The sequence below is a fragment of the Streptomyces sp. NPDC020898 genome, from assembly GCF_044333925.1.
In the GTDB taxonomy this organism is placed as follows: Bacteria; Actinomycetota; Actinomycetes; order Streptomycetales; family Streptomycetaceae; genus Streptomyces.
In genome coordinates, this window is the sequence record NZ_JBIRRV010000025.1 from 1 (window position 1) to 55,983 (window position 55,983).

At 69.9% G+C, this 55,983-nt stretch carries 50 protein-coding genes and 4 pseudogenes; 21 read left to right on the plus strand and 33 right to left on the minus strand.

Annotation, left to right across the window (positions count from 1 at the left end; genetic code table 11):
• Window positions 1-70: 70 nt before the first annotated feature.
• The 3 genes and pseudogenes from ACH4TV_RS42960 to ACH4TV_RS42970 form a co-directional block, all read right to left on the minus strand.
• Window positions 71-259, minus strand: coding sequence for a hypothetical protein (locus ACH4TV_RS42960; RefSeq protein WP_398406842.1), 189 nt, complete (start codon window positions 257-259; stop codon window positions 71-73).
• Window positions 260-270: 11 nt separating this feature from the next.
• A pseudogene (locus tag ACH4TV_RS42965) lies at window positions 271-445 on the minus strand (transposase); the annotation flags it as partial.
• A 360-nt stretch (window positions 446-805) separates the two neighbouring features.
• Complete coding sequence (locus ACH4TV_RS42970; RefSeq protein WP_398406843.1) at window positions 806-2,626, minus strand: S9 family peptidase; 1,821 nt, start codon at window positions 2,624-2,626, stop codon at window positions 806-808.
• Between the two features lie 129 nt (window positions 2,627-2,755).
• On the opposite strand from ACH4TV_RS42970, the gene ACH4TV_RS42975 reads away from it, so the two are divergent.
• Window positions 2,756-3,166 (plus strand): nuclear transport factor 2 family protein, encoded by a 411-nt coding sequence (locus tag ACH4TV_RS42975; protein WP_398406844.1) that lies wholly within the window; start codon window positions 2,756-2,758, stop codon window positions 3,164-3,166.
• 67 nt (window positions 3,167-3,233) lie between these two features.
• Window positions 3,234-4,040 (plus strand): SURF1 family protein, encoded by an 807-nt coding sequence (locus tag ACH4TV_RS42980; protein ID WP_398406845.1) that lies wholly within the window; start codon window positions 3,234-3,236, stop codon window positions 4,038-4,040.
• Window positions 4,041-4,109: 69 nt separating this feature from the next.
• On the opposite strand, the gene ACH4TV_RS42985 is transcribed toward ACH4TV_RS42980, so the two are convergent.
• The 4 genes from ACH4TV_RS42985 to ACH4TV_RS43000 form a co-directional block, all read right to left on the minus strand.
• A complete protein-coding gene (locus ACH4TV_RS42985) occupies window positions 4,110-5,183 on the minus strand; it encodes a hypothetical protein (RefSeq protein ID WP_398406846.1) in 1,074 nt (357 codons plus the stop codon).
• 185 nt (window positions 5,184-5,368) lie between these two features.
• On the minus strand, window positions 5,369-6,034 hold the full coding sequence (locus tag ACH4TV_RS42990; protein WP_398406847.1) for a SigE family RNA polymerase sigma factor: 666 nt from the start codon (window positions 6,032-6,034) through the stop codon (window positions 5,369-5,371).
• Between the two features lie 330 nt (window positions 6,035-6,364).
• Window positions 6,365-7,450, minus strand: a complete 1,086-nt coding sequence (locus ACH4TV_RS42995) for an aspartate-semialdehyde dehydrogenase (protein WP_398406848.1) — start codon at window positions 7,448-7,450, stop codon at window positions 6,365-6,367.
• The gene (locus ACH4TV_RS43000) at window positions 7,450-8,730 is read right to left on the minus strand and encodes an aspartate kinase (RefSeq protein ID WP_398406849.1); all 1,281 of its coding nucleotides are present in this window, start codon (window positions 8,728-8,730) and stop codon (window positions 7,450-7,452) included. The genes ACH4TV_RS42995 and ACH4TV_RS43000 overlap by 1 nt, the downstream gene beginning before the upstream one ends.
• 220 nt (window positions 8,731-8,950) lie before the next feature.
• Between ACH4TV_RS43000 and ACH4TV_RS43005 the strand changes: the two genes are divergently transcribed.
• The gene (locus ACH4TV_RS43005; protein WP_398406850.1) at window positions 8,951-9,679 is read left to right on the plus strand and encodes a response regulator transcription factor; all 729 of its coding nucleotides are present in this window, start codon (window positions 8,951-8,953) and stop codon (window positions 9,677-9,679) included.
• Complete coding sequence (locus tag ACH4TV_RS43010) at window positions 9,676-11,019, plus strand: sensor histidine kinase (RefSeq protein ID WP_398406851.1); 1,344 nt, start codon at window positions 9,676-9,678, stop codon at window positions 11,017-11,019. Before ACH4TV_RS43005 ends, ACH4TV_RS43010 begins: the two co-directional genes overlap by 4 nt.
• On the opposite strand, the gene ACH4TV_RS43015 is transcribed toward ACH4TV_RS43010, so the two are convergent.
• The 4 genes from ACH4TV_RS43015 to ACH4TV_RS43030 all read right to left on the minus strand — a co-directional run bounded on the left by ACH4TV_RS43015 (window position 11,016) and on the right by ACH4TV_RS43030 (window position 13,485).
• Window positions 11,016-11,516, minus strand: coding sequence for an SgcJ/EcaC family oxidoreductase (locus tag ACH4TV_RS43015; RefSeq protein ID WP_398406852.1), 501 nt, complete (start codon window positions 11,514-11,516; stop codon window positions 11,016-11,018). The two genes, ACH4TV_RS43010 and ACH4TV_RS43015, sit on opposite strands and share 4 nt — an antisense overlap.
• A gap of 257 nt (window positions 11,517-11,773) precedes the next feature.
• Window positions 11,774-12,433 (minus strand): DUF5063 domain-containing protein, encoded by a 660-nt coding sequence (locus tag ACH4TV_RS43020; protein WP_398406853.1) that lies wholly within the window; start codon window positions 12,431-12,433, stop codon window positions 11,774-11,776.
• Window positions 12,426-13,025: a recombination mediator RecR gene (gene recR, locus ACH4TV_RS43025; protein WP_398406854.1), complete on the minus strand. Its 600-nt coding sequence runs from the start codon at window positions 13,023-13,025 to the stop codon at window positions 12,426-12,428. The genes ACH4TV_RS43020 and recR overlap by 8 nt, the downstream gene beginning before the upstream one ends.
• A gap of 112 nt (window positions 13,026-13,137) precedes the next feature.
• Window positions 13,138-13,485 (minus strand): YbaB/EbfC family nucleoid-associated protein, encoded by a 348-nt coding sequence (locus tag ACH4TV_RS43030; RefSeq protein WP_398406951.1) that lies wholly within the window; start codon window positions 13,483-13,485, stop codon window positions 13,138-13,140.
• A 345-nt stretch (window positions 13,486-13,830) separates the two neighbouring features.
• On the opposite strand from ACH4TV_RS43030, the gene ACH4TV_RS43035 reads away from it, so the two are divergent.
• Window positions 13,831-14,586, plus strand: a complete 756-nt coding sequence (locus tag ACH4TV_RS43035; RefSeq protein ID WP_398406855.1) for an SLATT domain-containing protein — start codon at window positions 13,831-13,833, stop codon at window positions 14,584-14,586.
• Between the two features lie 61 nt (window positions 14,587-14,647).
• On the opposite strand, the gene ACH4TV_RS43040 is transcribed toward ACH4TV_RS43035, so the two are convergent.
• Together ACH4TV_RS43040 and ACH4TV_RS43045 are read right to left on the minus strand one after the other, a co-directional pair.
• A complete protein-coding gene (locus ACH4TV_RS43040) occupies window positions 14,648-15,979 on the minus strand; it encodes a hypothetical protein (RefSeq protein ID WP_398406856.1) in 1,332 nt (443 codons plus the stop codon).
• Window positions 15,980-16,072: 93 nt separating this feature from the next.
• A complete protein-coding gene (locus ACH4TV_RS43045) occupies window positions 16,073-20,992 on the minus strand; it encodes a ricin-type beta-trefoil lectin domain protein (RefSeq protein WP_398406857.1) in 4,920 nt (1,639 codons plus the stop codon).
• Window positions 20,993-21,686: 694 nt separating this feature from the next.
• Here ACH4TV_RS43045 and ACH4TV_RS43050 point away from each other — a divergent pair.
• Window positions 21,687-21,914 (plus strand): annotated as a pseudogene (locus tag ACH4TV_RS43050) (SLATT domain-containing protein); the annotation flags it as partial.
• Window positions 21,915-22,042: 128 nt separating this feature from the next.
• On the opposite strand, the gene ACH4TV_RS43055 reads toward ACH4TV_RS43050, so the two are convergent.
• Complete coding sequence (locus tag ACH4TV_RS43055) at window positions 22,043-23,446, minus strand: M28 family metallopeptidase (protein ID WP_398406858.1); 1,404 nt, start codon at window positions 23,444-23,446, stop codon at window positions 22,043-22,045.
• A gap of 103 nt (window positions 23,447-23,549) precedes the next feature.
• A complete protein-coding gene (locus ACH4TV_RS43060; RefSeq protein WP_398406859.1) occupies window positions 23,550-25,322 on the minus strand; it encodes a serine/threonine-protein kinase in 1,773 nt (590 codons plus the stop codon).
• A 215-nt stretch (window positions 25,323-25,537) separates the two neighbouring features.
• Between ACH4TV_RS43060 and ACH4TV_RS43065 the strand changes: the two genes are divergently transcribed.
• From ACH4TV_RS43065 to ACH4TV_RS43075, 3 genes are all read left to right on the plus strand, one after another.
• On the plus strand, window positions 25,538-26,917 hold the full coding sequence (locus tag ACH4TV_RS43065) for an aspartate aminotransferase family protein (protein ID WP_398406860.1): 1,380 nt from the start codon (window positions 25,538-25,540) through the stop codon (window positions 26,915-26,917).
• 129 nt (window positions 26,918-27,046) lie between these two features.
• On the plus strand, window positions 27,047-27,835 hold the full coding sequence (locus ACH4TV_RS43070; protein ID WP_398406861.1) for a GntR family transcriptional regulator: 789 nt from the start codon (window positions 27,047-27,049) through the stop codon (window positions 27,833-27,835).
• A gap of 254 nt (window positions 27,836-28,089) precedes the next feature.
• Complete coding sequence (locus ACH4TV_RS43075; RefSeq protein ID WP_398406862.1) at window positions 28,090-28,740, plus strand: hypothetical protein; 651 nt, start codon at window positions 28,090-28,092, stop codon at window positions 28,738-28,740.
• Between the two features lie 25 nt (window positions 28,741-28,765).
• Here ACH4TV_RS43075 and ACH4TV_RS43080 read toward each other — a convergent pair whose 3' ends face one another.
• The 5 genes from ACH4TV_RS43080 to ACH4TV_RS43100 all read right to left on the minus strand — a co-directional run bounded on the left by ACH4TV_RS43080 (window position 28,766) and on the right by ACH4TV_RS43100 (window position 31,687).
• Complete coding sequence (locus ACH4TV_RS43080; protein ID WP_398406863.1) at window positions 28,766-29,056, minus strand: DUF3303 family protein; 291 nt, start codon at window positions 29,054-29,056, stop codon at window positions 28,766-28,768.
• Between the two features lie 337 nt (window positions 29,057-29,393).
• Window positions 29,394-29,837, minus strand: coding sequence for a hypothetical protein (locus ACH4TV_RS43085; protein ID WP_398406864.1), 444 nt, complete (start codon window positions 29,835-29,837; stop codon window positions 29,394-29,396).
• Entirely contained in the window at window positions 29,834-30,097 is a 264-nt protein-coding gene (locus ACH4TV_RS43090) for a hypothetical protein (protein ID WP_330289891.1), read from the minus strand. The genes ACH4TV_RS43085 and ACH4TV_RS43090 overlap by 4 nt, the downstream gene beginning before the upstream one ends.
• A gap of 120 nt (window positions 30,098-30,217) precedes the next feature.
• Window positions 30,218-31,114: a hypothetical protein gene (locus ACH4TV_RS43095; RefSeq protein ID WP_398406865.1), complete on the minus strand. Its 897-nt coding sequence runs from the start codon at window positions 31,112-31,114 to the stop codon at window positions 30,218-30,220.
• Between the two features lie 138 nt (window positions 31,115-31,252).
• Window positions 31,253-31,687, minus strand: a complete 435-nt coding sequence (locus tag ACH4TV_RS43100) for a hypothetical protein (RefSeq protein ID WP_398406866.1) — start codon at window positions 31,685-31,687, stop codon at window positions 31,253-31,255.
• A gap of 123 nt (window positions 31,688-31,810) precedes the next feature.
• Here ACH4TV_RS43100 and ACH4TV_RS43105 point away from each other — a divergent pair, with 123 nt between their 5' ends.
• Both ACH4TV_RS43105 and ACH4TV_RS43110 read left to right on the plus strand, forming a co-directional pair.
• Window positions 31,811-32,647 carry a helix-turn-helix transcriptional regulator gene (locus ACH4TV_RS43105; RefSeq protein WP_398406867.1) on the plus strand — a complete coding sequence of 279 codons (837 nt, stop codon included), beginning with the start codon at window positions 31,811-31,813 and terminating at the stop codon, window positions 32,645-32,647.
• Window positions 32,644-32,898: a DUF397 domain-containing protein gene (locus tag ACH4TV_RS43110; protein WP_398406868.1), complete on the plus strand. Its 255-nt coding sequence runs from the start codon at window positions 32,644-32,646 to the stop codon at window positions 32,896-32,898. Before ACH4TV_RS43105 ends, ACH4TV_RS43110 begins: the two co-directional genes overlap by 4 nt.
• Window positions 32,899-33,150: 252 nt before the next feature.
• Here the strand turns inward: ACH4TV_RS43110 and ACH4TV_RS43115 are convergent, their stop codons facing one another.
• On the minus strand, window positions 33,151-34,206 hold the full coding sequence (locus ACH4TV_RS43115) for a hypothetical protein (protein ID WP_398406869.1): 1,056 nt from the start codon (window positions 34,204-34,206) through the stop codon (window positions 33,151-33,153).
• Window positions 34,207-34,300: 94 nt separating this feature from the next.
• A pseudogene (locus ACH4TV_RS43120) lies at window positions 34,301-34,428 on the minus strand (IS5/IS1182 family transposase); the annotation flags it as partial.
• A gap of 125 nt (window positions 34,429-34,553) precedes the next feature.
• Here ACH4TV_RS43120 and ACH4TV_RS43125 point away from each other — a divergent pair.
• From ACH4TV_RS43125 to ACH4TV_RS43145, 5 genes are all read left to right on the plus strand, one after another.
• The gene (locus tag ACH4TV_RS43125) at window positions 34,554-35,207 is read left to right on the plus strand and encodes an RNA polymerase sigma factor (RefSeq protein WP_398406870.1); all 654 of its coding nucleotides are present in this window, start codon (window positions 34,554-34,556) and stop codon (window positions 35,205-35,207) included.
• On the plus strand, window positions 35,204-36,136 hold the full coding sequence (locus tag ACH4TV_RS43130) for a CU044_5270 family protein (protein WP_398406871.1): 933 nt from the start codon (window positions 35,204-35,206) through the stop codon (window positions 36,134-36,136). Before ACH4TV_RS43125 ends, ACH4TV_RS43130 begins: the two co-directional genes overlap by 4 nt.
• Before the next feature lie 242 nt (window positions 36,137-36,378).
• Window positions 36,379-37,191, plus strand: a complete 813-nt coding sequence (locus ACH4TV_RS43135; RefSeq protein ID WP_398406952.1) for an oxidoreductase — start codon at window positions 36,379-36,381, stop codon at window positions 37,189-37,191.
• Window positions 37,192-37,257: 66 nt separating this feature from the next.
• Window positions 37,258-37,776 (plus strand): nuclear transport factor 2 family protein, encoded by a 519-nt coding sequence (locus ACH4TV_RS43140; RefSeq protein ID WP_398406872.1) that lies wholly within the window; start codon window positions 37,258-37,260, stop codon window positions 37,774-37,776.
• A 289-nt stretch (window positions 37,777-38,065) separates the two neighbouring features.
• Window positions 38,066-39,235, plus strand: coding sequence for an L-dopachrome tautomerase-related protein (locus tag ACH4TV_RS43145; protein ID WP_398406873.1), 1,170 nt, complete (start codon window positions 38,066-38,068; stop codon window positions 39,233-39,235).
• Between the two features lie 34 nt (window positions 39,236-39,269).
• Here the strand turns inward: ACH4TV_RS43145 and ACH4TV_RS43150 are convergent, their stop codons facing one another.
• From ACH4TV_RS43150 to ACH4TV_RS43170, 5 genes are read right to left on the minus strand one after another with little or no spacing between them, the layout of a single operon-like run.
• The gene (locus ACH4TV_RS43150; RefSeq protein WP_398406874.1) at window positions 39,270-40,397 is read right to left on the minus strand and encodes a PDR/VanB family oxidoreductase; all 1,128 of its coding nucleotides are present in this window, start codon (window positions 40,395-40,397) and stop codon (window positions 39,270-39,272) included.
• A 23-nt stretch (window positions 40,398-40,420) separates the two neighbouring features.
• On the minus strand, window positions 40,421-41,368 hold the full coding sequence (locus tag ACH4TV_RS43155) for a metal-dependent hydrolase (RefSeq protein WP_398406875.1): 948 nt from the start codon (window positions 41,366-41,368) through the stop codon (window positions 40,421-40,423).
• Window positions 41,369-41,385: 17 nt separating this feature from the next.
• Window positions 41,386-42,303, minus strand: a complete 918-nt coding sequence (locus ACH4TV_RS43160; protein ID WP_398406876.1) for an alpha/beta fold hydrolase — start codon at window positions 42,301-42,303, stop codon at window positions 41,386-41,388.
• Window positions 42,300-43,448, minus strand: a complete 1,149-nt coding sequence (locus ACH4TV_RS43165) for a hypothetical protein (protein ID WP_398406877.1) — start codon at window positions 43,446-43,448, stop codon at window positions 42,300-42,302. Before ACH4TV_RS43165 ends, ACH4TV_RS43160 begins: the two co-directional genes overlap by 4 nt.
• Window positions 43,449-43,452: 4 nt before the next feature.
• Window positions 43,453-44,421 carry an SDR family oxidoreductase gene (locus ACH4TV_RS43170; RefSeq protein ID WP_398406878.1) on the minus strand — a complete coding sequence of 323 codons (969 nt, stop codon included), beginning with the start codon at window positions 44,419-44,421 and terminating at the stop codon, window positions 43,453-43,455.
• Between the two features lie 172 nt (window positions 44,422-44,593).
• Here ACH4TV_RS43170 and ACH4TV_RS43175 point away from each other — a divergent pair, with 172 nt between their 5' ends.
• From ACH4TV_RS43175 to ACH4TV_RS43185, 3 genes and pseudogenes are all read left to right on the plus strand, one after another.
• Window positions 44,594-45,241, plus strand: coding sequence for a TetR/AcrR family transcriptional regulator (locus ACH4TV_RS43175; protein WP_398406879.1), 648 nt, complete (start codon window positions 44,594-44,596; stop codon window positions 45,239-45,241).
• Between the two features lie 157 nt (window positions 45,242-45,398).
• Complete coding sequence (locus ACH4TV_RS43180; RefSeq protein WP_398406880.1) at window positions 45,399-46,205, plus strand: hypothetical protein; 807 nt, start codon at window positions 45,399-45,401, stop codon at window positions 46,203-46,205.
• A pseudogene (locus ACH4TV_RS43185) lies at window positions 46,198-46,575 on the plus strand (GntR family transcriptional regulator); the annotation flags it as partial. The gene ACH4TV_RS43180 and the pseudogene ACH4TV_RS43185, both read left to right, overlap by 8 nt.
• Before the next feature lie 160 nt (window positions 46,576-46,735).
• On the opposite strand, the gene ACH4TV_RS43190 reads toward ACH4TV_RS43185, so the two are convergent.
• From ACH4TV_RS43190 to ACH4TV_RS43200, 3 genes are all read right to left on the minus strand, one after another.
• Window positions 46,736-47,425, minus strand: coding sequence for a hypothetical protein (locus tag ACH4TV_RS43190; RefSeq protein ID WP_398406881.1), 690 nt, complete (start codon window positions 47,423-47,425; stop codon window positions 46,736-46,738).
• Between the two features lie 16 nt (window positions 47,426-47,441).
• A complete protein-coding gene (locus ACH4TV_RS43195; RefSeq protein WP_398406882.1) occupies window positions 47,442-48,485 on the minus strand; it encodes a hypothetical protein in 1,044 nt (347 codons plus the stop codon).
• Window positions 48,486-48,567: 82 nt separating this feature from the next.
• A complete protein-coding gene (locus tag ACH4TV_RS43200) occupies window positions 48,568-50,406 on the minus strand; it encodes a bifunctional metallophosphatase/5'-nucleotidase (protein WP_398406883.1) in 1,839 nt (612 codons plus the stop codon).
• Window positions 50,407-50,628: 222 nt separating this feature from the next.
• Here ACH4TV_RS43200 and ACH4TV_RS43205 point away from each other — a divergent pair, with 222 nt between their 5' ends.
• Window positions 50,629-51,234, plus strand: a complete 606-nt coding sequence (locus ACH4TV_RS43205) for a Uma2 family endonuclease (protein ID WP_398406884.1) — start codon at window positions 50,629-50,631, stop codon at window positions 51,232-51,234.
• A 62-nt stretch (window positions 51,235-51,296) separates the two neighbouring features.
• Here ACH4TV_RS43205 and ACH4TV_RS43210 read toward each other — a convergent pair whose 3' ends face one another.
• Window positions 51,297-52,580, minus strand: coding sequence for an adenylosuccinate synthase (locus ACH4TV_RS43210; protein ID WP_398406886.1), 1,284 nt, complete (start codon window positions 52,578-52,580; stop codon window positions 51,297-51,299).
• 204 nt (window positions 52,581-52,784) lie between these two features.
• Here ACH4TV_RS43210 and ACH4TV_RS43215 point away from each other — a divergent pair, with 204 nt between their 5' ends.
• Window positions 52,785-53,678 carry a diacylglycerol kinase gene (locus ACH4TV_RS43215; RefSeq protein WP_398406887.1) on the plus strand — a complete coding sequence of 298 codons (894 nt, stop codon included), beginning with the start codon at window positions 52,785-52,787 and terminating at the stop codon, window positions 53,676-53,678.
• 86 nt (window positions 53,679-53,764) lie between these two features.
• On the opposite strand, the gene eutC is transcribed toward ACH4TV_RS43215, so the two are convergent.
• Together eutC and ACH4TV_RS43225 are read right to left on the minus strand one after the other, a co-directional pair.
• Window positions 53,765-54,565, minus strand: a complete 801-nt coding sequence (gene eutC / locus ACH4TV_RS43220) for an ethanolamine ammonia-lyase subunit EutC (RefSeq protein WP_398406889.1) — start codon at window positions 54,563-54,565, stop codon at window positions 53,765-53,767.
• A complete protein-coding gene (locus ACH4TV_RS43225; protein WP_398406890.1) occupies window positions 54,562-55,965 on the minus strand; it encodes an ethanolamine ammonia-lyase subunit EutB in 1,404 nt (467 codons plus the stop codon). The genes eutC and ACH4TV_RS43225 overlap by 4 nt, the downstream gene beginning before the upstream one ends.
• Window positions 55,966-55,983: the final 18 nt, after the last annotated feature.

The following is a 55,983-nucleotide window of genomic DNA, read 5'->3' on the forward strand; positions in this document are numbered from 1 at the left end:
CAAGCTCCGATGCTCGACGACCCGGATCACGAGCCTCGTCCAAGCTGTCCTCACCCTCCAACTGGCCAGCTCAGACTGAGGATGGAAAAGGCTCACTGACGAGGAAACCGGTGCGGGTCGTCGGCCGTGGTGTTCCAACGGCGAACAGAGCGAGGATCTGGCGGTATGCGGACGACAGCGGCTCCGGGCCGCCGGGATCGCTCTCCTCGGCGATCTCCAGGACCGTCTCCCCACGCCACTTGCCGAAGTAGCCGAACACCGCGGCGGTGTACGGCGGGAAGTCATGCGGCAGATAGCACCACTGGCAGCCCACCCGGGCCTGATAGAGGATCGCGTTGACGATCTCCCGTATCTCGTACCGGCCCTGATGACCGCTGACCGACGGGTGCTTACCCTTCCACCCGGAGATAACCGGCCGGATCAGCTCCCACGCCTCGTCCGACAGGTCGCTCGGGTACGGCTGCCGATCGTTCCCCTTGCCGGGGTGTAGTCACTGGCCGAGCTGATTCGGTTTTGGTTGCGGGAGGGACTGGCGGTCGTCCTCGGCCGCCGGGCGCGAAGTGCGTCCTGCCCCGAGCAGAATCACGCGCTCATCGACCGCGTGCCGGACGACGACCTCGAAGCCGTGGTACAAACCCTGCGGCCGTTCATAGGGCCCGCGACCCGACCGGCGCGCCCCTCGTTCATCGGCATGGGCCGGTCCGGGCACTCCGGCACGTCCGCCCGCGCGGATGAGATTCTGCGGGAGACAGGGTTCGGCGAGTGATCGTCGTCACCGCACCCCGTTCCCCCGCCGGCCCCTGACTCACGCCCCCAAATGCCGCTCCACAAACTCCAGTTCAAGCCGCACCTGCTTGATCCGTTCGTCCACCACCAGGGATCCGTGTCCCGCGTCGTACCGGTACACCTCGTGCACCGCGCCCCGCGTCTCCAGGCGCTTCACGTAGTTGTCGATCTGGCGGATCGGGCAGCGCGGGTCGTTCACGCCGGCCGAGATGTACACCGGGGCCTTCACCGCGTCGACGTACGTCAGGGGCGAGGACGCCTCGAAGCGTTCCGGGACCTCCTCCGGCGTACCGCCCAGCAGCGTGCGGTCCATCGCCTTCAGCGCTTCCATCTCGTCGTGGTACGCCGTGACGTAGTCCGCGACCGGCACCGCCGCGAGGCCCAGTGTCCACGCGTCGGGTTGGACGCCGAGGCCGAGCAGCGTGAGGTAGCCGCCCCAGGAACCGCCGGTCAGGATCAGCCGGTCGGGGTCCGCCAGACCGGACGTCACCGCCCATTCCCGGACCGCCGCGATGTCCTCCAGCTCGATCAGACCGACCCGGTGCTTGAGGGCGTCGGTCCACTCACGCCCGTACCCGGTGGACCCCCGGTAGTTGACCCGCACCACCGCGTACCCGTGGTCGACCCAGGCGGCGGGCCCCGCCGCGAACGCGTCGCTGTCGTGCCAGGTCGGCCCACCGTGAATGTCGAAGACCGTCGGGAAGGGGCCCTCGGCCCCCGCCGGCTTCTGCACCAGCGCGTGGATACGGCCGCCCGGCCCCTCCACCCACACGTCCTCCACCGGCACCGAACCCGGCGACTTCAGCCCGGGCGGGTCCAGGACCACCGCTCCCGTCGTCGAGCGCACCGACGACGGCTGCGCCGCCGACGACCACAGGTACTCCACGCTGCCGTCGGGCCGGGCCGTCGCCCCGGAGACTGTGCCGGTGAGGGTCTCCACCTTCACCAGCTCACGGTCGCCCAGGTCGTAGCGGAACAGTTCACTGCGCGCCTCGAAGCTGTGCGCGACGAGCAGACCCGAACCGTCCGGATACCACTCCGCGCTCACATCGCCCGGCAGCTCCAGCGCGAGGTCCGTCTCCTCACCGCTCACCACGTCCCACACCAGCGGCTCCCAGCGGCCCCGCCGCTGATGCCCGACGAGCAGCCGCGTGTCCCCCTCGACGGGCGCGAAGCCCAGCACCTCCAGGCCCAGCTCCTCCGCACCGCCCTTGGTGTCGTCGAGGTCGGCGACCGTCGTACCGTCCGGGCGCAGGACGCGCAGCGCCGAGTGCATCGCGTCGCCGTGCTCCGTGTGCTCGATCGCGATCAGCGAACCGTCGTGCGAGAGGTCACCGACACCCGCCGACTCGCGGTGCCGGTAGATGACCACCGGGGACGCGTCGGCCACCGCCAGGTGGATCGTCGTCCCCTCCTCGTCCGTCGAGCGCCCCACGATCGCCGTACGGCCGTCCCGGCCCAGCGCGAGGCCCGCCGGGTACGAGGCATCCAGGCCGGGGGTCGCCAACGCGTCCCCGGCGCCCTCCGTCCCGCCCCCGAACGGCTGGCGGCGCCACACGCCGAACTCGTCGCCGTCCTTGTCGTCGAACCACCAGATCCACTCGCCGTCGGGCGACAGCACTCCGTCGGTCGTGCCGTTCGGCCGGTTCGTCACCTGACGCTGCTCGCCCGTCGCGCGGTCCCAGGCGTACAGCTCGTACGTCCCCGTCGCGTTGGACACGAACAGGGACCGGTCCGGCGCGTCCTCCGCCCAGTCCGGCAGTGACACCCGCGGCGCCCTGAACCGCTTCTCCCAGTCCGGCACGGTCGTGTTCGGCGTGGACCCGTTGCTCTCAGTCATGACCCCATACTGCCCGCCCGGCACGACATTCCGCCGCCGAGGTCCCCAGCCTGTGGAAAACTCCACGAGGGATCGCACATATCCACAGGTCAGGGCCGATTGTCAGTGGTCAGGTGCAGACTCTGCCGCATGACCGACACAGCCGATGCAACCGATGCATCCGATCTGCGCAAGACAGTCGACAGGTTCTGGGCCACCGCCGAGGCCCGGGACTGGGACGCGTTCGCCGACACCCTGGCCGACGACGTCGTCTACACGCTGCCCCAGACCCGGGAGCGGATCAGAGGCAAGGAGCGGTTCGTCCGCTTCAACCGGGAGTTTCCGAGCGACTGGCATCTGCGGATCGAGCGCGTGGTCGCCGAGCCGGGGCACGTCGTCACCTGGCTCATATTCACCGTGGGACAGGAGGAGATGCCCGCCGTCTCCTTCTTCACCGGCGACGAGAAGGGGAACATCACCTCCATGACCGACTTCTGGCCCGAGCCGTACGAGCCCCCGGCGAACCGCGACCACCTGGCAGAGCTGACGGAGCGGTACTGACGGCGCGGTACTGACCGAGCGGACCCCACGGGCGGGGGCCGGACGGCGGCACCGTACCTTTGAAGGCGTGTACCGGTTTCTGCTGACGCCCCGTTGGTGGGGGATCAACGTCTTCGTGCTGCTCGCCATCCCCTTCTGCGTGTTCATGGGGTCGTGGCAGCTGAGCCGGTTCGAGGACCGGGTGCAGGACCACAGGACCGCCACCGAAGAGGTCTCCGCGGAGCAGACGGAAGCCGCCCGGCCGCTCGCCGAGCTGCTGCCCGTCGACAAGAAGACCTCCGGCGACCGCACCACGGCCACCGGACGCTACGGCGAACAACTGCTCGTCCCGGACCGCCAGTTGGACGACCGGAACGGCTACTACGTCCTCACTCTGCTGCGCACCGACGGCGGCGAGGCGCTGCCCGTCGTACGCGGCTGGCTGCCCGGTACCGCGGACCCCGCGAAGGCACCGGCCCCGCCCGCCGGCGAAGTCACCGTCACCGGTGCGCTCCAGGCGTCCGAGACCCCCGGGTCGAACGGCGTGAGCGCGGCGGGCGGCCTCCCGGCCGGGCAGACCGCGGCGATCAGCGCGGCCTCGCTGGTGAACCTCGTGCCGTACGACGTGTACGACGCCTGGGTCACCCTCGACAAGGGCGACTCCGGGATGACGGCCGTACCCGCGACCGCGCCCGCGGACACCGGGCTCGACCTGAAGGCGTTCCAGAACCTCGGCTACACCGGCGAGTGGTTCGTCTTCGCGGGCTTCGTCGTCTTCATGTGGTTCCGGCTGATGCGCCGCGAGGTGGAGTTCCTGCGGGACGCGGAGCTGGGAATCGCCGAAACACCCGCCGCCGAGGAGACCGCGACCGTCCGCGCAGGCGCCTCCGCCTGACCCTCTCCACCTGCCCCCCTCCCTGGGTGCTACCGCGTACGTAGCACCCAGGTATGACTTCGCGGGGTGCTACGTGGTCTCCGCCATGACCCCGGTCTTGTACACCGTGCCCGCGCACGCGTTCGAGACCGTCGCGGACACCGTGGGCGAACCGGCCTCCGCCGTGTAGGACACCGTCACGCTGCCGTCGGCCGTGCCGCCGTCCGTGAGCAGCTGGGTCGTGGTACCGGTGTCGCCGACCGCGGCAGTGGTGCTCGAGTCGGTGCTCTCGGTCGGTGTGGGGGTCGGCGACGGCGTGCCCGTGGAGCCGCCGTCGGTCGTGCCGCCGTCAGTGGTCCCGCCGTCGGTGGTGCCGTCGTCGGTCGTGGGGCAGGTCTCCGAGGGCACCCAGGCGAACTGCACCTGGAAGGCCGCACCCGGCGCGAGTACCAGTCCGCTGACCGAGAGCGACGGGTCGGGCAGACCGCCGGCCGCGTCCCCGGCCGTGTGGTCGGACGTGGACACCTTCGCCGAGTCGGCCGCGCCCGCCACGAATGTCGACACGGAGCCGTTACCGCCGACCGTACAGCTGGTGCTGGAGACGTTGACGACGCGGAACGTGCCGTAGGCCACGCCGGTGGTGTCGGCGCCGTTGGCCGACCCGGTGGCCGAGCCCAGCTGGGCGGCGTCACAGACGGGCGCGGACCCGGAGGAGGGCGCCGAGTCGGTGCTCCCGGTCGTACCGGTGCTGCCGCTGTTCGTGTCGGGGCCCGTCGCACTGGCCGAGGGGACGCTCGTCGGGCCGTCACCGACGGTGCCGGAATCGCCCCCGGAGGTGCTCTCGCCACCGTCCGGGCCCTTGCCCTTGTCCTCGTCGTCCCCCGCCTGCGAGCCGTGGCCCGCGATGACGGAGGGGTCGGAGCCGGTGGCGTTCGAGACGTGCAGCAGGGCCGGGACGGCGGTGCCGATGAAGAGGGCGGCGGCCGCCATACCGATGGCGGCGTGCCGCTTGCGGGCCCGTCGGGCGGGCACCGCGCGTCGAAGATGGTCCAGCACGGCGTCGGTGGGCTCGATGGCGCCCACCGCCTGATGCAGCATCCTGCGCAGTGCCAGCTCTTCCGAGTCGAGCCCATCCAGGCTCTGGTCGTCGGGGCCGTGGTTCACAGTTCCGTTCCCAGCATGCGGTCGCTTGTGCTCTTGCTGCTTCTGTTCTTGATGCTTCTGTTCCAGCTGCTCGTGTTCTTGCTGCTCGTGTTCTTGCTGCTTGCGTTCTCGCTGCTTCGGAACACTACCGGTCCGGAATTCCTCGGGCCGGAAACCGTCGTTCGGGGTCCCGTCCGCGCGGTCGCTCATACCGGTTCCTCCATGGCGATGCGCAGCGCGGCGATCCCCCGCGAGCCGTACGCCTTCACCGAGCCGAGCGATACACCCAGCGTCTCGGCGACCTGGGCCTCGGTCATGTCCGCGAAGTAGCGCAGGACGAGGACCTCGCGCTGACGGCGCTGGAGGCCCTTCATCGCCTTGATGAGGGAGTCGCGCTCCAGCAGGTCGTACGCCCCCTCCTCCGCGCTCGCCATGTCCGGCATCGGCTTGGAAAGGAGCTTCAGGCCGAGGATGCGGCGGCGCAGCGCGGAGCGCGAGAGGTTCACCACCGTCTGGCGCAGATACGCGAGCGTCTTCTCCGGGTCACGGACGCGCTTGCGCGCCGAGTGGACCCGTATGAAGGCCTCCTGGACGACGTCCTCGCAGGACGCGGTGTCGTCGAGGAGCAGCGCCGCGAGGCCGAGGAGGGAGCGGTAGTGGGCGCGGTAGGTCTCGGTCAGATGGTCGACCGTCGTGCCCGCCGTCGCGCTCTCGTCGCCGCCCTCGCGCTGGTTGGGTATGCGGGCCGGCCGCGCTGCGGGCATCGGCGCGATCACCGGCATGCCGCCGGCAACACCGGGCGGACGGGGTCGGCGCGGTGGACGCAGGGCTGTGCCGCGCGTCGCCGCTCTGAAGTCCAGTACCTCTGCCACGCATGTTGGACACGCTTCCCCCCGTCAGGGTTGTACGCATCCGGCATTGATTTTGCGTCGTACGACACAGCCGGGAGTGCCCCAATAGCCCTCATGCGTCCCGCTCTTCCCCTAAATCCATGGTGATCGCGCGCCCCCTACGCCCCGGAAGGGCGACCGCAAAGACGCTCCCCGCCCTCCTCGTGGTTGCGGGAGAGCGGGGAGCAAAATCTTCGAACGCGAAAGAGCACAGTTCTCACCTTGATCCTACAAACGTTTTCTGCCATCACCAGGGTGATTTTCGGCAAGATCAACGGCAGGTCAGGGTGAGCCAGGGCGGGTCAGGGCGGGTCAGGACAGCTCGGCCGCCACCAGTTCGGCGATTTGTGCCGTATTGAGGGCGGCTCCCTTGCGCAGGTTGTCACCGCAGACGAAGAGTTCCAGCGCGGTGGGGTCGTCCAGCGCCCGCCGGACCCTGCCGACCCAGGTGGGGTCCGTACCGACCACGTCCACGGGGGTCGGGAACTCCCCCGCCTCCGGGTCGTCGAACAGGACGACCCCCGGCGCGGTGGCGAGGATCTCCCGGGCGCCGGCGACGGTGACCTCGCCCTGGAAGCGGGCGTGCACGGTCAGGGCGTGCGCGGTGACGACCGGGACGCGTACGCACGTCACGGCCACGGGCAGCTTCGGCAGCCCCAGGATCTTGCGGGACTCGTCCCTGACCTGCATCTCGTCCGACGACCAGCCGTCCGCCCGCACGGACCCGGCCCACGGTACGACGTTCAGCGCGACCGGCTCCGGGAACGGCCCCGTCCCCTCGCCCACGGCCCGCCGTACGTCGCCGGGGCTGGTCCCCAGTTCCGTACCGGCGACCAGGGACAGCTGCCGGCGCAGCGTCTCGACGCCGGCCCGGCCCGCCCCACTCACCGCCTGATACGTGGACACCACCAGCTCGCGCAGTCCGTACTCGGCGTGCAGTGCGCCCAGGGCGACGATCATCGACAGGGTCGTGCAGTGCGGGTTGGCGATGATCCCGCGCGGGCGCTGCCGTACCGCGTGCGGATTGACCTCGGGCACGACCAGCGGGACCTCGGGGTCCATCCGGAAGGCGCCGGAGTTGTCGACCACGACAACGCCCTTGGCGGCGGCGACCGGGGCCCAGTGCCCGGCGATCTCGTCGGGTACGTCGAACATGGCGACGTCGACGCCGTCGAAGGCCTCCTCCGACAGCGCGATGACCTCGACCTCCTCGCCGCGCACGGACAGCTTGCGGCCGGCCGAGCGCGGGGAGGCGATCAGGCGGATCTCACCCCAGATGTCCGCATGCTGGGACAGGATCTGGAGCATGACCGCGCCGACGGCGCCGGTCGCTCCCACGACCGCGAGCGTCGGGCGCGCGATCGATCGGGGACCGGCAGTCGATCGAGTACCGGCCATCAGCGGCCGGTGCCTCCGTAGACGACGGCTTCGTCGCTGTCGGAGTCGAGGCCGAAGGCGCTGTGCACGGCGCGGACCGCCTCGGGGACGTCGTCCTGGCGGGTCACCACCGAGATGCGGATCTCGGATGTCGAGATGAGCTCGATGTTGACGCCCGCGTCGGACAGCGCCTGGAAGAAGGAGGCGGTGACGCCCGGGTTGGTCTTCATCCCCGCGCCGACCAGCGAGATCTTGCCGATCTGGTCGTCGTAGCGCAGCGAGTCGAAGCCGATCGCGCCCTTCGCCTTCTCCAGGGCGTCGATGGCCTTGCGGCCCTCGGACTTGGGGAGGGTGAAGGAGATGTCCGTGAGACCCGTCGAGGCCGCCGACACGTTCTGCACGATCATGTCGATGTTGACCTCGGCGTCCGCGATGGCACGGAAGATCACCGCGGCCTCGCCCGGCTTGTCCGGGACGCCGACGACCGTGATCTTGGCTTCGGAGACGTCATGGGCGACTCCGGAGATGATGGCGTGCTCCACCTGCTGGTCCCCTTGCCACTTGGGCTTCTCGTTGCTGACCCACGTGCCCGGCAGTCCGGAGAAGGACGAGCGGACGTGGATCGGGATGTCGTAACGGCGGGCGTACTCCACACACCGGTGGAGCAGCACCTTGGAACCGGACGCGGCCAGCTCCAGCATGTCCTCGGAGGAGATCCAGTCGATCTTCCGGGCCTTCTTCACCACACGCGGGTCGGCGGTGAACACGCCGTCGACGTCGGTGTAGATCTCGCACACCTCGGCGTCGAGCGCGGCCGCCAGCGCCACAGCCGTGGTGTCGGACCCCCCGCGCCCCAGCGTGGTGATGTCCTTCTTGTCCTGGCTGACGCCCTGGAACCCGGCGACGATGGCGATGTTGCCCTCGTCGAGCGCGGTCCGGATGCGGCCCGGCGTGACGTCGATGATCCGGGCTTTGTTGTGGACCGAGTCGGTGATGACACCCGCCTGGCTACCGGTGAACGACTGGGCCTCGTGGCCCAGGTTTTTGATCGCCATGGCCAGCAGCGCCATGGAGATCCGCTCTCCGGCGGTCAGCAGCATGTCGAACTCACGCCCGGCAGGCATCGGAGACACCTGCTCGGCGAGATCGATCAGCTCGTCCGTCGTGTCGCCCATCGCGGAAACGACCACGACCACCTGGTGGCCGTTCTTCTTCGCTTCCACGATTCGCTTGGCGACGCGCTTGATGCCCTCGGCATCGGCTACGGATGAGCCTCCGTACTTCTGCACGACAAGGCCCACGTGCGCTCCTCGCTCAGTCCGTCTCGGTCCGTCTGCGGTCGACTCAGTCTAACGAGCGGCCGAAAACCCTTTACGGGGTATCGCATGGTGAGATGTCCCGCTCACCAAGCGATCACCGGTGGGATCTACGGCCGCTCGGAACGGCTCCTGCCCATCCGTTCGCGGGATACGCGTAACGCCTGTGAATTAAGTTTCAAGGACCAAGGACTAAGGTTCGGCTGTGCGCGTACTCCTGGTGGAAGACGATGAACCGGTCGCCGAGTCCCTGCGTCGTGGCCTGCTGCGCTACGGCTTCGAGGTGGCATGGGTGTCCACGGGCGGCGCGGCGCTCAGCCACGACGAACCGTACGACGTCGTCCTGCTCGACCTCGGCCTGCCCGACACCGACGGCCTGGACGTCTGCCGGGCGCTACGCGCTCGCGGTGACGTCCCGATCATCGTCATCAGCGCCCGCAGCGACGAGACGGACCGCGTCGTCGGCCTGGAGCTCGGCGCGGACGACTACGTCTCCAAGCCCTTCGGCGTACGAGAGGTCATCGCGCGCATAAGGGCGGTGATGAGACGTGCCCAGCCGCGCGCCGATGCCGCCGCGGCCGGCCCCGACGCGTACGGCACCCGCCTGACGATCGACCGCAAGGCCGCCCGCGTCCGCCTCGACGGCGACGAGATCGCCCTCGCGCCCAAGGAGTACGACCTGCTCTCCTTCCTCACCGAGGAGCCGGGCGCGCTGATGTCGCGCGAGCAGATCATGGAAGCGGTCTGGGACGCGAACTGGTTCGGGCCGACCAAGACGCTCGATGTCCATGTGGCGGCGCTGCGGCGGAAACTGAAGGGCGCGATCGTCATCGAGGCGGTACGGGGGGTCGGTTTCCGCCTGGAGATCGCCAAGGACGACAAGAGCGAGAAGAGCGAGAAGGACGACACGGGCAAGGGCTCGGGCGCCTCATGAACCGGCAGCTCATCCGCAGTTACATCCTGCTCGTCGCGGTCGCCATCCTGCTGTTCACGGTGCCGGTGGCGTTCACGCTCACCACCCAACTGCGGGACGACACCAAGCAGTCCGTCCTGCGCGAGGCCCAGACCATGGCGTTGCTGCTGGGCAACGGCGACAGTACGTCCTGCGAGGCCCTGACCAAGGTGGCCAGGGCGTACGACGACACCGTCCAGGCGACACGGACCGACCGCTGCGCCCCGGACCTGCCGAAGCCTGTCGCGGACGCGGCGCTGACGCGGGCCGTGAAGGACAAGAAGCCGACGACCGACTGGGGTTCGGCCTTCGTGTGGGGCAAGCACCTGACGGTCACCGTCCCCGCCGAGGACGACGCGGCCGTACGGATCGTCTACTCGACCTCGGACATGACGAAGCGGCTGTGGCAGATCTGGGGCTTCCGGGCCGGCCTCGCCGTGCTGGTCCTCGCGGCTGCCGCCGCCATCGGCGCCATCGCCGCCCGCCGTATCACCGCCCCCCTCCGCGAACTCAACGGCATGGCCGCCAAGTTCAGCGACGGCGACCTGACCGCACGCTCGCAGGTGACGGGCCCGCCGGAGACACAGACCCTGGCCCGCACCCTCAACCAGGGTGCGGAGCGCCTCGACACCCTGGTCGCCTCGCAGCGGATCTTCGTGGCGGACGCCTCGCACCAACTCCGTACGCCCCTCACGGCGTTGCGTCTGTCGCTGGACAACATCGCGGACGGCACCGACGACGACTTCGTACGGGAGGACGTGGAGCAGGCGACGGCGGAGGTGGTCCGGATGAGCCGCCTGGTCAACGGGCTGCTGGTGCTGGCCCGGGCCGAGGCGAAGGTCACGGCGGCGGAACCGCTGTCCCTGCGGGACATCGTGGACGAGCGCCTGGCGGTGTGGAGGCCGGCCGCCGACGAGCGCGGAGTCACCATCGCGCTCATGGGGGGATGGGGTGTCGACGGCCGGCTGCTTGTGCTGGCCAGCCCCGGTCATCTGGACCAGGTACTGGACAACGTGCTCTCCAACGCCCTGGAGGTCTCACCGGACGGCGGGACGATCACCGTGCGGGCCCAGTCCAGGGGGGACGAGATGGAACTGACGGTGGCGGACGAGGGTCCCGGCATGTCCGACGCCGAGAAGTCCCGCGCCTTCGACCGCTTCTGGCGCGGCCAGGGCCTCACCGGGCGCTCCGGCTCGGGCCTCGGCCTCGCCGTCGTCAAGCAACTCGTGACGGACGACGGCGGAACGGTGACCCTGGCGGACGCGCCCGGCGGCGGACTGTGCGTCCGGATCACCCTCCGGGCCGCGCAGCGGGGGGCTTAGCCCTCGGGCATCATCGACGAGTGGTGGTTGACGATCAGCCACTGGCCGCCCCGCTTCTCGTACTCGTACGTGTAGCGGGCGTCGACTCTCTTCTTCTCGCCGGTCTTCGGGTCGGTGAGGATGAAGTAGTACGAGCCGGTGTCGATCGCCGAGTTGTTGTCCAGGACGTTGATGATCGTCTTGGTCTTCGTGCCGACCGGCTTGTTCTCCAGGAAGTGGTGGAAGTAGTCGGCGATCTCGGTGTGGTTGGTACGGATCTTGTTGGAGACCGTCGGCAGCAGCACCGCGTCGTCCGCGTACCGCGCGGTGACCTTGTCCTCGTCGCCGGTCTGCAGGGTCTTGTTCCAGCCGTCGAACAGGGCCGCGATCTGCTTCTTGGTGGGCTTCGCCGGCTTCGATTCGCCACCCGCCGCACTGACCCCGACCGTCACCGTGGCTGCGGTGACAAGGGCGGTGGCGGTGACGAGGGCGGCGCGTATGCGGGTCTTGCGGGTCATCGCAACTCCTGTGCGGCTGGGGTGGTTTCCTTCCTCCGCGTCTCCTGCGGTGGAAGTGACTCCAGCTTCGCTTTCCGCTGGTTAGCGCCCGTGCAGCGGACGTACAGGGTGCGGGAAGGACGACTCCAACTCACATACGGCGACCGCCTCGTCACGCCATGAAGTCGCCCCCGGACACGCCGAAGGGGGTCGGGCGTCCGCCCAACCCCCTCTTCCCCCCTCTTACTTCACGTGCCGCTTACTTCACGTGCCCGCTCTTACTTCACCGTCCGCAGGCCCAGCGGCTCCGCGATCTCCTCCGCCATCACCTTGCCGGCCGCCTCCGCCAGGGCCTCGTCGCCGAGGTCCTGGTCCGTGTCCAGGCCGTCCAGTTCCTCCAGGGGCTGGTTCAGGCGGACGTGGGCCACCAGGGACTGGAGGGCGCGGAGGGTCGCCGAGGCGGTCGAGCCCCAGTTGGAGAAGTACGAGAACTGCCACCACCACAGCGCCTCGGTGGTGCGGCCCGCGCGGTAGTGGGCCATGCCGTGGCGCAGGTCGGCGAGGACGTCGGCCAGGTCGTCGGAGATACGGGCCGGGACGGGCGCCTTGCGGGGCTCGTACGGGTCGAAGACCTCCGAGTAGACGTCCACCGGGTCCAGCATCAGCGCCAGGCGTTCGCGGATGTCGTCCACGTCCGGTTCCGGGCCCATGTCGGGCTCGTAGCGCTCGTCCGGGAGGATGTCCTCGTGGGCGCCGAGACGGCCTCCGGCCAGCAGGAGCTGGGAGACCTCCAGGAGGAGGAAGGGGACCGCCGAGTCGGGGTCCTCGCCCTTCGCGACCTCCGTGACGGCGACCAGGAAGCTCTCGACCTGGTCCGCGATCTGGACCGCGAAGTCGTCGGGATCCTGCGTCGTGTTGTGCAGCGTGGCGTCAGACATCTAGGAGTCGTCTCCCCTCGAAGGCGCGGCCGAGAGTCACCTCGTCCGCGTATTCCAGGTCGCCACCCACCGGGAGGCCGCTGGCCAGGCGGGTGACCCTGAGGCCCATGGGCTTGATCATGCGGGCGAGGTACGTGGCCGTGGCCTCGCCCTCCAGGTTGGGGTCCGTGGCGAGGATCAGCTCGGTGACCACACCGTCGGCGAGACGGGCCAGGAGTTCCCTTATCCGGAGGTCGTCGGGACCGACACCCTCGATCGGGCTGATCGCGCCGCCCAGGACGTGGTACTTGCCCCGGAACTCACGCGTCCGCTCGACCGCGACCACATCCTTCGGCTCCTCGACCACGCAGATGACCGACAGGTCGCGTCGCGGGTCCCGGCAGATGTTGCACAGCTCTTCCTGTGCCACGTTTCCGCAGGTCGCGCAGAAGCGGACCTTGGCCTTCACTTCGAGGAGCGCGTGCGCCAGCCGCCGTACGTCCGTCGGCTCGGCCTGGAGGATGTGGAAGGCGATCCGCTGCGCGCTCTTGGGACCGACGCCGGGGAGTCGCCCCAGTTCGTCGATGAGGTCCTGGACCACGCCTTCGTACAACGGACTGCCTTTCCGTGCATCGGTACAACGGTTGCCTCGTGCCTGCTGTACGTACCGTAGTTGGCCGCTGCCCACCTGAGGAAGGCGGGACGGGGGGCGCGCGGTGCGAACGTCAGAACGGCAGGCCCGGAATACCGCTTCCGCCGCCGCCCAGACCCTGCGCCAGCGGGCCCAGCTTCTGCTGCTGAAGCTGCTGCGCGTTCTCGTTCGCCGCCTGTACGGCCGCCACGATCAGGTCGGCCAGCGTCTCGGTGTCCTCCGGGTCGACCGCCTTCGGGTCGATCTTGAGGGCCCGCAGCTCACCGCCGCCCGTCACGGTCGCCTTGACCAGGCCACCACCCGCCTGCCCGTCGACCTCGGTCCGCGCCAGCTCCTCCTGCGCGTTCGCCAGGTCCTGCTGCATCTTCTGGGCCTGCTGGAGCAGCTGCTGCATGTTGGGCTGGCCACCACCGGGGATCACGATCAGCTCCTCTTTCGCGTCGTTCACCTACGAATTTGGCGTTCAGCCTGAGCCTACGTGGTCGGCGCGGGCGTCGCCGCAGCACTCTTTCGAGTGAGCCGGTTCCCTGGCCTATACCTGATCAAGGACTTCTTCCGAGCGGAAAAGAAACGAAAGCCCGGTTACCGCCACCCATTGGGCGGTAGGAAGGGGGCGGCACGACAGGTTCACAACAGCATCAAGGGTCACGCGGGCGCCCGTACGGTGTCACGCACCGTGATGAATCGTGGGTCGGTCTGCTCAGTTGCAAGCAGCGCAATAGCTCAGTTGCTCAGTAGCTAAGTTGCTCAGTTAAGGGAGTGCCGGGTGAGCCAGCCGGAGATGCAGCCCGATGGGCCGCCCCAGGGACCGCCCCCGGAGGGGCGGAGCGACGTTCCCGCCGGGCTCCGGCCCGGAGACCTCACCGGCCGCCCCTTCCCCCTCGGCGACTGGGGCGAGCCCGCGCCGCGCCTCGACGAGCTGTACCGGTGGGTGGAACAGGGCGCCCTGGAGACGGCGGCCTGGTACCTCGCGGACCGGGTGTGGAAGCGGCGGTGCGCGCGAGCACTGCGTACGGGCGCCGCGCTCGGGGCGATCACCGGGGCCGCGCTGCCGTTGCTCGGCCTCACGGGCCTGATGAGCGGGGTCGCCGCCTGGGGGTATCTGGCGCTGCTGCTCGGGGTGGCGTGCGTGGGCATCGACCGGTTCTTCGGGGTCACCTCGGGGTGGATAAGGGATGTCGCCACCGCACAGGCCGTACAGCGGCGGCTTCAGGTGCTCCAGTTCGAGTGGGCCTCCGAGAGCGTGCGCGAAGTACTGGGCCCGACGGAGGGAACGGCCAGCGAGGCCGCCGACCGCTGTCTCGGCGTACTGCGCAGATTCTCGGAGGACGTGACGGAGCTGGTGCGGTCCGAGACGGCGGACTGGATGGTCGAGTTCCGGACGGGGTCGGCTCCGCTGGGCATCCAGTCGGCGGGGATGGGGGTGCCGCGGCAGGACGCGACGGTGCACCAGGGGCGGTTCGGGATCGCGCCGGGGGCGCGGCCGAATATGCCCCGGCAGAGGCCGCCGGAGGCGCGGTGAGGTAGATGGCCCGTGTGTAACGAAGAAACCCCGTCAGGGATTACCTGACGGGGTTGCGACTTCATGCACCAGGACCTGAGAAGGTTCGACACGCCTCGACCCCACTGACGAGGTCCCCCCCGTACCCGAATGCCTCCCCGATCGACACGTACCGCCCGCACTGCCCCCGCGTGAGCGGCACCGACAACGCGTCCAGGACCCGGAGAAACAGCCGGAACCCCAGGTCGGGATCGACCAGGTCGACGACCTGCTCCAGGGCGTTCGTCACGGTGGAGTCGGTGATGTCGTGGTCGTACGAGTTGGCCGTGCGCACCGCCAGCGCAGGCACCACCTCCCTGAGTTCCCCCCGCACCTCTTCCGTCAGGCCGACAGGGTAGGTACGCGGCACGAAAGGCGCGGCCTCGTACGCAGGCGCAACCTCACGCAGCCGTTGTCGGCACACGTCCACGATCTGCCCGAGCCAGTCCCGACCCTCAGCGTCAATGCCCCCGCCGAGACTGCCGTTCGACGCAGCCTGCCACAGCGTGGTGATCGTGTCGGTGGACAGCGGAGACTCCCGCAACCGGAGCACGTCGTCGAGCAGGACCGCCGCCTGTGAGCCGGGAGCCAGACCCGCGTCCGCGAGAACCAGCCGCTCGATGTTCTCCCGCACGGTGCCCTCGTACTGCCATGAGCCCGAGAACAGCGAGGTGAGGGCCGACAGCCCGAAGTCGAACACGAAGTCGCGCCGACCCGGGTCAAGAGGCGGCCACCGTACGTGAAGTTCTTCGAACACGGCCCTCCCGGGGTAGGCAAGGAGGTCCCCGAGTGCCAGTAGGCGGTCGTACTGCTCCTTCTCCACCGGCACCGCGTACGCCTTCAACACTCGCAGGAGTAGGCGGAGTCCGAGGTCGGCGTCCGCCTCGGTCACGACGGCCGCCACGGCCGGGGCGATGTGCGGCACCGCGACGGCACGGGTCAGGGTGTCCGCCACAGAACCGATCTCCCGCAGCACCGCCCCCCGCAGTTCCTCCTCCGCGACCACCGGCGCGAGGCTCGTCACGGCAGGGCTCGGCTCCTCCCTCGTACGGACCGGACAAACATCGGCTAGCCGACGCAGCCACGTACGCCCGTCCATGCCATGACCGACCGGGTCGAAGCAGCCGCGGGTGGCGGCGAGCCACACCCTGTGCAAGACCTCCGCCGGGAGGCTGGACGCGAGCAGCTTCCGTACGTCCAAGCCCAGTTGGTCGTCTTCGTCCTGGCCGCAGACCTGCTCGGTGGCAAGGCTCAGGACCGCCGACACGTCGAAGGACCCCGTCCGGGTGCCCAGCTCCGGCAGCTTCCCCGCCAGCCCGCTCAGTCCGAAGTCCTCCTCATAGTCCGCGTAGTACAACTCGCGTGGATTCACCACGGAGACCCTCCTCACTCTCTGCTCACAGATGACAGGGGAACGGGCACCCCTGGTGGCAGAGGGGTGCCCGTGTGTCGGATACGCGCCCTGCTGTCAGCTCTTCGGGAGCGGGAAGGACGTGTAGACGACGAACTTGCTCGGCTTGTGGGACTTGCCCACGTATCTCAACACGATCTGAACCGTGTTACTCGCGGCCTCTCCGGCTCGGCTTCCGCCTCTCGTAAATACGGTGCCGAGCGACCCTCTGTCCCTGAGCGTCCACTTGAATGGGAGTGTGTCGTCCTCTGCGACGAAGAAGTAGCCCGGCTTCGACTGCTTCTTGGCTTCGCGAATCTTCCAGGCTTCCAGCTTCGCCGCATTGCCCGGCTGCTGAATCCACTCCCTGAAGGCGTCGTCGACGGCGCTCACGGCGGTCGCTTCGTCCGCCCACTTCGTCACGATGCCTTCCGTCTGCGCCTTGTTGTACGCAGCCGTTGCGTCGCCGTTGATGTGCTTCGCCTTGGTGTGCGCCCCCGCAATGCCCTCGTCCCCGAGGATGTTGGTGCAGTTGTGGACGAGTACGTCCTGCTCTGCCACGCCGTGGGTGCGCACGAAGAAGGTGTGCGTCCTGTCCACCGTGAGGTCGTAAACCTCGCTAGGGGCGAGGCCCGTGCGGTCCCGGAGGGCCGTCACGGTCTGGACCGTCCCGGACGGGGTGCGCAGCCGATCGCCCACCCGCAGGTCGGAGACGATGGTCCAGCCCCGGTCGACGACGAAGAACCGGTGTCCGATCGTGCTGGTCAACAGACCGCCACCGACCGTGATGTCCACCATGTGCTCGGTGTAGTGCCGGAACGTGTCCGTCACCGGCTCCGACCGGAGCAGGCCGGTGCCGGGGGCCTCGGCCAGCACGCGGTCACCTCGGCGTACTCCGCTGATCGCCTTGTGGCTGCCATCTGCCATCAGCACACGGGTGTCACCGGGGAAGCTGTTGGTCCTGCACGCCGCCACCACGTCCTCGTAGGTGTTGACTGTGCTCTCGATCTTGGACAGCGTCGCGGGGTCCAGGTCGAGGGCCCTCAACGCCTTGAAGGCGTCGGTGACGCCGATGCCTGTCCTCATCGCGGCGTCCAGCGCGCGGATCGCCTCGGCAACCGTTGCGAACGCCTTGCCGGGGACGAAGTTGCTCGCCGCCCAGGCGCAGCCGCTGCCGCTGCCGTGCCAGCAGTCGACGAAGTCCTGGACCAGGACCGCCTTGATGACCTGGTACATGAGGGTCTGCTGGATCAGCTGCAGCTTCGTGAAGTGTTGGGTGATCTCCTTCTCCAAGCCCTTGAGGGGCTTGCTTTCCAGGAGCAGCGTGTCCTCTGACGGGCAGCCACTGGCGGAGGCCGGTACATCGGGGTTGTTGCAGAGGAAGAAGTCGACGGTCACGTTGAACGTGACCAGGAACGTGACGGTGCAGCCCTCGAAGCCAACCTCGATCACGCAGTCGTTCTTCTGCTTGGTGTCGGTGATGTCGAGGGTGTCCTCGTCGACGACGTACCAGGTACCGCCGATTCCGGTGCCCGCACCGGTGGAGACCTGCTTGTTCGCGGCGTTGCGTGCCGCTTCCTCTGCTGCCTTCTGCGCCTCCTGGGCGTACTTCAGTGCGTCCTTCGCCGCCTGTTCCGCCTCCGTGGCGGCGGTGTCGGCGCGGTCGGCGGCGGCTCGGGCGTCCCTGGCGGACTGCTCGGCCGTGGCTGCGGCGTCGCGGGCGGCCTGGGCGTCGAGGGCTGCCTGGTCGGCGGCGGCGCGGGCGTCCTTGGCGTAGCCCTCGGCGCGTCCGGCTGCCTGGTCGGCGGCGGTCGCGTCGGCGGTGGCCTGACGGTCGTACTCGATGGTGCGAGCCAGAGATGCCGTCGCCTGTGAGGCTGCCTTGGCCGCGTCGGCCGCGTAGCCGAGGGCCTCCTTGGAGTAGGTGCGGGCGGTGGCCGCGTGGGCGGCGGCGTTGGCCGCGTGCTGGTAGGCGATCTTCGTGTCGCCCGTCGCCTGTTCGGCGAGGTTCTTGGCCGCTGCTGCTTCCGCCTGCGCGTTCTTGGCGTGGGCGTCGGCGACGGCCTGCTGCTGTGCGGCGATCGACTTCGCCGCCTGACCGGCCAGCACGACCAGGCCGGCGGCCGAGTCGGTGGTGACGTAGGGCGAGCCGAGCTCGATCGCGTCGTTGGCCGGCTTGGCGACCTGGGCGGCGGCGTTGCCCGCGTCGACCGCGGCCTGCGCGGTGACATGGGCGAAGCCCGCGGCCTTCGCCGAGGCGGCCAGGGCCTTGGCGGCCTCCTTGTTCGCCTCGTCCGCCTGGGACTTGGCGGTCTTGGCCAGCCTCTGCGCCTCGTCCGCCAGCTCGACGGCCGTCCTGGCCTCGGAGGAGGCGTGCTGAGACGCCGTGATGGCGTCGGCCACGGCGCTGGTCGCCGTCGCGACGGCGGCGTCGGCCCTCAGTTTCGCGGCCTGGGCGGCGTCCGCGTTCGAGCGGGAGCGCTTGGCGGCCGCTTCGGCGCGGGTGGCCGCGGCATCCGCCTCGGCTGCCGCCTGGGTGGCAGCGTCCGCTGCGACCCGGGAACGGCCGGCAGCTGCCTCGGCGTCATCCGCGTGCGCGGAGGCCGCGTCCGCTGCCGCCCTGGACTCCCCCGCGCTGCTGTCGGACTCGTGGGCCTGGGCGAACGCCTCCTTCGCGTCCGCCTTCGCACGGGAGGCGTCCGCCTTCTGCTCGGCGTCCCAGGCGTCGTCCCGCAGATCGCGGGCCCTGTCGCGGGCCGTCACCGCGTCGTTCTTCCGCGCGGTCGCGGTCGCCTCGGAGGCTTCGGCCTTCTCCTTGGCGTCCTTCGCGTTCGCGGCCTCGGCCTGCGCGTTCTGCTTGTGCTGGTTGGCCTCGATCTGCTTGGCGGTGGCGGTGTCCTTCTCCGCCTTGGCCGTCTTCTCCTCGGCCTCGGCCGCGAGCCGCTTGGCGCGCGCGTCGGCGGCGGCCACCTTCGCGTCCGCTTCAGCCTTCACCGCGACGGCGAGTTTCGCCTCCGCCGTCTCCTTGTCCTTCTTGGCGTTGTCCCGGTGCAGCTTGGCCGCGTCCGCCGCGGCCTTCGCCTGCAACTCGGCCGCGTGCGCGGCCTCCTTACGGAACTCGGCGGCGACCTGCGCTGCCTGGGCGTGAGCCCGCTGCGCGATCGTCTCGCTGTCTGCCGCGGCTGCCCTGGTCGCGGCCTCGGCGGTCTCACCGGCCTTCACCGTCGCCGTCAGCGCCGCCACCGTCGCCTTGGTGACCTGTGCTTTCTGCTGACCGACCAGAAGCCCGCGGCCCCGCGGGGCACCGGCGCCGTCCGCGATGCCGTACGCGGCCTGCTCGGCGGCGTCGGACGCGGTGGCCGCCTTCTTGGCGTTCTCCAACTGGGTCCTGATCGTGGCCAGTTGCTTCTTCGCCGCCGCCTGGGCGTCGGCGACGACCTTCTTCGCCTTGTCGAACTCGGCCTTTTTCGGGTACACGGCACTGTCCATGCCCTTGTGGCCGGACGGCTTGATCAGGAACTTCTGCGCACTGGTGTCCTTGCAGTCCCAGAGCCGCGTGTCCGTGCCCTTGGTGAGCGCACTCAGGTCCAGGCACTTGCCCGTGGTCACGCTCCTCAGGGGCGAGGTGGCGCGGACGTCGCCCTTCCACGACTGCCCCGCGGACTTGTAACAGTCCGTAATCACGATCTTCGTGCCGTTCGCCGCGTTGTTCCCGGCCACGTCCAGACACTTCTGCGAGCCGACGTTGCGGAGGCGGAGGTCACCCTCGCTGCCTTCGAGCGTCCACTGCTGGGACGCGCCGGCGTCGCAGGTGAAGAGATGGACCGGTGTGCCGTTGGTCTTGGCACCGCCCTTGACCTTCAGGCAGTTGCCCTTCGCGCCCGGCACCTCGATCGTCACGGGGCTGTCGCCGATCCAGCCCAGCCCGCCCGCCGACCAGTAGTCCTGCCAGCGAGTGGAGTAGTCCGCGAGCCATGACTGGCCGAGGGTCTGCCCGAGGGCGAACGTGCCGTCCCGCAAGGCGTTCGTGGCGTTGAGGCCGGCGGTGAGGATCTGCTGCCGCTGGGTGGCCTGCGAGGCGATCTCCCGCTGCCACTCGGCGGACGCCTGCGCCACCTCCTTGCCGAGAACCCGGTTCGGGTCGATCGGTGCGTGCCACGCGCACGACGCGAAGCGGGCCTTCAGGTCCTCGACCGCGATGCGGAACTCCGGGGTGTCCGCGGCCGGGGCCGTACGGGGGAAGCCGCCGGAGGCCAGGAAGATACGGGCGTCATCGGCGAACACTCTGGGAACGAACAGCACATCGGGTTCGATCTTCCCCGAGTTCTTCTTCCACAGCTTCCACGCCTGCTGCTCCGTCGGTGTCCCCCCGGTGGTGTACAGCGGGTCGCCGATCGCGAGCGCGGCGGCCTTCGTCTTGTCGTCGGCGGTGGGCGACGGATCGTAGAACGGGGAGAACAAGTCGATCGAGCTGCTGTACGACTGCGACACCCACTGTTGCAGCCCGGTCTGCTCGTAGATCTTGAACTCGTCGTCAGGCTCGCCAGGGTAGAAACTCAAGCCGGTGACGGCGTTGGTAAGCGCGAACTCCTGGGCGAACATCTTGTCGTCCCACTGCTTACTGCTGGCGCTGTCCGCGCTGAATGCCTGGTGCAGCGGGGTGGTGGAGTCTGCGAGGTCCCGACGGAGCTTCTGGTGGAGCTGATCGGCAGGCAGCCCGACGGCGTTCTGCGCGAGGGCGAACAGGTTGGGCCCGCCCTTGCGCAGGCCATAGGCGGCCACGCACTGGTCCTCGCGCAGTTGCTCGGCCGCTTTGGTGTCGAAGCCGTCGTACGAGTCTCCCGTCGCGGCGACAGGCTGTGCCGCGTCCCGGCCGAGCAGGCCGGGCTGGACGGCCAGTCCACCGAGGACGGCCAGGGCTGCTACGGACGTGACGGCGGAGGTGAACGTGGCGGAGGTTCGTGATCTGGGGTTGAGCAATCCCGGTCTGAAGCGCAAAAGCAAATCCTTTGTAGAAGGCGAGTGAGAGCAGGCAGACAGACAGGGGTGACTGCCTGGGCCGCCCGAAGAGAGGGAGGGTGGGACACGCGCGGGTCAGCTCGCCGTCCCGGTGCGGGAAAAAGGGCCGCAGACAGCAGTGGTCAAGTAGGCGTTCACAACGAGCCGGCATCGCGGCATGACGAACCAATCCCCCGTGGCGGCACAGTTCCCCCGGGCCACCGAATGACGTGCACGCGTCACGGCAGGGGCGTGGTCAAGGCCCTCACGTCAACGCGCGGCGCTCACCATAGCCACAGGCCGACAGGGCATGACAAGGGGTGACCTCGACGTCCGGGGCGCGGAACGGAAAACCATTTGCACGGCTCCGGACAGCACGGCACATGCAAACTCCGCACTCAGGGGCGGGAGTTACCCATGGGGGACATGTGAAGAAGAGGTGTGCACGGGGTGCGTTCTCCGCCATTAATTGACCAGAAGTCGCACCCACTCCGGCCGTTGGCGTTCAGCTCTCCTTCTCGTACGTCAACCTCTCGCCGCTGCCCGCCGTCACTCGTTGCAGCGTGCCGTTCGGGAGCAGGGTGAGGGTGGTGGCGGCGCCCGGGGTGATGGTCAGGCGGCGGGTATTGTGGCCCCCGGAGTTGTGTGCTCGGGTGGGGCGTCGGGGGCCGGTTACCCCGCATTCCCCGTATTCCGCTGTCTCGGCGTACTGCGCAGATTCTCGGAGGACGTGACGGAGCTGGTGCGGTCGGAGACGGCAGACTGGATGGTTGAGTTCCGGACGGGGTCCGCGCCGCTGGGCATCCAGTCGGCGGGGATGGGGGTGCCGCGGCAGGACGCGACGGTGCACCAGGGACGGTTCGGGATCGCGCCGGGGGCGCGGCCGAACATGCCCCGGCAGAGGCCGCCGGAGGCGCGGTGAGTGTCGCCGTGAGGTGTTCGCCCCCGCCGCCCTTACCCGTCCCATCCCTGGGGGCTGCGCCCCCAGACCCCCGCCACGGCCCTGAACGGGCCTCGTCCTCAAACGCCGGACGGGCTGGAAAGAGGGGCCTACCCCGGCGCCGGGAACGCCACCTGGCTTCGTAGCCCCGTCGCGCCGACCGCCCGTACCCCGAAGAACACGTTGTCCTTGGACAGGTCCAGCTCGTGCGAGGTCACGTCACCCACCGCGACGACGTGGGTCCACTCCGGGGACGTCGTCTCGCGCCAGACGATCTCGTAACCCGCCAGGTCCGGCTCAGCATCCCGCGTCCACACCAGCTGCGTCGCGTTCGTCAGCGTCGACGTCAGGATCTTCGCTCCGCGCGGGGTGCCCGGGGACTGGGACAGCGTCCACAAGGCAGCCGCGTTCACCTTCGCGACCCGGGCGACAAACGGGAAGTCGCAGAACTCCGGCAGGTCTCCGTACTGTTTGCCGGTCTCGTCGACCCGTACGTCCTGGTGCTGGTGGGCGAAATCCTCGGCCGGTTCCGTGAAGCGGGCGGCGGGGTAGCCGCGTTCCAGGAACGGGATGTGGTCCCCGCCCCGACGGTAGCGGTCCCGGCGGTACACCACCCGTACGCGCATCCCCGTCGCGTCGTTGTCCCCCGTGTCCCTGACGAAGCGGGCCAACTGCCGTGACGGCGAGTCGTTCTCGCCGCCCACCGACCGACGTACCGCCGCCTGTTCCGCCGTCTCCGAGGAAGGGACCCCCTCTGCGAACAGGCGGATCGTGTACGGGTCCGCGGTGCCGTCGTCCGCCTTGGAGCTGCCGACGATGTCGTTGGTGAACATGGCCTGGACGTCCGTACCGGCGGACTTGTACTGCTGTGCCATGTACGCCGCCCCGTACAGCCCCTGTTCCTCCCCTGCCACCGCCGCGAACACGATCGTCGCCGCCGGGCGGCGCTTCGACATCACCCTCGCCAGCTCCATGGCCACTGCCACGCCCGACGCGTCGTCGTCCGCGCCCGGTGCGTCCGAGGTGGCGTCCATGATGTCCGTGACCCGGGAGTCGTAGTGCCCGGAGACCACGTACACGCGCTCCGGGGTCGCCGAGCCCCGCAGGGTCGCCACCACGTTCGTGATGCGCGTCGCCACCGGGATACGGCTCGCCGGTTCCTGGATGTACGACTGGAGTTCCACCGTCATCCGGCCGCCCGACTCGGCGGCGTAGGAACGGAGTTCGGCCGCGATCCAGTCCCGCGCCGCGCCGATCCCCCGCACCGGGTCGTCCTGGACGGAGAGGGTGTGCCGGGTGCCGAAGGAGACCAGTTTGCGGACCGTCGCCTCGATGCGTGCCGGGTCGATCTCCCGGAGGAGGGCGCGGAGTTCACGGGTCGGGCGTTGGGCGGTGGCGGGCGGCCGTGTGTCCTCCGAGGCCGCCTCCGCCGGGGCCGCGCCTCCCAGCGCCGCCGCGCTCCCTGCCGCCGTCGCGGCCAGAACCGTTCTCCTGCTGGGAATGCTGGAGCGCATGTGTTCTCCCGTGGCCGGTGCGAACGGACCCCACCATGGTTGTGGACGCGTCAAGACGAGCGCAAGAGGCCCTGGCCGGACAGTAATTGACGGAGCGCCGTCCTCAGTTCCCCGCGTCGCTCTCCTTCTCGTACGTCAGCCTCTCGCCGGTGCCCGCCGTCACTCGTTGCAGCGTGCCGTTCGGGAGCAGGGTGAGGGTGGTGGGGGCGCCCGGGGTGCAGTAGGAGGCCGGTTCGCCGGAGGCGACTCGTGACGGGCCGATCCTCAACAGGGCGGCGTCCGACGGCTGTTCGGCCAGGGTGGCGACGAACACGCATTGGTAGGCGCCCGTGTCCGTGGGCCCGGTGGCGACCAGGTTCAGTACCGTGTCGCCGACCTCGCCCTGGGTGATGGTCAGCCGACGGGTGTTGTGGCCCCCGGAGTTGTCGATCGAGGCGGTCCAGGTGCCGAGGTAGCCGGATGGGACGGCGCCGGCCTGCGGCGAGGGCGGCCGGTCGGAGGCCGGTGTGGGGCCCGGGAGTGGGGGCGGGGTGTCGTCGGCGCCGTTGAGCAGGGTGAAGACGGAGGCGCCCGCGGCGAGGGTGACGATCAGGGCGGCGCCGGTGAGCGCCACCGACAGCCGGGTTCTTCTGACCGGTCTCGGCGCGCGCAAGGACCCCACCGTGGAGGGTGGGGGCGAGTACACGGGTGCGCTGCTCCACGCGGCCGGGACGGCATGCGCTTCGAGCGTGAGGTCCCCGGGCCAGGCAGGGGGCCGTTGGCTGCCGCCGGGGGTCGGAGCGAAGGGGTGCGGGTGGTGCTGGGGGTGGTCCTGGGCGGGAGGGGTGGGCGGCGCGGCGGGTGGAGCGTGCTCGGGTGGCGCGTGTTCGGGTGGGGCCTCGGGGGCCGGTTCCCTGCCCGCGAAGACTTCCGAATCCTCCGGGCTCTCCCGCTCCCCCGTGTCCCGCTCGCCCAAGGGCTCCTCCGCCTCCAGCAACCGCACCGCGTGGCGCCCGAGTTGGGCGACCAGGGGGCCCGGCAGCCAGGTGTCCCGTTCGTAGCCGTCGGCGATGGCGTCCGCCGACACCCCCGTACGTTCCAGGATCTGTTCCGGGGTGGGGCGCTCGGCCGGGTCCTTGCGCAGGCAGTCGCCGACGAGGCCGGCGAGGCCCTCCGGGATGCCCGCCAGGTCGGGCGCCTCCTGAGCTATTCGGAACATCAGGGCGTGGGCCCCGCTGCCGATCGCGCCGAAGGGCAGGGCGCCCGTGGCGGCGTACGCGAGGACGGAGCCCAGGCAGAAGACGTCGGCCGCAGGGGTGACCCGGTCGCCGCGTACCTGCTCGGGGGCCATGAATCCGGGGGAGCCGACGAGCGCGCCGGTGCGGGTGAGGCCGCCGTCGGTGACGCTCTCCAGGGCGCGGGCGATGCCGAAGTCGATGACGCGGGGTCCGTCGATGGTGACCAGGACGTTGGTGGGCTTGAGGTCGCGATGGACGATCCCGGCGGTGTGGATGTCCTGGAGGGCGTGGGCGAGCCCGGCGGCGAGGACGCGTACCGAGCGTTCGGGCAGCGGCCCGTGGTCGTGCCCGACGACCTGTCGCAGGCTCGGCCCGGCGATGTACCCGGTGGCGACCCACGGGACGTCTGCCTCGGTGTCGGCGTCGAGGACGGGCGCCGTCCAGCGGCCCCCGACCCGGCGAGCGGCCCCGACCTCCTGCCGGAACCGGTCGCGGAACTCGTCCTGCTCGGCCAGTTCCCGCCGGACGAGCTTGACGGCGACGGTGCGCCCCCGCTCGGACCGCGCGAGATACACGTGGCCCATCCCGCCCGCACCGAGCCGGGCGACCAGCCGGTACGCCCCGATCCGCACCGGATCCCCGTCCCGGAGCTTCTCCATGACCGCGCCGCCTCCCCGTACACCCAGCCCAGTCCACCCGGTCCACCGGTCCATCTCGTTCCGCGGCGGACAGCCCGAGGATAGTGCGGAGGGGTCAGCCCACCGGCGGCGGGCCGGGCAGGCCCCGCACACGCGACAACCTGTCGCTTTCCGGTCCCCACCGCAGACAGATCGCCGCTACCGCGCCCTCACCCGGGACACCTACGCTCCCCGGCATGACGCCTCAGCCCAACCCCCAGTCCCAGGCGCAGGCCCAGTCCCAGGCCGGCGCCGCCGTGAAGGCCGCGGACCGTGCTCATGTGTTCCACTCCTGGTCCGCGCAGGAGCTCATCGACCCGCTCGCCGTCGCCGGTGCCGAAGGGTCGTACTTCTGGGACTACGACGGGAAGCGGTACCTGGACTTCAGCAGTGGCCTGGTCTTCACGAACATCGGGTACCAGCACCCGAAGGTCGTCGCCGCCATCCAGGAGCAGGCCGGGCGGATGACCACCTTCGCGCCCGCCTTCGCCGTCGAGGCGCGGTCGGAGGCGGCCCGGCTCATCGCCGAGCGGACCCCCGGTGATCTGGACAAGATCTTCTTCACCAACGGCGGTGCCGACGCCGTCGAGCACGCCGTGCGCATGGCCCGGCTGCACACCGGGCGGCCCAAGGTGCTGTCCGCCTACCGCTCCTACCACGGTGGCACCCAGCAGGCCGTGAACCTCACCGGCGACCCCCGCCGCTGGGCCTCCGACACCGGCAGCGCCGGAGTCGTGCGGTTCTGGGCGCCGTTCCTCTATCGGTCCAGGTTCTATGCCGAGACGGAGGAGCAGGAGTGCGCCCGTGCCCTCCAGCACCTTGAGGACACCATCGCCTTCGAGGGGCCGGCCACCATCGCCGCGATCATTCTCGAGACCATTCCCGGGACCGCCGGCATCATGATCCCGCCGCCCGGCTATCTCGCCGGGGTGCGCGCGCTCTGCGACCGGTACGGGATCGTCTTCGTCCTGGACGAGGTGATGGCCGGGTTCGGGCGGACCGGTGAGTGGTTCGCCGCCGACCTGTTCGGCGTCGTGCCGGACCTGATGACCTTCGCCAAGGGCGTCAACTCCGGCTATGTGCCGCTCGGCGGGGTCGCGATCTCGGGGGCCATCGCCGAGACGTTCGCCACCCGCCCCTACCCCGGCGGCCTCACCTACTCCGGGCACCCCCTCGCCTGCGCCGCCGCCGCCGCCACGCTCACCGTGATGGCGGAGGAGGACATCGTCGGACAGGCCGCCCGGACCGGCGCGGACATCATCGGGCCTGCGCTCACGGGTCTGGCCGAGCGGCATCCGAGCGTCGGCGAAGTACGCGGCACCGGTGTCTTCTGGGCCCTGGACCTCGTACGGAACAAGGAGACCCGGGAGCCGCTGGTGCCGTACAACGCGGCCGGGGAGGCGAACGCGCCGATGGCCGCGTTCGGGGCCGCCGCGAAGGCGGGCGGGCTGTGGCCGTTCGTGAACATGAACCGCACCCATGTCGCCCCGCCCTGCAACGTGACGGAAGCCGAGGTCAAGGAGGGGCTCGCCGCGCTGGACGCCGCGCTGTCGGTCGCCGACGAGTACACCGAGTAAGCGCTTGTACACCCGGTAAGAAGGAGACGTACGAGAAAGACTTCCCCGGAATCCGAACGCGTAAGGTGACGTGCTCGTAGACATACATGAGTACGTCACTCACACGCGCGAAGGGGGAGAGCCTCGACCATGCCCGGCAGCAGCGGCAACGGCGCCGTGACCCGCAGCACCCTGCGGCAGCAGATCGCGGACGCGCTCCGCGACGAGGTGCTGGCCGGGCGCCTCCAGCCGGGTCAGGAGTTCACGGTCAAGGAGATCGCCGAGCAGTACGGCGTCTCCGCGACGCCCGTCCGCGAGGCGCTGGTCGATCTGTCGGCGCAGGGGCTGCTGGAGGCGGACCAGCACCGGGGCTTCCGTGTGCACGAGTTCTCGCTGGCCGACTTCCGGGGCATGATCGAGGCCCGCGGTCTGGTCACGGACGGCATGTTCCACGGGCTGGCGAACGATCGCGCCGGTGACGTCCAGGGTGTGCGCAGTCTCTTCGTCCGCGCCAACGACCCCCGGGCCGCCGCCGCCCTCGCCGGTGTCCGGCGCCGTGGCGAGGAGGCCCGGCGTGCCGCCGCCGCCGGTGAGCTGAACATCCTCATCGGCTACGACCTGCGGTTCTGGCGCGAGTTGGGCGCCCTGTTCGGCAACCCGTACCTCACCGACTTCCTGCACCGGCTGCGCGTCCAGTCCTGGGTGTGCGCGGTGCAGCACCTGCGCCGGCTGAGCGATCTGCGCGGGCACCTGTGGTGCGACCACACCGAGGTCGTCGACGCGCTGGCGCGCCGCGACCTCGCCGACGCGCACCGGATCGTGGACGAGTACAACGTGCACTCCATCGCCCTCATCGAGGGCCTGGTGAACAAGCACAGCGCGGACAGCGCGGCGGGCCACGGCGCGGGCGACGGGGGCGGGGACGCCGGTACCGGCTGATCGTGAACGGGTCGTACGTGAACGGCTCGTACGTGGACGGGCGGAGTGTGGGTAGGGAACCTGCGCGACGGGTCGTGAGCCCGGGGCGCGCTACGGCGTACGCCCCCGGAACGCACGGCCGTTCGTGGCCGGTTCCTGTCCAGTTCCTGTCGATCTCTGGCCCGTCACACAGGGGCCCTACCCGTGCCCGACCCATTACGCTGCCCTGACCGCGGTGCCTGACCACCGCCTGCGACGCTGCGAGGAGTTCTCCTTTGGCCTGTGACCTGTGGCTGGTCCCACTCGTCGACGTTCTGTGCCACACCCCCAACAATCCGTTCGCCGAGGAACTGGCGCTCTACGACAAGGTGCTGGGCGAGGCCGGACTGCCGCCGGTGCCGGTGTACGCGTACATGCCCGGACTGTCCGGCGACGTGGCCCCCATCGCGGGCTTCGACTACGACGCACTGCACTTCCTGCGGCGCGCGTATCTCCTCCAGGTGTGCGGTCTGCCGGTCACGCCGGTGGGTGAACTGGGCGGCGACTACGAGCAGTTGCTGGAGATGTTCGAGGCGACCGCCCAGCAGTCCCACCTGGTCTGGCACTACGACCACGCGGGCGCGTACGTCCCCGTGGACTTCCCGCACCCGCTCTCGAACGACGAACTCCTGGCAGGGGGCGGCCCGTTGGGCTCCTCCCAAGCCCTCCTGAGGGAGCTGGCGTTCGTGGCTCCCTCGCTCGGCATCGACCCGGCGAACCCACCGCTGGCACCGGCCCCGCCGCTCACTCCCACGTCGCTGGAGGAACCGGCGGCACCGGCCCCCTTCGACGCGAGCCCGTTCGCCCGGGAACGGCACGTGTGGCTGGGCCTGAACGCGGCGGCGACCCGGAGCCTGGCCCAGGGGTCGATGATCATCTTCAGCTGAGCCCGCCCGCTCACCGGATCCCCGCTCACCGGATCTGGGAAAGACCCTTCTGGAGGTCGTCGGCGTTCATGACGGGCGTGAGCGAGATCTTGGCGTTGAACTGGGTGAAGAACGGCTCGGCGGTGGCCGGGATCTCGGAGCTGTCCTTCATGTCGATGACCAGGTAGCAGGTCCGGCAGCCGTTCTCGGGGCCGAAGTACGCCGCCTCCGGCTTGAGATGGTCCAGGGTCTCCTTCAGCAGCTCCGGCAGCTTGCCGCTGCGTATGCCCTCGTTGCTCTTCTCCGTGTCGAACTGCGCCTTGAGCATGACGCGCATCGCACTCACCTTCTCCTGGTTGGACGCACGCGGCGGTACGGAAACGTACGAAGTCAGGATATGCCCGGCGTAAATGGTTGGCGCGCGCACGTTCGGCTCACCCGGCGGAGCCGGTCAGCCGGTCAGCCGGTCAGCCGGTCAGCCGGGACAGGGCAACCTACGGGGGGACAGTGCACGAGAAGGTGGACGCGATCGATCGTGGAGGCGGGCACCGAAGTCTTCCGCGGCAAGGGCAAGTTGAGCACGTCGTCGTACTCGGTCAACGTGGGCTGACGATCCGACCGGCGGCCGGGGGCCCGCGTCCTTTTCGGGGCGCGAGCCCCTTCCCTTAAGGGAGTTATCGCTGACGCGGCAGCCTGAGGGTCCGCACGAGGGGCATGTCCGCGTACAGATCGGGGTCGACGGTCAGTACGCGCCGGCCGTCCGGCCAGTCCGCCGTCGGCCGGGACAGGTGGACCGCGTGACCGAGCCGCCACTCCACCCCGTCACGCAGCAGCGCACCCACGGTGGACGCGCCCGAGAAGTCCAACTCGACGATCTCCACGGCGGGCAGCGCGCCGATGTGCTCGGCCAGCCCCTTGCGCATGCCGTCGGCGGCGGCGAGGCAGAGCGCGGGCACGTACACGTGCCGGGTGGGCCCGTGCTCGGTGTTCGACACGAACTGCGAGGCGAGCGAGTTGCCCGAGCCGAGTGCCAGCAGCGCCGACTCGTCGAAGACGACACCCGTCGATCCGATCGATCCGGCCGGGCCGGACCTTCCGGACCCCTTGGAGGCGCTCACAGGCTCTCCACCTCCTGTCCGGCCTCCAGGTCCTGCCACACCTTTTCGACGCGGTCGTGGTCCTCGTCGGTGAGGGTGACGCCGAAGTGCGTCTCGCAGTACGCCTTGGTCTCCTCGTACCGCTTCCGCAGCTCCTCCTGCGTGGGCGTGGCCCCCGCCAGTTCGGCGATCAGATCGCGCATGGTCATCCCGCGCTCGCGGGCGAGCACCATGAGGCGGTCACGTACTGCGGGGTCGACCTTGACGGTGGTGTCAGCCATGACGACAGTATACCGCCGGTATACCGTCTCGGCCGCTCAAGCAAAGCGGTCATCCTGTTTCCTTCCGGGTGGGTTGACCCGGCCGCACGGGCGTACGGCCGGGAGCCTGTGTGCGTGCGCCTATGCGGGCGCGGGCCGCCCTTGCAGCAGGGCGCGGGCCATAGCGCCGCCGCGTCGCGCAGCCTCGCGGTAGCCGACCGCGCCGGGCTTGCGGATCTCAACGGTCGTGACGGGAACGGCTGTTGGCGTCGTCGACCCGGTCGACTCGGAGACAGCAGCAGCGGCAGCGACTGGGGCCGCCGGAGCGGCCGGGCATTTGCGGCGGAGGCGGTTCTCGATGATGGCGCCGGGTGAGTACAGGGGCTTGGGCAGCCCCTGTGTCAGGGCCGCGCGCACCTCGGTGCTGCTCGCACCCGCCGCCCACCACTCCTCGACCAGCGGCGCCAGCCGCAACGCCTCGGCGACACCGAGGGCGAGCCGGGGATCGGTGCGGGCCAGCGAGCCGAGCAACCGCGCGGCGAGCGCGGTGCGTTCGCCTGGGGGCACCTCGGGCTCGGCCGACCCAGCCTCCGGCTCGGCCTCGACCTCGGCCGACGGCGGGGAGGGAGGTTCTTGTTCCCTGGTTTTTTCTCCCGAAGGGAGAGCTCCCGAGGCCACGGATTCCGACTCACCGGAGGCCAGGTTCTGGACTTCTTCGGATTCACCCGCAGGGGGCTCGTCGTCGTACGGAGTGTCGAACACCTCGTAGACGGTGGAGAATTGGCCGGACTCCTCGTCCTTGCGCACGACCCGCCGCAGATACCGGGATTCCTCCAGCTCATGCAGGGCTGCGGCGATCCGCGCCCGCCCTTCCTTACGCTGCTCGGCAAGGGTTCGGATGGTGGCGCGGGCGCCGTTCGGGAGGCTCAGGAGGTACGTCAGTACGCCTACCGCGCACCAGGAGAGACTCCGGTCGCGGAGAAGGGCGTTGGAGAAGACTGAAAACGCGCGCGTGGGCGTCGTACGATGAATGCGCATTGGGAGCTCTACTCTCTCGGTGCCGAGCCCCCGGGTGTTGGCGCACCGCGGGGGCGTTCTTGTTGCCGTGACTCTATGGGCACGCAGAGCGACGAATGCAAGCTGAACAGGCTTTTCCGGGGCGGAAGTTCATGTTCTTCACTCCTCAGGGTGAAGCGCCGCCTTCAAAAGCAACGCGTGTACGAAGTGATCTCTCGCCGTCGGTCGATAACGCCAAGTCAGCGGCCACGTAAGGCCGTTGAGAGACGGGACCGGAATGAAGGCGACGCGGCTCGGGCCCGACGCGAGACACGTGACGCCCGGCGGCCAGATCCGGTCGGACGTCGCGCCCACCCGTACGAGGAAGTAGACGGCCCGGCTCCCGTTCGCCTCCTCCACCACCGGCCCCGGTGCCCCGCCGGTCATCCGCGCCAGCCGGTCCGCCACCAGCCTGCCCTCGTCGCCGTCGACCCGTACCGCGTCGAACTGGACGCCCGCCTTGCGGAGTTGGATGCCGGTGGGCGGGATCCAGTCGGGGATCTCAGGGGTGAGTGGGGGCTCGTCGAGGTTTACCTCGTCACTTTCCGTGTTCATGGGGACAGTTTCCGCACGCGGGTCTAGCTTTTCCATAACTCTGCGTCGAGAGTGCGTAGCTCTCGGAAATCGGTGCGAGTCGGTGGGGACCAGTTGAGTTCGGTTGAGTTCGGGAGTGACCGGATGGCGAGTTCGGACAACAAGGCGGAAGCGGGCGGTACGGCACACATGGTCGCCGCCCTGGCCAAGGCGCTGCGTGAGCAACAGGGGGTCACACAGGAGGAGTTGGGCAAGCTGATCGGCTACACGGCATCCGCGATCAGCGCGATGGAGACGTGCGCGCAGCCCGCCAGCGACAAGATGCTCGTCAAGTTGGAGGAGGTGTTGGGGGGTGGGTTGGGCGTCTTCGAGAAGGCACGAAAGTGGATGCTGATGGAGAAGTACCCGGCTCGGTTCCGGGGGGCTGCGGGGCTGGAGCGGGGTGCGGTCACGATCTCCTCGTACGCAACCTTCTGCATCGACGGGATCTTTCAGACCGAGCCGTACGCACAGGCGCTCATCCGGGGCAGCTATCCGCCGGTCTCCGACCAAAAGCGCGAAGAACTCGTCGAGGCGCGGCTCGCCCGCCGGGCGCTCTTCGATCGTGACCCGACCCCGATGATCGAGCTGATCCTCGAAGAGGGCGTACTGCGGCGGCCGTTCGGCGACTGGGACATCATGCGCGAGCAGCTGCGATCGCTCGCCGAGGACGCCCAGCGGGAGAACGTGTGCCTGCAAGTACTCCCCATGGACCGCGGGCTGCGCGGATCGCATGCTGGTGAACGCGGCCCCATGAAACTCCTCGTCACCGAGGACCACGATCACGTCGTTTACATGGAGATCGAGGACCAGGGCATCCTGGTCAGCGAGCCGTCCGAGGTGGCCCAACTCGCGCACCGCTATGCGAAGATCCGATCACAGGCACTGAGTCCAGACGACTCACTCGGCCTCATCGAACGGTTGGCAGGAGAGGAACCATGAGCGACGCCCGTGCACTGCGGTGGTTCAAGTCCAGCTACAGCGACAGCGGCGGCGGGGACTGCGTCGAAGTCGCCCACGCGTGGCGCAAGTCGACGTACAGCGACGGTGGCGGCGGGGACTGTGTCGAGATCGCCCCCTGCCCCCACACCCCCACCGCCGCCATCCACATCCGCGACTCCAAGAACCCGGGCGGCCCGAACCTCACGGTTTCCGGCGCTGCTTGGGGCGCGTTTCTCCCTCGTACCGCCTGAACCACTCCTCAGGAGTGGCAGAGCACCTTGAGGACGACGGTGTCGGCGTCGAGGTCGTCGAGATAGCGGTTGGCCTGGTCCCAGTGGTCGTCTGAAACGACGTGTCGAAGTGCGGGTCTCCCGCGACCGCCCGCTGGGCCACCTCCTGGACCAGCGGCTGAGCCAGGTGATCTCTCCTGGCGTCCGCCCGGGAGTAGCTCTCAGGATCGGCATCGTGGCGTAGGCGTCAGCGCGGAGGACTTCCGTACGAGCTCACTGGACCAGTTCGATGTGGGGGTGGGACGGGTCGGCCGGGCAGGCGTGGAGCTGCAGGTTGTGGCCGCCGACGATGTCGATCAATGTGAAGTTGCCGTTCTGCGCTCCCAGGGGAGGCGGGGCCGGGGTCGTCGGCTCCTCGTCGGGGATCCAGGTCCCCTGGCCGCCGTCCCATTCCCAGGAGGCGATGGTGAGAAGCGGCACCTCGTCCGTGCCGCACTCGGGGCAGGGGCGGTCGACGGGGTCGCTGGGGTCCCAGCGGGTCCAGCCGCCGGTCTTCCAGCCGGGGGCGTGGCAGAGGTTGTTCAAGTACAGCTCCCCGGGGTCGTACGCGTAACTGCTGTACAGCGCGGGGTCGACCGACTCCCATCGGCTCATGTCCTCCAGCTGGGCGCGCAGCTCCTCGGGCAGCTCTGAGGGATTGGGGTAGTCCGTGACCTGTTCCGGTGAGAACAGGCACGGCTCCGGGAGGTACCACTGGGACTGGATGACCGGCGGCTCGGGCGGTGCGTCGAGGACGTCGGTGACGGTGGCGGAGGAGCGCCAGAAGAGTGCGGTCGTGGGGTGGGCGCGGTCGATGTGGTCGTGGTCGAAGGGGCACCACAGAACCTGGAGGAGATCCGCGTCGGGCGGGCACGGGAAGGGAACGTCACGCGCGTAGAGCTGGGCGACGGGAAGCAGCGGGATCGGGCCGTCGAACCACGGGCGGCCTACCTCGATCCGCTCCCAGTTCTCCCGTTCCTCCGGCGTGACCTTGGGCGCCTCGGGGTCGAGACGCAGCCGCTCCTCCGCGGCGGCGAGGTCGCGGCGTAGCAGCCGGACGTCGTCCGGCGAGTAGACGGTCCGCGACGCGTGCTTGTTGTGCGGCTCGTCGCAGTACGGCCACGGCTCGTCGGCAGGCCACAGGAGCGGCCCGCCGACGGAGCCGTCGTGCACGGTCGGCGACCCGGGCCGCGGGTGCAGCCGGGTCGCCGTGCGCGCCAGCGGGGCCAGTTGGGGGAAGAGCGCGGCGATGTCGAACGGCCGCGGCGGGGTGGTGAATATGGCGTTCACAGCGGTGATGCTGCCAGCAACCACTGACATTGATGTTGCTGATCCTCAGGTTCCGGTGATCGTGGCTCAGCCACTGACTGACGCCCTGCTGGGGGGCCTTGACGTCCATGAAAGCGGGTGCGTCGCCCGCTTGACCGCCGGTCAGGACGAACGCAAGGGGACGCCAGCGGCCGTCGGCAGCAAGATGGATCTCGTGGTGAGTCCCCCGCGTGACCGGCCGATGCGACAGGATCTGCGGCCGCTCGGGCCCGCGTGGTCACGTCGTGGGGAACCGGATTCCGGCGAACGGCGAAGTACCGGTGAAGGCACAGGACTTCAGCACCATCGATCCGACGAAAGGAACCCCGATGACCGTCGAGCCAGACGTCAGAGTGGGGCAGGAGAGTGACGCCTCGGTGGTCGAACGGTCGTGGCACGAGCCCGAGGTGTTCGCCGTGCTCTTCGACCGCCATGCCGACTCGGTGCACCGATACGCGGCGCGCCGGCTCGGTGGGGAGGCGGCCGAGGACGTGATGGCGGAGACCTTCACCACCGCGTTCCAGCAGCGCTTCCGGTACGACACGGGGCAGGCCGGCGCCCGTCCGTGGCTGTTCGGCATCGCGACCAACCTCATAAGCCGCCACAGGCGTGCCGAGGCCCGGCGGCTGAGGGCGCTCGGACGGTTGCCTCCGGATGGCACCGGCGGCGGCCGGGCCGAGGAGACAGTCGCGGACCAGGTGGCGGCGCGGGTCAGCGCGCAGGCGGTAGGGCGTGAACTCGCCGGTGCGCTGGCCCGGTTGCCCGCCCGTCATCGGGACGTCCTGCTGCTGGTCGCCTGGGCCGACCTCGGCTACGAGGAGGTCGCACGCGCCCTGAACGTGCCGGTGGGGACGGTCCGGTCGCGGCTGCACAGGGCTCGCAGAAAGGTTCGCGAGGCATTGGGCGGATCTGATCCAACCGCTCTCCAAGAGGAATCCGGGCAATCAGACGGGCAATCAGACGATGGAGGTCTCCGACGATGAATGAACTCAAGCTCCTCAGGGAGTGGGACGCGGACGCGCCGTCCCTCACGGACGCCGCCCGCGCCCGTGCCCGCTTCCGCCTGCACCAGGCGATGCGGGAGCCCGCCGCCCCCATGACCATCGGCCGCCGCCCGCTGCTGCGGGTCGCGGTGGCCGCCGTAGCCGCCGCGACGGTCACCACGACTGTGGTGGTCGCCCAGAACACGGGGACCTCGCCCCCCACCCAGACGGTGAGCGCGGCCACCGTGCTGCGAGGGGCGGCGGCCGAGGAACGCAGGCTCGAAAAGCCGATCGCGCCGCGCGACGACCAGTTCATCTACTCCAAGGAGATCATCAAGGAAACCCCGGTCGGAGGCGGCCGCACCAAGACATACGTCGACGAGAGCTGGAGCTCGGTCGACGGCTCCAAGAAGTCTTACCTCAGCGAGCTGGGCAATGGGAACTGGGTCCCGCCGTTCCAGTCGGGGGAGAGCATTTGGCCGCCGAACAGGTGGTCGGAGCTGAAGCAACTGCCCACCGACCCTGTCGAGCTGCCGATCGCGCTGCGCGGCCTCCTCCGGAAGCCGGACCCCGACCGGCCTTTGAGGGCCGACGAGTGGCCGCTGGTCCAGTTCGGCCTCTCCGGCCTGCTCCGCAAGGCCGTTCTACCGAAGGGACTGCGCCCCGCGGCGTTCGAGGCACTCGCCACCGTCCCCGGCATCAAGGTGCTGCCGGGCCAGACGGACGCGGAGGGCCGCACGGGCCTCGGCATCCAGTACGTCGACCCCAGCACGCCCTGGGGGGACGGCAAGCAGGTGCTGGTCTTCGACGCGAAGACGTACCAGTACCTCGGTATGCGCGACCAGCGCAGGGAGGGAGGGACGACGTACGAGCAGTGGTCCTACCTGGCCGTCGACGGCGTCGTGGACCGAGTGATGCAGCGCCCCTGACGCCTCTACGCCCCTGACTCCCCTGACTCCCCTGAGTGGTCACCCCGACACTCTGTCGCGACCGCCCGACGCCCGGAAACCTCACGGGGGCGTCGAGCGGTCGCGTCGTGCCCGCCCGGCCGAAGTCCCCTGCCCACTGCCCGGATCAGTTCTGCGCTTGAGCTTGCGCCTTGGAAACCGATCGGTTTACAGTGAGGGCACGAGAAACCGATCGGTTTCCAAAGGGACTTCGGGAGTGCATGATGACGACAAATCGGCCGGTGGCACTCGTGACGGGTGCCTCCTCCGGCATCGGCAAGGAAGCGGCGCTCGCGCTGGTCGCGGCGGGCTTCGAGGTGGCCGGTACGGGCCGTGACACCTCACGGGTCGCACCGCTGGGCGGGGTGACGTTCTTCGACCTCGACGTGGTCAGCGACAAGTCGGTCACCGCCGTGGTCCAGCAGGTGATCGCACGGTTCGGGCGGATCGACGTCCTGGTCAACAACGCGGGCGTCGGCTCGATCGGCGCGGCCGAGGAGACCTCCCTCGCCCAGGCCGAGTTCGTGTTCGACATCAACGTCTTCGGCGTCATGCGCATGGTGAAGGAAGTACTGCCCCACATGCGTGCGGCGGGACGCGGCCGCATCATCAACCTCAGTTCCGTGCAGGGGTTCATCCCCGCTCCCTACATGGCCGTCTACGGCGCGTCCAAGCACGCGATCGAGGGCTACTCCCAGTCCCTGGACCACGAGGTCCGCAAGTACGGCGTCCGCTCACTCCTCGTCGAACCCGCCTACACCAACACCGGGTTCGAGGCCAACAGCTCCAAGCCCGACACACCCCTGCCCCTCTACGCCGACCAGCGGCGCGTCTTCGACCGCCTGATGGAGGAGTCGATCAAGGCCGGCGACGACCCCGCCGTCGTCGCCAAGGTGATCGTCACGGCAGTCACCGACAAGAAGCCGAAGCTGCGCTACGCCGCCGGCCCCACGGCCCGACTCGCGCGCATGCTCCGCTTCGTTCCCGCCTGGGTCCTGGACAAGCAGATCCGCAGCCTGAACAAGCTGGCCGGCTGACACCCCGCAACCCCGCGCACCACCCACCCGTAAACCCCATCGCGCCGTTGATTCCGGGAGCAACCCATGTCCGAGCCCCTGCACTCCGCCGCCGCTACCATCGCGCGCTGGCGCGCCGCCGAGGAACGCGGTGACGTCGACGCCGCGGTCGCCTGCCTGAGCCCGGACGTCGTGCTCAGCTCGCCGCTCACCGACCAGTTCGCCTTCGAGGGAACCGACCAGCTGCGCGACTTTCTGACCGCGGCGTTCGCGGCGGTCAAGGACGTCCGCTACCACACCCAGACCGGCGAGGGCGACACGTACGCCCTGGTCTACCGGGCGCGGGTGGGTTCCCAGTCGTTCGAGGAGGTGCAGATGCTGCGGCTCGACGACCAAGCACGCATCACGGAGATCACGCTCTTCGGGCGTCCGATGCCGGCCCTCACCGCCCTGATGCACCTCATGGGTCCCGCGCTCGCCCGCCAGCAGGGCCGCCGGGGTCTCGCGACACTCATGAGCGTCGCCACCATACCCATTCACGCGATGGTCACCTCGGGGGACCGCAGCATGGTCGCGAAGACCCGCCCGGCAGCCCGGCGGGCCTGACAGAACCAGATCCACTGAGCGTTTGGCCCCGTTCCCCTTCCAGGAGTTGGCGGCAGCCGCAGGCGATGTCCTCGGCGGACAGCTCCGGGTCGCAGGAACGCACGAGGTACCTGCCGTACAGGTTGGCTCCGGCTCGCCCTGACCACACGGGCGAAGCCGACTCCGTGCGAGCGGCTGCCGGAGGCGGCGTCCTCCACCGGCCACGGCAGCGTCCGGACGATCCCCCCACACGAGGTGATACGGCAACTCGCCGCACCCTCCAGCGACTTGACCCCCAGGAGACGCCCCCATGCAACGACGTACGTTCCTTACCGCGACCACCGTTTCGCTGGCCGCCACCCAACTCGCCGGGCCCGCCTACGCCTCCGCCGCCCCCTCCCACTCGCCCGCCGGTTCAACTGCCGGACGCTACGAGGTCGTTGCCCGCTTCTGGGACGCGATGCCGACCGGTGTCACCGTCTCGCGGCGCGGCCGGATCTTCGTCAACTTCCCCCGCTGGGGCGACGATGTCCCGTTCACCGTCGCGGAACTGCGGGGCGGGAAACCGGTGGCCTATCCCGACGCCGAGGTGAACCGCGAGGACGCCTCCGACCTGGCCGGGCACTTCCAGTCCGTGCAGAGCGTCGTCGTCGACCCGGCCGACCGGCTGTGGATCCTCGACACCGGAAGCCCGGGGTTCGCCGGGTCCTCCTACGGCGGTCCCAAGCTCGTGGCGGTCGATCTGCGCACCGACCGCATCGTACGGAAGATCCTGCTCCCGCCCGAGGTGGTGCCGTCGAGCAGCTACCCCAACGACGTGCGCTTCGACCTGCGGCGCGGCGCCGAAGGCACGGCGTTCATCACCGACTCGGGCGCCTCCAACGGCATCATCGTGGTCGACCTCGCCACCGGCCGCTCCTGGCGGCGGCTGACCGGGCACCCCTCGGCGCTCCCGGACAGGCAGTTCCTTCCCGTCATCGAGGGCGAACCCTTCATGGTCCGCCCCGCGGGCGGCGAGCCCGTCCACTACGAGACCGGCTCCGACGGCATCGCTCTCAGCGCCGACGGCACGCGCCTCTACTACTGCCCGCTCTCCAGCCGCCGGCTGCACAGCGTGTCCACCGCCGCCCTCGCCGACCCGGACGCCACGGACGCCGAGGTGGCGGCGACGGTCGAGGACCACGGCTTCAAGCCGATGGCCGACGGCCTGGAGAGCGACGACAAGGGGCGGCTCTACGGCGGCGACCTGGAGCACAACTCCCTCTGGCGCAGGAGCCCGAACGGCACCTACCGGACCCTCGCCCAGGGGGCCGACCTCGTCTGGGTCGACACCCTGTCCGTCGCCTCGGACCGGCACCTCTACGCCATCGCCAACCAGCTCAACCGGCTGTCCCCCTTCCACGAGGGCCAGGACCTGCGCCGCAAGCCCTACCTCCTGGTCCGCCTGCCGATCGACGCCGGACCGGTCAGGCTCGTATGACCGGACCGCTCAGCACGTTCCTCGCGGTCACACCTCACACCTCCAGCACCAACCGCTCTCCTTCCGGCGCACGCGAGACGCAGGGCAGCATGGCGCCGGTCGCGCGTTCGGTGGCGGTGAGCCGGCGGTCACGGTGATCGACGCGGCCCTGGGCGACCCGTACCCGGCAGGTGCCGCAGAACCCCTGGCGGCAGGAGAACGGCAGGTCCGGCAGGGCCTCGTGGAGAACATCCAGGGCGGAACGGTCGTACGGAACCGGCAGAACCCGTCCGCTGTCGCCCAGTTGGAGTTCGAAGGGGCGGCCGTCCGTGATCGGGGCCGGGGCGAACCGCTCGAAGTGCAGAGCCGACGCGCGGCTGCCACCGAACGCGCGCCGCACGCCGTCGATCATGGGCGCGGGCCCGCAGCAGTACACCGCACCCCCCGCCGGGATCGAGCTCAGCAGGTCCGCTGCCTCGGGCACCCCGAACTCGTCGTCAGGACGGATGGAGACCCGGCCGGGGGCTGCTGCCGCGAGTTCGGCCAGCTCGGCCGCGAAGGGCATCGAACCGCGGCTGCGGCCGGTGTGCACGAGCCTCCAGTCCAGCCCGCGCCGGGCGGCTTCCCGGGCCATCGGCAGGATCGGCGTGATGCCGATGCCGCCGGCGATGAGCAGGATCGATACCTCGGCGGCGAAGGGGAAGGCGTTCCGGGGCCGCCCGGTGACGGCGACCCGCACACCCTCTCCGAGGGCGTCGTGCACCTCCGCCGAACCGCCTCCGCCGTCGGCGATACGACGCACGGCGATGCGGTACCCGTACCGGTCGGCGGGGTCGCCGCACAGGGAGTACTGCCGCTTACGTCCGGAGGGCAGGCACAGTTCGATGTGGGCGCCGGGCTGCCAGGGCGGGAGTGTTCCCCCGTCGGATGCCCGATCGGATGCCCCGTCGGGTGCTGCCAGCCGCAGGGAGACGACGTCCTCGGCCTCCTGGTGCCTGGCGACGACCACCAGTTCCCGGATCGCGGGCGTCCCGGTGGCCGGCGGGCGCCTGGGAGGCGTGCTGCGACGCGCGAGGCCTGTGACCGCGTGGTCGCTGAAGGCCGCCAGCCGCTGCATGAAGGAGTCGCCGCGCGGCCTGCCGTACAGGTCCGGTGGCTGGGTGACGGGGGTGCCGATGTCCATGGGAGGCCCCACGGGTTGCCGGGTCATCGGGCAGCCGCCCGGGCGGCAGGGGACGCCGCCAGGTAGGCGACCGCCTGCTGGGTCGAGCCCTCCTGTGTCGGGTGGTAGCCGGGGCTGAAGTAGCGCAGCACCGAGCGGGTGAACGAGACCGGCGGAGGCAACAGGTCCTTGCGGGCCGCGGCCAGGTAGTCGCGGAAGCGGACCCTGACCCGGTCGTCGAGTTCGGGGTCGGCGCTCATCAGGAAGCGCACTCCGCGGATCCACAGCCGGATCAGCACCGGAGCGGTGACGAGCATGCCGCCCACGCGGCGCCGGTACCGCGGATCGAGGTGCACCAGCAGGTCGAACGCCACCGACCGATGCTCGACCTCCTCCGCGCCGTGCCAGCGGAACAGATCGAGCATCGCGGGGTCAGCGTCAGCCTGGTCCAGGTGCTCGTTGCTGAGAATCCAGTGACCCATGTACGCGGTGAAGTGCTCGAAGGCCGCGATGAGGGCGAGCCGTTGGAGGAGGTGGGCGTGGGTGGCGGCCGGCGTCAGCTCCGGCCGGTCCCCGAGCACCCTGCGGAAGATCCATTCGGACTGCCGGGTGTACGGAGCCGGGTCCAGCCCCTTGGCGAGCAGGTGCTCCAGGACCTCCTGGTGGGCCTCGGCGTGCATCGCCTCCTGGCCGATGAAGCCGCGTACGTCCTCGCGCAGCCGGTCGTCGGTGATCAGTGGCAGCGCCTGCTCGAAGGTGCGCACGAACCAGCGTTCGAGTTCGGGGAGCATGAGGTGGAGCACGTCGAAGGTGTGGGCCGCGAAGGGCTCACCGGGCAGCCAGTGCAGCGGGGTGGCGCTCCAGTCGAAGGTGACGTCCCGGGGTTGCAGCACCAGGTCGTGGTGATCGATGGGGTGGGCTACGGGATGGTCAACGGGGTGGTCGATGGGCTCGGACGGGCGGTGCGGGTGGGCATGTGCGGCTCGGAACATGACAGGTTCGTCCTCCGTCAGTGGTCGGTGTGTACGAGGGAGCCGTCCTCCACGCGGTCGGCGAACTCCGCGATCCGGGACGCGATCTCCTCGGGGTGGCTCAGCTGAACCCAGTGCCCGGCGTCGATCGGGTGGCGTTGCAGCCGGCCCGTCCAGTGCTCCACTCCGTACGACAGCACCGGGGTGACGCAGAAGTCGCGGGTGGGGACGATGAGTTGGACCGGGACGGTGGTCCGCCGGTCCCGGGGACGCAGCAGGCGGGGCAGCATGTTGGCGCGGTACAGCGCGGTGCCGGACACGGCGTCGCGGGCCAACGTCGGCGCGGGGTAGCGGGTGTGGTCGGGCACGCCCTGGGAGCCGGTGAGGAAGGCGCGCCAGCGGTGTCCCAGTGCGCGCCAGCTCAGGGCGGGCAGGAGCGGCACATGGAAGTAGGCGATGTACCAGGACCGTACGGCCTGCCACAGCAGCTTCGGCAGATCCGGATGCCGCGGCCGGAGGCGGGCCCGGATCAGGTGGCCTACGTGGTCCAGGCAGGGTCCGGAGATGGAAGTGAACGAGGCGATCCGCCCGGCCAGACGGGTGCCGGTGACCGATTCCCAGGAGTGGATGGACCCCCAGTCGTGTCCGACCAGGTGCACCGGGCGGTCAGGGCTCACGGCGTCGATGACCGCCGCCAGGTCGGCTTCCAGGCGGGACATCCGGTAGGCGCGCAGACCCCTGGGCCGGTGGGAGGCACCGGCTCCCCGCACGTCGAAGGCGGTGACGTGGAAGCGGTCGGCCAGACGCTCGGCCACCGGGTGCCACACGGCGCTGGTGTCCGGATAGCCGTGGACCAGCACCACCGGAGGAGCCGTCGACGCTCCCCATTGGTAGGCGGCCAACTCCCCGCCGTCCACGCCCTCCGCGAGGATCCGGCGGGCGGCCGGGCCGGTCACCGGCCACCACTGGCGGGGGTCAACTGGCCGTAGTTCAGACCGCCGTGGAAGAAGCTGGGCTGCACCGGCCACTGCCGCTTGAAGCGGGCCAGCTCCGAGGAGGGCAGGATCTGCAGCCAGCGCGGATCACGCCGGCTGGGGTCGGCGAGGGTCTTCTCCTTGACCATCGAGTCGTACTGGTCGAGGGAGTCCTCCAGGGTGTTGGCGTTGGGCACCACCTCATGGCCGTAGAACGCGGCGTGGCGGCGCACCCCGGGGATGCGGGAGAGCTCGGGCTGCCAGTTGTCTGCCGAGATGCCGTTCTCGGAGGAGACCCACACCCCGTCGGGGGTGTTCAGCACCAGGGAGTGGTTGCCGTCCGTATGGCCGGGGGTCCACAACAGGCTGACGCCGACGCCGAGTTCGACATCGCCGTCGAAGGCGGTGACGCGCTCGTCCGGTACGCCGTCCATGCCTCCGTCGACGTACCAGGCCCACTGCATCGGATGCACCGACTCGAAGGTGCCCAGCTCCCTGCGGTGCACCAGCAGCCGGGCGCGCGGGAACAGGGCTTCGCGGGGCGCCTGTTCACCCGGGATCGTGCTGGTGCTGCCCATGATCATGCGCACGTCCTGGACGTGCAGGTGGTCGAAGCTGACATAGTCCACGTCCTCGGGTCGCAGACCACAGGAGGGCAGGACGGTGTTCGGGTCCTGGTAGTAGCGGGCGAAGACGTGCTCGGTGAGGAAGTCCCCTGCCAACCGCTTGAGTTGGGCGTAGAACGGGGCTTGAGCCGTTCCGGCGGCGACGGTCGGCTCCCACACCAGCGTTTTCGGCTCACCGTCGAAGCCGTCGAACTGCACGACGAGCATCCGGTTGACGATGCTCACGAACGGGTTGACGGCGAGCGCGGCGCCGTGGAACCCGAACCGGGTCGGATACGGGGCGGCGGCGATGTCGAAACTGCGGACGGCGTGGATGCGGCCCTGCTGGATGAATCGCTCACGGTAGGCAGCCGCTGCGCTGCGCACGGCGCGCAGCCGGTCGCCGCGGGGCCATACGTCGTGGACACCTTCGAATTCGGGGATGGGACGCGGAGCGGCAACATCCTGGACCTCTTTGGCCTTCTGCGCACTGGGCGTCGCCGGCTTGGGCGTGGTGGTCACGGGCTCATCCTTCGGGCAGGCGGGCGGTCCGGGTTCGCTCCTCGTAGGCCGCGCGGACCGACCGGTCGGGCAGGGCGGACAGGGCGGCGAGCTGGTCGGGGACAAGGAGGTGATGCAGGGCGTCGCGGGCACGGCCCGGCAGCACCGCGGCCAGCCGGGTCAGGGCGGCCACCTGGCGGGGAACGAAGACCTCGAAGCGCGGGCGCAGTACGACGTCGAGCACCGCGTCGGCCACCTGCTCCGTCGTCAGACGCCGGGTGGGGCCGGTCGCGGTGCCCACGGCCAGCTCGGTCTCCACTACGCCAGGCATCACCAGGGACACGTGCACGCCGGTGCCGCGCAGTTCGGCGCGTACGGCTGTGCTGTAGCCGTGGACGGCGTGCTTCGTCGCCGCGTAGGTCGCCTCGCCGGCCGGGGCGACCTTGCTGGCGGCGGAGGCAATGTTCACGACGTGGCCGTGACCGCGTTTCCGCATCCCCGGGATCACGAGTTTCATCCCCCGCTGTACGCCGTGGACGTTGACGTCGAACTGGCGCAGGGCGGCGTCCTCCGGTTCCTCCTCGAAGGGGCCCACCCACATGATTCCGGCGTTGTTGATCAGTACGTCGATCGGCCCCAGCTCGGTCTCGACGGTGCGCAGGAAGTCCTCGAAGGAGGGTGTGTCTGTGACGTCGAGAGCCAGCCCGAGCAGCCGGCCACCGGGACGCGCGCCGATGGCACCGGCCGTCTCCGTGGCGAGCTCCGCGTCGATGGCACCGGCCGTCTCCATGGCGAGCTCCGCGTCGAGATCGCCGATCGCCACGGCGGCCCCGGCCGCGGCGAGCCGGGCTGCGACGGCCCGCCCGATCCCCCGGCCCGCCCCGGTGACGGCGATCACTCGGCCGGCCAGCGGTTGTGGGCGAGGGATTCTGTCGCGGCCGTGGCCGCGGTCTCTTCGGCTGAACCTGTCCGGGTTCCTGGGCGGTGCTGCCACGGTCGAGCCCCTTCCTTGCCCTGAGCATGAGGCGGAACGCCGAGCGCCGGACGTCGAGCGGCCCCACGCACGTCTGACACGACCCCATGTCAGATGAACTGACAAGCTAGAGTGTCAGTTCGGAGCACACCGGTGTCAACACCTCTGCCAACACCTCTGCGAAGGCCAGAACATGACCGGCACACAGACCGCCGGGCGGCGCTACGGCGGACGCGACGCGGCGCAACGACAGCAGGAGCGCCGCACCCGCCTCGTCCAGGCGGGCCTCGACCTGTTCGGTACGGCCGGATACGCCTCGGTCTCCGTCAAGCAGGTGTGCTCGCACGCCGGACTGACCGAGCGCTACTTCTACGAGTCGTTCCGCGACCGAGAAGACCTCCTCACCGGGGTCTACAACGAGCTGATCGCCACGATCACAGCCGAGACCGCCGAGGCCGCAGCCGCCGCCGCACCCGACATCGACGCCCAACTGCGCGCCGGGCTGGAGGTGTTCATCCGCACCCTGGCCGGTGACGCCCGCAAGGCCCGCCTGGTGCTCATCGAGGTCGTGGGCGCCAGCCCCCGCCTCGAAGTGCGCCGCCGCGAGGTCCTGCACGAGTTCGCCGCACTGATCGCCGCCGTCGTCGGCCCGCCCCCCGACCCGGAAGCCCCCTCCAACCGGCAGCTCGCCATGACCGTGATGAGCCTGGTCGGCGGAGTCAACGAACTCCTCGTGGACTGGACCCTCGGCCACCAGGACGCCACCGTCGACGAGCTGATCGACCTGTGCCACACCTTGTTCGTCGCGGCCTACCGGACCATCAGCAACCAGCCTCGGTAAGCCCCGACTTGCCCTGATCAGCCCCGATCACACAGACGCAAGGCGATCGGGCCGAGCGCTTGTATCGAGCATTTGTACCGAGCATTTGACACAAGATCCCGGCGGACGGCATCTTGTACCCACCGCTTGATACAAGACGATCTGGGGGGATCTCCATATGCTCGACATGCTCGACACCGCCCCGCTCCAATCCCGGTTCCTCGACCACGCCGAGTACTACGCCCGCTGGTCCGGTCTCGCCATCGGCATCGTGGTCGCACAGCAGCTGATCGCGATGGACAGCGACGACATCGCGATGCCCCTCGTGTTCGCCATCACCGCTTTCGGCCTGTGCGCGGTGGGCGGTGTCCTGCTCGGCGACGCCCTGACCCTGCGTCCCCAGGACGCGGTACGCACCGCGAGTCTCGCCCCGCGCCTGATCCGGGACCAGGTGCCGCCCCGGATGGCTCCCCTGCTTCTTCTGCAGGCGGCGTCCCTCGTCACCCTGCTGGTGATCGGTGCGGTCACCGCCTCCTCCTCCGACGCCGGCGAGACGGGCAGAGCGGGGCAGGTCATCACCGTCACCTGCGAAGGGTTGCGCACCTCACTCGGCCCCTGGCCCGGCCTGTACTACAGCGGCCCGATGTTCGCCGCCCTCGCGGTCGGCACCCCCGTCTGCGTCTGGGCCCTGCGCCGTATCGCCCACAGTCCGGGCGACGACCAGCAGCGCCGCGACCGTGCGTGGGCGATCACCGGAGCCTGGGGGCTGCTGGTGTCGAGCCAGGTTCTGCTCGTCACGCTGATGATCTTCGTCGCGCTCACGGAGAAGGCCTGCGCCGGCCCGCTGGGCGCCGTCGCCATCGTGGCGATCTGCCCCCTGAGCCTGCTCGGCCTGTTCACCTTCGGCTGGTCGCTGGTCACCGTGGTCGCGCCCCGGGCGGTCGACGACGAGGCAGCCGACGAGGGGATGCTCGACGATGAGTGACTCCGCCGTCCGCGTCGACACCACCAGCCAGGTACCGCCGTACGAGCAGATCCGCGCCCAACTGGCCGCCCTGATCGTCACCGGCCGGCTGACCGAGGGCGAACGCCTCCCGACCGTACGCCAGTTGGCCGCCGACCTGGGCCTCGCCCCCGGCACCGTCGCCCGCGCCTACCGCCAGCTGGAAGCCGCCGAACTGATCCGTACCCGCCGGGGCGCGGGCACCCGGGTCGCGGCGCTACCGTCCGGGCCGCACACGCACGACGCCGACCAACTCAGCACCCTGGCCCGGGACTTCACCTCCGCCGCCCGAGCACTCGGCGCCGACACCGACGACATCCTGACCGCCGTCCGCGACGCCCTGGACCCGGGGCCCACCTCCCCGACGGCCACCGCCGACCGCGGAACGAGCGGCCCCAAGACGGCCGGGGTCGGCACAAGTCGCGGGACCTGAAGCACGGTTCCGCCGATTCAGAGCTGCGGGCCTGTCCGGAGACCGGAGAACATCTCCCGCTTCCCGAACTTCGTCTCCGTCAGCCAGCCAACAGAGCTGCCCCGCCCACCGGGTGACGGGTCGTCAGCCAAGCGCTCGCATCCGGCATGAGGTGCACCTGGCGCGGCCGGCGGAATCCGAGGGGGCGCAGCTGGTCCCCGTGCCGGGGGGACGTCGTGATCGCGACGGCGGTCTCACCCTGGTCGTCGACTTCGCGCAGCCCCGGGGCCAGCAGGTCGGCGGCAACGGTGTGGTCCCAGGCGGTCGTGTCGTCCAGCGCGCCGACGATGACCACCTTCCAGTGCGCCAGGTCGGGGCCGACCTCCTTGAGCCACGTCGGCAGGACCGGGCGGTCCAGCGGGCCGGTGGCGAGCTCACGAGCGAGCAGGCTGCTGAAGCGCATGTCGGGGGGCTCGGACCCGACGCCGGGCGGCAGCCAGACGGCGGCGGCGAGGAGGCCGCCGTCCTCCCGCTCGGCCACCCATATCCGGCCCTCTTCGAGGGCGTAGTGGGCCAGCACCAGCCGCATGGCGCTCTGCGTCCGCTCCCAGTCCGGCGCGCAGCCGTCCGGGACCGGCAGCACACGCGGCGGCGACGCGATCAGCCGCACCACCGCGGGCACGTCCACCAGCCCCGCCGCGCGCACGACCGTCCGGGGCCGCAGGGGAAGCGCCGCCGTCGTCATCATGGTCGACCTCATCGTCGTCATGGTCCTCGTCATCGTCGTCATGTCGGTGTTCTCCATTTCAGGCCGCCGTGCTCGTACCGGCGAGAATCCGGGCGGGCCGCAGGACCGGCACGGCGGCCGGTACGGCGGTCGGTACGGCGGTCGGTACGGCGGTCGGTACGGCGGTCGGTACGGTCGGGCGGGGGGCGCGCGGCTGGTCGTAGCCGCTGCCGAGGTGGTCGAGACGGTCGGGGAGGGGCTCGGACTGCCCCTGCCCCTGACTCTGACTCTGACTCTGGGTCTGGCTCTGGGCCTGGGGGCGGCTCAGCAGGACCACTCCCCTCCCTGCCGCCGCCGCGCCGGCCAGGGCGAGCAGGGTGCCGGTCATGCCGTACTGGATGCCTTCGCCGAGCAGGGTGAGGCCGATGGCGGACGCGGCGACGGGGTTGACGAGGGTGAGCAGGGCGAGGGGGCCGCCGAGGCCGCTGCGGTAGGCCTGCTGGGCGAGCAGCAGACCACCCGCGGCGAACGCGACGGTGAGGACTGTCACCAGCGCCACGCTCCAGGACAGCTCCGGCCCGACGGCGAGCTTCTGGGCCAGCGTGGAGCCGACTCCGGAGGCGATGCCGGAGGCCGCCGCGAAGGCGAGGCCGCCCCGGGCGGAGGGGCCCGAGGCGAAGCGGACGAGCACCGCGATGAGCGCGGCGGCGGCGAGCGCGACCACCAGGACCCCGGTGGTGCCCAGGGTGCTGTCGGGCGCGTTGTCCGAGGCGGTGACGGTCAGCAGCGCCGTCAGCCCGACGAGGGTGAGGGCCATCCCGCTCCACTGCGTGCCCGACGTCCGGCGGCGGGCGGCCAGCGAGCCCAGGGGCACCGCGACCACGAGGGTCAGCACGCCGAGCGGCTGCACCAGGGTCAGCGGCCCGTATCGCAGGGCGACCACGTGCAGCAGCGCGCCGGCGGCATTGAGGGCCACCGCCCCCCACCACGAACCGCGGACGAGCGCACCGCGCAGGTCCGCGGTCCCGGCGGCGGTCCGTTCCTGGACCACGGCGGCCATGGCGTAACAGAGCGCGGAAACGAAGGAGAGAGCGACGGCCAGGAGTACTGGAGAGCTCGTCATCACATATTCCCATCGATACGAAACGGTTTCGTACCGACAAGCTACGACGGTCTCGATCGAAACGCAAGCGTTTCTTTAGAGGTCAGGCGGGGAACACCGCAGCTCCGCCCTGCGTCAGCTTCCAGTTGGTGACCGCGAAGTCGGCGGGGTTCAGGCTGCCCTTCGTCGTCACGTAGTCGATCATCAGCTGGCGGATCTCGTTGGTGGAGCTGTACGCGATGTCGGCGGCGGCGATGTGCGGGTAGCCGCTGCCGCCGTTGGCGCGGTAGTTGTTCACCGCCACGACGAAGACCTGGTCGTCCGCGACCGAAGTGCCCTTGTACGTAAGGTTCTTGATCCTCGAACCCTCCGCCTGCGCGATGTCGATCTCGTACTCGACACCCGCGGCCGTGTCGTGCATGTAGTCCCAGAAGCTGTTGGCGTTCGTCAGCGTCGCCGTGTCGACCGCCGTACCCGCCGGAACCTGGTGGTAGTACTTCGCCGCGAACTCCAGATAGTCCCTGAGCTGGGCACCGGACAGCTTCTTGCCGTACAGGGTGTTGTCGTAGATGTAGAGCCCGGCGACATCGCGAATGGTGACATCCCCCTGGGGGATGTCCGCGCTGCGGCTGAAGGGCGCGGCGACCGAGATCAGCGGAAGCGCGGCGTCGGCGGTCGACAGCCCGGCCGCCACGGCCGTCATCTGCACCTGGTGGATGAAGTCCATCACCGGTACGTCCTTCCAGCAGGCCTCCGCCGCCGACAGGTCCTCCGTACACGTGCCGACGGCCGTGTTGACGTACTTCACGACGAGGTCGTGGTCGGCCTTGAGCAACGAGACGATGTGCTCGTCCTCGTCAACTCCCTTGGGATCGAGGGTCTTTGCCTTCGTGCTGGTCACCTTCCACTGGCCGCGCTCGAGTTCGAGCTCGAAGTCGAAGACGGTCAGACGCATGCCGTAGCAGTACGGCTCGGAGAGGATCACGTCCTTGCCGGTCGCCTTGTTCGTGACCGTGTAGGAGGAGACCTCCGTGTGCGTGTGGCCCACGAGGATCGCGTCGATCCCCGGCACCTGCTCGGCAACGAGGTTCGACGCGTTCTCGACGTACGGGAGTTCGTTCCCGTACGACGAACTGCCGTCCAGGCCCGAGTGATCGGTGAGGAAGACGACGTCACAGCCCAGGGCGCGCATCCGCGGCACGTACTTCTTCGCCTGCTCGACGAGCCCCGTGAACGACATCTTCCCGGCGACGTTGTCCTTGTCCCACAGGGCGATTCCGGGGTTCGTCAGCCCCAGGATGCCGACCTTGATGTCCGGCGCGCCGGGGACCCTGATGTGCTTGACGGTGTACGGCTGGAAGGCGGGCCGGAGCGTCTTCGCGTCCAGCGCGTTCGCGGCCAGGAGCGGGAAACGGCACTGGCTCTCGAACGTGCGGAGGGTGTCGATGCCGTAGTTGAACTCGTGGTTGCCGAGGGCGGCGGCGTCGTAGCGCATGGCGTTCATGGCGACGGCCATGGGGTGCAGCGGGGCGCGCTCGCCCTTGGCACCAGTGCCCGTGATGGGGTCCACGCGCGCGTAGTAGTACGCCAGCGAGGTGCCCTGGATGATGTCGCCCGCGTCGACGAGCAGGACGTGCCCCTCCCCCTTCTCCGCGCGCTGCTGCTTGATGAGCGTGGCCACCCGGGCGACGCCCACCGAGTTGCCGGCTTTGTCGGCGTAGGCGGCGTCCGTGTAGTAGTCCCAGTCGAAGACATGGCTGTGCAGATCGGTGGTGCCCAGGATCGAGAAGGTCCAGGTACGGGGCGGCCTGCAGTGCACGCCGTCAGCACGGTCGGCCGCCTGCGCGGGCACCGCCGCAACGGTCCCGGCGGCTGCCACGGCAGCGCCGGTGACGGCCGACTTGTGCATGAACGCGCGGCGGTTCATGGGTGAGATGGGCATGGGGGGACTCCTGGGCGACTGGGGTGGCTGAGACGACTGGGACAACCGGGCTACACGCGTAGATCGTGACGGGAGACCGGCCCGCCCAGGAACCAAGAGCAGGCCATGACAGGCCATGTCCCGGTCAATTCACGGTGAGCGAATAAATACGAACGACTGCCACACAGTGCACGCATGACTACGCTGAGTGGCAACTGGCCTGTCTCAGGGGAAGGGCGCATCATGACGTTGATGACAGAGCGACCGATCACGATAAGCGGCACGGAGCCCCCCAGCTTCGAGGGCTTGCTGGACGCCCTCGACGAGCTCTACGTGCCGGACGGCTACAAGGCCGAGATCATCAAGGGGAACATCGTCGTGTCGCCGTGGTCGAAGGGGTACTACTCCCGCGTCATGAAGTCGGTGCGTCGGCAGCTTGAGGAATTCCTCCCCGAGGGCCACCTCATCGATTCGTCGCCGCTCCTGTTCGTCTTCCCGGGAGTCGAGCGTGCGTACGGACCGGACATCTACGCCGCGCACGAGCGGACGCTGGAGACCGACAGCAATCGCCTCGACGGAGAAGGCCTTTCCTTCGTCGCCGAGCTGACCTCGGTCTCCACCCGGCTCGACGACCTCACCGACAAGGTCGAGACCTACGGCAAGGCAGGCGTCCCCGTCTACCTGGTCCTCGACATGCAGGAGGAACGGGCCATCGTGTTCTGCGACCCGTACGACAAGGGGTACCAGGCCACGCACACCAAGCCGTTCGGCGAGAAGCTCTACATCCCCGACCCTTTCGGCTGCGAACTCGACACGACGGGGTTCCAGGCCCCTCCGGATAAGAGCTGACCCCAGAAGAACAGCTGAGGGGCACCCCGTCGGACGGGGTGCCCCTCACTCGTACCTCCGCTCTAGATGAACGAGTTGACCTCGATCGTCTCCGTGCGGCCCGGGCCGACGCCGATCGCTGAGATCGGGGCGCCGGACATCTCCTCCAGCGCCTTCACGTACGCCTGGGCGTTCTTCGGGAGGTCCGCGAAGGTCTTGGCCTTCGTGATGTCCTCCGACCAGCCGGGGAGGTTCTCGTAGATCGGCTTCGCGTGGTGGAAGTCGGACTGCGAGTACGGGAGTTCCTCGACGCGCTTGCCGTCGATCTCGTAGGCCACGCAGACCGGGATCTCCTCCCAGCCGGTGAGGACGTCGAGCTTGGTGAGGAAGAAGTCGGTCAGGCCGTTCACGCGGGTCGCGTAGCGGGCGATGACCGCGTCGAACCAGCCGCAGCGGCGGTCACGGCCGGTCGTGACGCCCCGCTCGCCGCCGATACGGCGCAGGGCGTCGCCGTCCTCGTCGAAGAGCTCGGTGGGGAAGGGACCGGCGCCGACCCGGGTCGTGTACGCCTTGAGGATGCCGATGACCCGGCTGATCTTCGTCGGGCCCACGCCCGCGCCCGTGCAGGCACCGCCCGCGGTCGGGTTCGACGACGTCACGAAGGGATACGTGCCGTGGTCGATGTCCAGGAGCGTGCCCTGGCCGCCCTCGAAGAGGACCACCTTGTTGTCGTCGAGCGCCTTGTTGAGGACCAGGACGGTGTCGGTGACGTACGGCTTGAGCCGGTCCGCGTAGGTGAGGAGCTCCTCGACGACCTGGGCGGCCTCGATCGCCCGGCGGTTGAAGACCTTGGTGAGGAGCTGGTTCTTGCCGTCCAGCGCCGCCTCGACCTTCTGCGTCAGGATCGACTCGTCGTACAGGTCCTGGATACGGATCCCGACCCGGTTGATCTTGTCGGCGTACGTCGGACCGATACCGCGCCCGGTCGTGCCGATCTTCCGCTTCCCGAGGAAGCGTTCCGTCACCTTGTCCACGGTCACGTTGTAGGGCGTGATGACGTGAGCGTTGCCGCTGATCAGGAGCTTGGACGTGTCGACGCCTCGCTCGTTCAGCCCGTTCAGCTCGGAGAACAGGACCGACGGGTCGATGACGACGCCGTTGCCGATGACGGGTGTGCATTCAGGTGTGAGGATTCCGGAAGGGAGGAGGTGCAGGGCGTACTTCTGATCGCCCACGACTACCGTGTGGCCGGCGTTGTTGCCGCCCTGGTAGCGCACCACATAGTCCACCGACCCGCCAAGCAGGTCGGTAGCCTTCCCCTTGCCTTCGTCACCCCACTGAGCACCGAGCAGCACAAGTGCGGGCACGCGCGTACACCCCTTCCGGGCGGGGCATGTCCAAGGTCAGGGGCGTACGTGACTAGAGCTCTCGGCTCATGCCTCGTACACCGGCGACCTTCGTTGGCCGCAACCCGTCGGACCGGATGCCCCGGAATAGACGAAGCCCCTGGCGCAATAGCGCAAGGGGCTCTTGCACAAAGATGCTACCCGAGGAAGCGAGGCAGGACCGAGGTGGCCACTTCCGACCAGCTCCTCGTGGTCATCGACCCGGTCGCCCGGCGGACGGACGGCGAGTCCGTCCGGATCGCAAAAGACGTGCTCAGCGCGGGTGCGACCACCAAAGTGTGCCTCCCCGAAGGGCCCGAGGAATTCGCCCGGGCACTGGCGAGGAGGGGCTCCCGACGGCCCGTGGTGATCGGCGACGACCGGGCCCTGCTGCGTACGGTGGCCCTCCTGCACCGGCAGCGGGAACTGGCCGGATGCGGTCTGTCCCTCGTGCCGGTGGGGGCGGCCGGTGTCCTGTCCCTCGCCCGTTCGCTCGGGGTGCCCACGGGCGCGGTGGCCGCGGCGCGGGCGGTCCTGGAGGGCGCCGAGCGGCGCCTGGACCTCCTCGTCGACGACAGCGACGGGGTGGTCCTGGGCGCGGTGCGCATTCCGGCGATACGGGGTCCGGTCATCCTCGGTGACATACCGGAGGACGGTTCGGCGGACGGTACGGGCGTCACGGCACCGGCACATCCCTGGCTGCGGACGTGCCAGTCGCTGGTACGCACCCTGGCGGTACGGCCGGTCCGGGGGGCGCGGGGCACACGGCTGGTCCCGGTACCGGGCGGCCCCGGACCCTCGCGGCTGCGCATCGAGGTGGACGGGGTGACCCTCGTCGACCTGGACCAGCCCGTGGAGGCGGTCCTGCTGACGCCCGGGGTGGCGGGGGGCGTCCGGGTGGAGGTACGGCCCGTGTCGGTGGGCGCGGAGGCGTCTCCGCTGGGCGCGGTGGGGCGACGGGTGACGGTGTCCGGGGCGGACTTCCGGTACCGGGTGGACGCGGGGCTGGTGAGCGGGCCTGTGCGGCGGCGGACGTGGGTGGTTCGGGAGGGGGCGTGGGGGTTGACGCTGCCGGGGTGAGGGGTGGGTGCGGCCAGGGTTTCTTCGCCCCCGCCGCCCCTACCCGTCCCGTCCCGTCCCTGGGGGCTGCCGCCCCCAGACCCCCGCTACGGCCCTGAACGGGCCTTGTCCTCAACCGCCGGACGGGCTGGGATGTCAGCCTCGTCCTTCAGCCCGACCCCCGTCAGCCCCAACTCCCGTGCCCGTCCTATCAACGCCGCCAGTTTCGCCGCCGCTGTCTCGTAGGTCAGGCCCAGTGGGGGCCGGATGTTGGACAGGCAGTTGCGGTCGGCGTCCGTGGTCGTGCCGGGGCGCGGGGCGTAGGTCAGATACGCGCCCAGGGAGTCCGCCGCGGACATACCGGGGCGTTCGCCGATCAGGACGACCACCATCTCCGCACCCATCGCGTGGGCCACGTCGTCTCCGAGGGCCACCCGGGCCTGTTCGGCCAGGATCACCGGGGCCACCCGCAGACCCGGGTCCAGGAGTGCGGTCGTCGCCCGGACCACCCGCGCCGCGTGTTCGTGCACCGCCCGGCTGGACAGGCCGTCGGCCACGACGAACACCAGGTCCCAGTCACCGCCGGGGAGGTGGGCGCGGTCGATGTCGTCGAGGCGGCGCCCCAGGTCGGGGCGCTGGAGGTAGGTGAGCCGGTCGCCGGCGGCGCTGCGCACCCGTACCGTCGGTTCGCCTGCCAGGCCCGCCGCGACCGTCTCCGGGTCGAAGGGCGAGTGGACGGCGTCCCGCGCGGCGGCGTGCGCGGCCTGCAACTCCAGGCGGTGGCGGGTGGGCAGCGCCGAGCCCGCGCGGCCGAGCCCGATCCGGGCCTGCGTGTGCTGCCGCAGCGCCGACCACATGGTCAAGTCGTCGGAAATGGGGGCAAGTTGACTGTTCGTCAGCTTCGTCATGCGGCCAGTTCCTTTCCGATCGCCGTCAGCGGATGTGCCGTACCCGAGACGTCTCTGATCGCGCCCCGCTCGTCCAGCAGGCCGATGCCGTCGAGCCAGGCCTCGAACTCCGGTGCCGGGCGCAGCCCGAGGACCTCGCGGAGGTACAACGCGTCGTGGTACGAGGCGGATTGGTAGTTGAGCATGATGTCGTCGCCGCCCGGTGTGCAGATCACGAAGGACGCCCCGGCGACGCCGAGCATCGTCAGCATCGTGGCGATGTCGTCGTCGTCCGCGTCGGCGTGGTTCGTGTAGCAGATGTCCAGGCCCATGGGCAGGCCGAGCAGCTTGCCGCAGAAGTGGTCCTCCAGGGCGGCGCGGAGGATCTGGCGGCCGTCGTAGAGGTACTCGGGGCCGATGAAGCCGACGACCGTGTTCACGAGCAGCGGGTCGTAGCGCCGGGCCACCGCGTAGGCCCGCGCCTCCACCGTCTGCTGGTCCACCCCGTGATGCGCGCCGGCGGACAGCGCGCTGCCCTGCCCGGTCTCGAAGTAGAGGGCGTTGCGTCCGACCGAGCCCCGGTTCAGCTCCCCCGCCGCCGCGTACGCCTCGTCCAGCAGCCCCAGGGTCACCCCGAACGAGGCGTTCGCAGCCTGCGTACCCGCGATGGACTGGAACACCAGATCCACCGGCGCCCCGCGCTCCATCAGATCCACGCTGGTCGTCACATGACACAGCACGCACGACTGCGTGGGTATGGAGTACCGCTGGATGACGCCGTCCAGCAGCTCCAGCAGATCCCGTACCGCCTTCGGACTGTCCGTCGCCGGGTTGATGCCGATCACCGCGTCGCCCGACCCCAGCAGCAGACCGTCCAGCAGCGCGGCCGCGACGCCCGCCGGGTCGTCCGTCGGGTGGTTGGGCTGGAGGCGCGTGGCCAGGCGCCCAGGCAGCCCGATCGTCGACCGGAAGGCGGTCACCACCCGCACCTTCCTCGCCACCGCGACCAGATCGGCGTTCCCCATCAGCTTGGACACCGCGGCGACCATCTCAGGCGTCAAGCCCGGCGCCACAGCGGCCAGCGACTCCGCGTCCGCCGCCTCCGACAGCAGCCACTCCCGGAACCCGCCCACCGTCAGCCCGGACACCGGCGCGAAGGCGGCCACGTCGTGCGTGTCCACGATCAGCCGGGTCACGTCGTCGTCCTCGTACGGAATCAACGGCTCGGCGAGGAACCGGGACAGCGGCACGTCGGCCAGCGCCCAGCGCGCCGCCACCCGCTGCTGCGCGGACTCCGCGGCGAGCCCGGCCAGCCGGTCGCCGGAGCGCTCGGGGCTCGCGGCGGCGAGCAGGCGCGCGAGCGAGTCGAAGCGGTAGTGGTGGCCGCCGAGGGTGGAGGTGTAGCCGCTGAACGTGCTCATGGCGGCGACGGTACGAGG

What these genes read in the sequence shown, in the direction of transcription:
- ACH4TV_RS43180 (WP_398406880.1), top strand. Translation starts at nt 45,399, where the DNA reads ATGCTCGACATGCTCGACACCGCCCCGCTCCAATCCCGGTTCCTCGAC.
- ACH4TV_RS43055 (WP_398406858.1), bottom strand. Translation starts at nt 23,446, where the DNA reads ATGCGCTCCAGCATTCCCAGCAGGAGAACGGTTCTGGCCGCGACGGCG.
- ACH4TV_RS43150 (WP_398406874.1), bottom strand. Translation starts at nt 40,397, where the DNA reads ATGGACATCGGCACCCCCGTCACCCAGCCACCGGACCTGTACGGCAGG.
- ACH4TV_RS43060 (WP_398406859.1), bottom strand. Translation starts at nt 25,322, where the DNA reads ATGGAGAAGCTCCGGGACGGGGATCCGGTGCGGATCGGGGCGTACCGG.
- ACH4TV_RS43105 (WP_398406867.1), top strand. Translation starts at nt 31,811, where the DNA reads ATGGCGAGTTCGGACAACAAGGCGGAAGCGGGCGGTACGGCACACATG.
- ACH4TV_RS42995 (WP_398406848.1), bottom strand. Translation starts at nt 7,450, where the DNA reads ATGGCCGGTACTCGATCGACTGCCGGTCCCCGATCGATCGCGCGCCCG.
- ACH4TV_RS43090 (WP_330289891.1), bottom strand. Translation starts at nt 30,097, where the DNA reads ATGGCTGACACCACCGTCAAGGTCGACCCCGCAGTACGTGACCGCCTC.
- ACH4TV_RS43015 (WP_398406852.1), bottom strand. Translation starts at nt 11,516, where the DNA reads ATGACCCGCAAGACCCGCATACGCGCCGCCCTCGTCACCGCCACCGCC.
- ACH4TV_RS43135 (WP_398406952.1), top strand. Translation starts at nt 36,379, where the DNA reads ATGACGACAAATCGGCCGGTGGCACTCGTGACGGGTGCCTCCTCCGGC.
- ACH4TV_RS43095 (WP_398406865.1), bottom strand. Translation starts at nt 31,114, where the DNA reads ATGCGCATTCATCGTACGACGCCCACGCGCGCGTTTTCAGTCTTCTCC.
- ACH4TV_RS43145 (WP_398406873.1), top strand. Translation starts at nt 38,066, where the DNA reads ATGCAACGACGTACGTTCCTTACCGCGACCACCGTTTCGCTGGCCGCC.
- ACH4TV_RS43190 (WP_398406881.1), bottom strand. Translation starts at nt 47,425, where the DNA reads ATGACGACGATGACGAGGACCATGACGACGATGAGGTCGACCATGATG.
- ACH4TV_RS42975 (WP_398406844.1), top strand. Translation starts at nt 2,756, where the DNA reads ATGACCGACACAGCCGATGCAACCGATGCATCCGATCTGCGCAAGACA.
- ACH4TV_RS43130 (WP_398406871.1), top strand. Translation starts at nt 35,204, where the DNA reads ATGAATGAACTCAAGCTCCTCAGGGAGTGGGACGCGGACGCGCCGTCC.
- ACH4TV_RS43225 (WP_398406890.1), bottom strand. Translation starts at nt 55,965, where the DNA reads ATGAGCACGTTCAGCGGCTACACCTCCACCCTCGGCGGCCACCACTAC.
- ACH4TV_RS43205 (WP_398406884.1), top strand. Translation starts at nt 50,629, where the DNA reads ATGACGTTGATGACAGAGCGACCGATCACGATAAGCGGCACGGAGCCC.
- ACH4TV_RS43195 (WP_398406882.1), bottom strand. Translation starts at nt 48,485, where the DNA reads ATGACGAGCTCTCCAGTACTCCTGGCCGTCGCTCTCTCCTTCGTTTCC.
- ACH4TV_RS42970 (WP_398406843.1), bottom strand. Translation starts at nt 2,626, where the DNA reads ATGACTGAGAGCAACGGGTCCACGCCGAACACGACCGTGCCGGACTGG.
- ACH4TV_RS43080 (WP_398406863.1), bottom strand. Translation starts at nt 29,056, where the DNA reads ATGCGCGTCATGCTCAAGGCGCAGTTCGACACGGAGAAGAGCAACGAG.
- ACH4TV_RS43020 (WP_398406853.1), bottom strand. Translation starts at nt 12,433, where the DNA reads ATGTCTGACGCCACGCTGCACAACACGACGCAGGATCCCGACGACTTC.
- ACH4TV_RS43070 (WP_398406861.1), top strand. Translation starts at nt 27,047, where the DNA reads ATGCCCGGCAGCAGCGGCAACGGCGCCGTGACCCGCAGCACCCTGCGG.
- eutC (WP_398406889.1), bottom strand. Translation starts at nt 54,565, where the DNA reads ATGACGAAGCTGACGAACAGTCAACTTGCCCCCATTTCCGACGACTTG.
- ACH4TV_RS43065 (WP_398406860.1), top strand. Translation starts at nt 25,538, where the DNA reads ATGACGCCTCAGCCCAACCCCCAGTCCCAGGCGCAGGCCCAGTCCCAG.
- ACH4TV_RS43100 (WP_398406866.1), bottom strand. Translation starts at nt 31,687, where the DNA reads ATGAACACGGAAAGTGACGAGGTAAACCTCGACGAGCCCCCACTCACC.
- ACH4TV_RS43110 (WP_398406868.1), top strand. Translation starts at nt 32,644, where the DNA reads ATGAGCGACGCCCGTGCACTGCGGTGGTTCAAGTCCAGCTACAGCGAC.
- ACH4TV_RS43200 (WP_398406883.1), bottom strand. Translation starts at nt 50,406, where the DNA reads ATGCCCATCTCACCCATGAACCGCCGCGCGTTCATGCACAAGTCGGCC.
- ACH4TV_RS43125 (WP_398406870.1), top strand. Translation starts at nt 34,554, where the DNA reads ATGACCGTCGAGCCAGACGTCAGAGTGGGGCAGGAGAGTGACGCCTCG.
- ACH4TV_RS43155 (WP_398406875.1), bottom strand. Translation starts at nt 41,368, where the DNA reads ATGTTCCGAGCCGCACATGCCCACCCGCACCGCCCGTCCGAGCCCATC.
- ACH4TV_RS43010 (WP_398406851.1), top strand. Translation starts at nt 9,676, where the DNA reads ATGAACCGGCAGCTCATCCGCAGTTACATCCTGCTCGTCGCGGTCGCC.
- ACH4TV_RS43140 (WP_398406872.1), top strand. Translation starts at nt 37,258, where the DNA reads ATGTCCGAGCCCCTGCACTCCGCCGCCGCTACCATCGCGCGCTGGCGC.
- ACH4TV_RS43175 (WP_398406879.1), top strand. Translation starts at nt 44,594, where the DNA reads ATGACCGGCACACAGACCGCCGGGCGGCGCTACGGCGGACGCGACGCG.